General features: G+C 66.0%; 52 protein-coding genes, 1 tRNA gene and 4 pseudogenes (1 of these 57 cut by a window edge). 21 read left to right on the forward strand and 36 right to left on the reverse strand.

The features are described 5' to 3' along the window. Window positions 1-28 precede the first annotated feature (28 nt). The 4 genes from GOSPT_RS22200 to GOSPT_RS22215 form a co-directional block, all read right to left on the reverse strand. On the reverse strand, window positions 29-1,393 hold the full coding sequence (locus GOSPT_RS22200) for a lipase family protein (protein ID WP_005209357.1): 1,365 nt from the start codon (window positions 1,391-1,393) through the stop codon (window positions 29-31). Continuing rightward, window positions 1,390-2,646 (reverse strand): hypothetical protein, encoded by a 1,257-nt coding sequence (locus GOSPT_RS22205; protein WP_005209359.1) that lies wholly within the window; start codon window positions 2,644-2,646, stop codon window positions 1,390-1,392. Before GOSPT_RS22205 ends, GOSPT_RS22200 begins: the two co-directional genes overlap by 4 nt. Before the next feature lie 70 nt (window positions 2,647-2,716). Continuing rightward, the gene (locus tag GOSPT_RS22210) at window positions 2,717-4,153 is read right to left on the reverse strand and encodes a carboxylesterase/lipase family protein (RefSeq protein WP_051994158.1); all 1,437 of its coding nucleotides are present in this window, start codon (window positions 4,151-4,153) and stop codon (window positions 2,717-2,719) included. Window positions 4,154-4,291: 138 nt separating this feature from the next. After that, window positions 4,292-4,366: transfer RNA gene (locus tag GOSPT_RS22215), tRNA-Thr, on the reverse strand. Between the two features lie 4 nt (window positions 4,367-4,370). Here GOSPT_RS22215 and GOSPT_RS22220 point away from each other — a divergent pair. From GOSPT_RS22220 to otsB, 4 genes are all read left to right on the forward strand, one after another. Beyond that, window positions 4,371-5,810 carry a threonine/serine exporter family protein gene (locus GOSPT_RS22220; RefSeq protein WP_005209363.1) on the forward strand — a complete coding sequence of 480 codons (1,440 nt, stop codon included), beginning with the start codon at window positions 4,371-4,373 and terminating at the stop codon, window positions 5,808-5,810. Window positions 5,811-5,906: 96 nt separating this feature from the next. Beyond that, window positions 5,907-6,068, forward strand: coding sequence for a hypothetical protein (locus GOSPT_RS24005; RefSeq protein ID WP_005209365.1), 162 nt, complete (start codon window positions 5,907-5,909; stop codon window positions 6,066-6,068). A gap of 3 nt (window positions 6,069-6,071) precedes the next feature. After that, window positions 6,072-7,733, forward strand: a complete 1,662-nt coding sequence (locus GOSPT_RS22225) for an alpha,alpha-trehalose-phosphate synthase (UDP-forming) (protein WP_082933764.1) — start codon at window positions 6,072-6,074, stop codon at window positions 7,731-7,733. Next, a complete protein-coding gene (gene otsB, locus GOSPT_RS22230; RefSeq protein ID WP_005209368.1) occupies window positions 7,730-8,509 on the forward strand; it encodes a trehalose-phosphatase in 780 nt (259 codons plus the stop codon). The genes GOSPT_RS22225 and otsB overlap by 4 nt, the downstream gene beginning before the upstream one ends. 7 nt (window positions 8,510-8,516) lie before the next feature. On the opposite strand, the gene GOSPT_RS22235 is transcribed toward otsB, so the two are convergent. Genes GOSPT_RS22235 through GOSPT_RS22250 form a run of 4 tightly spaced genes read right to left on the reverse strand, consistent with a single transcriptional unit; the run spans window position 8,517 to window position 13,056 of the window. Continuing rightward, window positions 8,517-9,629: a zinc-binding metallopeptidase family protein gene (locus GOSPT_RS22235; RefSeq protein WP_005209370.1), complete on the reverse strand. Its 1,113-nt coding sequence runs from the start codon at window positions 9,627-9,629 to the stop codon at window positions 8,517-8,519. 4 nt (window positions 9,630-9,633) lie between these two features. Then, complete coding sequence (locus GOSPT_RS22240) at window positions 9,634-10,458, reverse strand: transglutaminase-like domain-containing protein (protein ID WP_005209372.1); 825 nt, start codon at window positions 10,456-10,458, stop codon at window positions 9,634-9,636. Between the two features lie 45 nt (window positions 10,459-10,503). Beyond that, entirely contained in the window at window positions 10,504-11,889 is a 1,386-nt protein-coding gene (locus GOSPT_RS22245) for a PepSY-associated TM helix domain-containing protein (RefSeq protein ID WP_231895124.1), read from the reverse strand. A gap of 48 nt (window positions 11,890-11,937) precedes the next feature. After that, complete coding sequence (locus GOSPT_RS22250; protein WP_005209374.1) at window positions 11,938-13,056, reverse strand: ROK family transcriptional regulator; 1,119 nt, start codon at window positions 13,054-13,056, stop codon at window positions 11,938-11,940. Window positions 13,057-13,146: 90 nt separating this feature from the next. Between GOSPT_RS22250 and GOSPT_RS22255 the strand changes: the two genes are divergently transcribed. Next, a complete protein-coding gene (locus GOSPT_RS22255; protein WP_005209375.1) occupies window positions 13,147-13,950 on the forward strand; it encodes an SDR family NAD(P)-dependent oxidoreductase in 804 nt (267 codons plus the stop codon). A gap of 12 nt (window positions 13,951-13,962) precedes the next feature. On the opposite strand, the gene GOSPT_RS22260 is transcribed toward GOSPT_RS22255, so the two are convergent. Together GOSPT_RS22260 and GOSPT_RS22265 are read right to left on the reverse strand one after the other, a co-directional pair. Further along, window positions 13,963-15,207, reverse strand: a complete 1,245-nt coding sequence (locus GOSPT_RS22260; protein WP_005209376.1) for a L,D-transpeptidase — start codon at window positions 15,205-15,207, stop codon at window positions 13,963-13,965. A gap of 78 nt (window positions 15,208-15,285) precedes the next feature. Beyond that, complete coding sequence (locus tag GOSPT_RS22265; RefSeq protein ID WP_005209377.1) at window positions 15,286-15,891, reverse strand: helix-turn-helix domain-containing protein; 606 nt, start codon at window positions 15,889-15,891, stop codon at window positions 15,286-15,288. Window positions 15,892-15,939: 48 nt separating this feature from the next. Between GOSPT_RS22265 and GOSPT_RS22270 the strand changes: the two genes are divergently transcribed. Then, complete coding sequence (locus GOSPT_RS22270; RefSeq protein ID WP_051994160.1) at window positions 15,940-16,803, forward strand: class I SAM-dependent methyltransferase; 864 nt, start codon at window positions 15,940-15,942, stop codon at window positions 16,801-16,803. A 16-nt stretch (window positions 16,804-16,819) separates the two neighbouring features. Beyond that, window positions 16,820-17,797: an NAD(P)/FAD-dependent oxidoreductase gene (locus tag GOSPT_RS22275; RefSeq protein WP_005209379.1), complete on the forward strand. Its 978-nt coding sequence runs from the start codon at window positions 16,820-16,822 to the stop codon at window positions 17,795-17,797. 156 nt (window positions 17,798-17,953) lie between these two features. Here the strand turns inward: GOSPT_RS22275 and deoC are convergent, their stop codons facing one another. Further along, complete coding sequence (gene deoC, locus GOSPT_RS22280) at window positions 17,954-18,631, reverse strand: deoxyribose-phosphate aldolase (RefSeq protein WP_005209380.1); 678 nt, start codon at window positions 18,629-18,631, stop codon at window positions 17,954-17,956. Between the two features lie 27 nt (window positions 18,632-18,658). On the opposite strand from deoC, the gene purU reads away from it, so the two are divergent. Beyond that, complete coding sequence (purU, locus tag GOSPT_RS22285) at window positions 18,659-19,552, forward strand: formyltetrahydrofolate deformylase (RefSeq protein ID WP_005209381.1); 894 nt, start codon at window positions 18,659-18,661, stop codon at window positions 19,550-19,552. Window positions 19,553-19,612: 60 nt separating this feature from the next. Here the strand turns inward: purU and GOSPT_RS22290 are convergent, their stop codons facing one another. From GOSPT_RS22290 to GOSPT_RS22315, 6 genes are all read right to left on the reverse strand, one after another. Then, complete coding sequence (locus tag GOSPT_RS22290; protein WP_005209382.1) at window positions 19,613-20,446, reverse strand: hypothetical protein; 834 nt, start codon at window positions 20,444-20,446, stop codon at window positions 19,613-19,615. Window positions 20,447-20,596: 150 nt separating this feature from the next. After that, window positions 20,597-21,742: an LmeA family phospholipid-binding protein gene (locus GOSPT_RS22295; RefSeq protein ID WP_005209383.1), complete on the reverse strand. Its 1,146-nt coding sequence runs from the start codon at window positions 21,740-21,742 to the stop codon at window positions 20,597-20,599. Window positions 21,743-21,818: 76 nt separating this feature from the next. Beyond that, window positions 21,819-22,613, reverse strand: a complete 795-nt coding sequence (locus GOSPT_RS22300) for a carbon-nitrogen hydrolase family protein (protein WP_039857072.1) — start codon at window positions 22,611-22,613, stop codon at window positions 21,819-21,821. 44 nt (window positions 22,614-22,657) lie between these two features. Beyond that, window positions 22,658-23,359, reverse strand: coding sequence for a class I SAM-dependent methyltransferase (locus tag GOSPT_RS22305; RefSeq protein ID WP_245548777.1), 702 nt, complete (start codon window positions 23,357-23,359; stop codon window positions 22,658-22,660). Between the two features lie 127 nt (window positions 23,360-23,486). Further along, entirely contained in the window at window positions 23,487-23,996 is a 510-nt protein-coding gene (locus GOSPT_RS22310; protein ID WP_005209386.1) for a DUF2505 domain-containing protein, read from the reverse strand. Between the two features lie 87 nt (window positions 23,997-24,083). Further along, the gene (locus GOSPT_RS22315; protein ID WP_005209387.1) at window positions 24,084-24,578 is read right to left on the reverse strand and encodes a DUF2505 domain-containing protein; all 495 of its coding nucleotides are present in this window, start codon (window positions 24,576-24,578) and stop codon (window positions 24,084-24,086) included. On the opposite strand from GOSPT_RS22315, the gene GOSPT_RS22320 reads away from it, so the two are divergent. Beyond that, window positions 24,577-25,731, forward strand: coding sequence for a UDP-N-acetylmuramate dehydrogenase (locus tag GOSPT_RS22320; RefSeq protein ID WP_247608543.1), 1,155 nt, complete (start codon window positions 24,577-24,579; stop codon window positions 25,729-25,731). The two genes, GOSPT_RS22315 and GOSPT_RS22320, sit on opposite strands and share 2 nt — an antisense overlap. A 33-nt stretch (window positions 25,732-25,764) precedes the next feature. Here GOSPT_RS22320 and GOSPT_RS24635 read toward each other — a convergent pair. Both GOSPT_RS24635 and GOSPT_RS22330 read right to left on the reverse strand, forming a co-directional pair. Beyond that, window positions 25,765-26,830 (reverse strand): annotated as a pseudogene (locus tag GOSPT_RS24635) (DUF1501 domain-containing protein). A 205-nt stretch (window positions 26,831-27,035) separates the two neighbouring features. After that, a pseudogene (locus tag GOSPT_RS22330) lies at window positions 27,036-28,334 on the reverse strand (DUF1800 domain-containing protein); the annotation flags it as partial. 103 nt (window positions 28,335-28,437) lie between these two features. On the opposite strand from GOSPT_RS22330, the gene GOSPT_RS22955 reads away from it, so the two are divergent. The 3 genes from GOSPT_RS22955 to GOSPT_RS22345 all read left to right on the forward strand — a co-directional run bounded on the left by GOSPT_RS22955 (window position 28,438) and on the right by GOSPT_RS22345 (window position 31,251). Then, window positions 28,438-29,136 (forward strand): DUF5666 domain-containing protein, encoded by a 699-nt coding sequence (locus GOSPT_RS22955; protein WP_141630978.1) that lies wholly within the window; start codon window positions 28,438-28,440, stop codon window positions 29,134-29,136. Between the two features lie 73 nt (window positions 29,137-29,209). Continuing rightward, window positions 29,210-29,905, forward strand: a complete 696-nt coding sequence (locus GOSPT_RS22340) for a response regulator transcription factor (RefSeq protein ID WP_005209396.1) — start codon at window positions 29,210-29,212, stop codon at window positions 29,903-29,905. Continuing rightward, window positions 29,902-31,251: a sensor histidine kinase gene (locus GOSPT_RS22345; protein WP_005209399.1), complete on the forward strand. Its 1,350-nt coding sequence runs from the start codon at window positions 29,902-29,904 to the stop codon at window positions 31,249-31,251. The genes GOSPT_RS22340 and GOSPT_RS22345 overlap by 4 nt, the downstream gene beginning before the upstream one ends. Here GOSPT_RS22345 and GOSPT_RS22350 read toward each other — a convergent pair. From GOSPT_RS22350 to GOSPT_RS22370, 5 genes are all read right to left on the reverse strand, one after another. After that, window positions 31,242-32,321, reverse strand: a complete 1,080-nt coding sequence (locus GOSPT_RS22350; protein WP_005209401.1) for an alpha/beta fold hydrolase — start codon at window positions 32,319-32,321, stop codon at window positions 31,242-31,244. The two genes, GOSPT_RS22345 and GOSPT_RS22350, sit on opposite strands and share 10 nt — an antisense overlap. Before the next feature lie 30 nt (window positions 32,322-32,351). After that, entirely contained in the window at window positions 32,352-33,242 is an 891-nt protein-coding gene (locus GOSPT_RS22355) for a MerR family transcriptional regulator (RefSeq protein ID WP_005209403.1), read from the reverse strand. Window positions 33,243-33,332: 90 nt separating this feature from the next. Further along, window positions 33,333-33,650, reverse strand: a complete 318-nt coding sequence (locus tag GOSPT_RS22360) for a DUF2516 family protein (RefSeq protein WP_005209405.1) — start codon at window positions 33,648-33,650, stop codon at window positions 33,333-33,335. A 10-nt stretch (window positions 33,651-33,660) separates the two neighbouring features. Next, window positions 33,661-34,104 (reverse strand): helix-turn-helix domain-containing protein, encoded by a 444-nt coding sequence (locus tag GOSPT_RS22365; protein ID WP_141630980.1) that lies wholly within the window; start codon window positions 34,102-34,104, stop codon window positions 33,661-33,663. Between the two features lie 165 nt (window positions 34,105-34,269). Next, window positions 34,270-35,610, reverse strand: coding sequence for a DUF445 domain-containing protein (locus GOSPT_RS22370; protein ID WP_085941967.1), 1,341 nt, complete (start codon window positions 35,608-35,610; stop codon window positions 34,270-34,272). A gap of 112 nt (window positions 35,611-35,722) precedes the next feature. On the opposite strand from GOSPT_RS22370, the gene GOSPT_RS22375 reads away from it, so the two are divergent. Further along, a complete protein-coding gene (locus tag GOSPT_RS22375) occupies window positions 35,723-36,460 on the forward strand; it encodes a TetR/AcrR family transcriptional regulator (RefSeq protein ID WP_039857055.1) in 738 nt (245 codons plus the stop codon). Then, window positions 36,453-37,308 (forward strand): annotated as a pseudogene (locus tag GOSPT_RS22380) (PPK2 family polyphosphate kinase). Before GOSPT_RS22375 ends, GOSPT_RS22380 begins: the two are co-directional and overlap by 8 nt. A gap of 11 nt (window positions 37,309-37,319) precedes the next feature. Here the strand turns inward: GOSPT_RS22380 and GOSPT_RS22385 are convergent. Further along, window positions 37,320-38,540, reverse strand: coding sequence for a benzoate/H(+) symporter BenE family transporter (locus GOSPT_RS22385; RefSeq protein WP_005209414.1), 1,221 nt, complete (start codon window positions 38,538-38,540; stop codon window positions 37,320-37,322). A gap of 67 nt (window positions 38,541-38,607) precedes the next feature. On the opposite strand from GOSPT_RS22385, the gene GOSPT_RS22390 reads away from it, so the two are divergent. Continuing rightward, complete coding sequence (locus GOSPT_RS22390; RefSeq protein ID WP_005209416.1) at window positions 38,608-39,177, forward strand: helix-turn-helix domain-containing protein; 570 nt, start codon at window positions 38,608-38,610, stop codon at window positions 39,175-39,177. A 119-nt stretch (window positions 39,178-39,296) separates the two neighbouring features. Here GOSPT_RS22390 and GOSPT_RS22395 read toward each other — a convergent pair whose 3' ends face one another. The 4 genes from GOSPT_RS22395 to GOSPT_RS22410 form a co-directional block, all read right to left on the reverse strand. Then, window positions 39,297-40,100, reverse strand: coding sequence for a hypothetical protein (locus GOSPT_RS22395; protein WP_005209417.1), 804 nt, complete (start codon window positions 40,098-40,100; stop codon window positions 39,297-39,299). Between the two features lie 207 nt (window positions 40,101-40,307). Continuing rightward, window positions 40,308-41,195, reverse strand: a complete 888-nt coding sequence (locus GOSPT_RS22400; protein ID WP_005209418.1) for a 3-hydroxybutyryl-CoA dehydrogenase — start codon at window positions 41,193-41,195, stop codon at window positions 40,308-40,310. Window positions 41,196-41,374: 179 nt separating this feature from the next. Further along, window positions 41,375-42,661, reverse strand: coding sequence for an isocitrate lyase (gene aceA / locus GOSPT_RS22405; RefSeq protein ID WP_005209419.1), 1,287 nt, complete (start codon window positions 42,659-42,661; stop codon window positions 41,375-41,377). A gap of 526 nt (window positions 42,662-43,187) precedes the next feature. Then, window positions 43,188-43,955, reverse strand: coding sequence for a hypothetical protein (locus GOSPT_RS22410; RefSeq protein ID WP_039857057.1), 768 nt, complete (start codon window positions 43,953-43,955; stop codon window positions 43,188-43,190). Between the two features lie 93 nt (window positions 43,956-44,048). Here GOSPT_RS22410 and ramB point away from each other — a divergent pair, with 93 nt between their 5' ends. Together ramB and GOSPT_RS22420 are read left to right on the forward strand one after the other, a co-directional pair. Further along, window positions 44,049-45,470, forward strand: coding sequence for an acetate metabolism transcriptional regulator RamB (gene ramB / locus GOSPT_RS22415; protein ID WP_005209421.1), 1,422 nt, complete (start codon window positions 44,049-44,051; stop codon window positions 45,468-45,470). 216 nt (window positions 45,471-45,686) lie between these two features. Beyond that, a pseudogene (locus GOSPT_RS22420) lies at window positions 45,687-47,088 on the forward strand (lipase family protein). 52 nt (window positions 47,089-47,140) lie between these two features. Here the strand turns inward: GOSPT_RS22420 and GOSPT_RS22425 are convergent. After that, window positions 47,141-47,608, reverse strand: a complete 468-nt coding sequence (locus GOSPT_RS22425) for a MaoC family dehydratase (RefSeq protein WP_005209425.1) — start codon at window positions 47,606-47,608, stop codon at window positions 47,141-47,143. A 26-nt stretch (window positions 47,609-47,634) separates the two neighbouring features. On the opposite strand from GOSPT_RS22425, the gene GOSPT_RS22430 reads away from it, so the two are divergent. Next, window positions 47,635-48,195 carry a carboxymuconolactone decarboxylase family protein gene (locus GOSPT_RS22430; protein WP_039857059.1) on the forward strand — a complete coding sequence of 187 codons (561 nt, stop codon included), beginning with the start codon at window positions 47,635-47,637 and terminating at the stop codon, window positions 48,193-48,195. A 10-nt stretch (window positions 48,196-48,205) separates the two neighbouring features. After that, the gene (locus GOSPT_RS22435) at window positions 48,206-48,862 is read left to right on the forward strand and encodes a class I SAM-dependent methyltransferase (RefSeq protein ID WP_005209428.1); all 657 of its coding nucleotides are present in this window, start codon (window positions 48,206-48,208) and stop codon (window positions 48,860-48,862) included. A gap of 100 nt (window positions 48,863-48,962) precedes the next feature. Here the strand turns inward: GOSPT_RS22435 and GOSPT_RS22440 are convergent, their stop codons facing one another. From GOSPT_RS22440 to GOSPT_RS22460, 5 genes are all read right to left on the reverse strand, one after another. Then, entirely contained in the window at window positions 48,963-50,066 is a 1,104-nt protein-coding gene (locus GOSPT_RS22440) for an LLM class flavin-dependent oxidoreductase (protein WP_005209430.1), read from the reverse strand. Then, window positions 50,063-50,803 (reverse strand): ABC transporter ATP-binding protein, encoded by a 741-nt coding sequence (locus GOSPT_RS22445; RefSeq protein WP_005209432.1) that lies wholly within the window; start codon window positions 50,801-50,803, stop codon window positions 50,063-50,065. Before GOSPT_RS22445 ends, GOSPT_RS22440 begins: the two co-directional genes overlap by 4 nt. Then, complete coding sequence (locus tag GOSPT_RS22450) at window positions 50,800-51,642, reverse strand: ABC transporter permease (protein ID WP_005209434.1); 843 nt, start codon at window positions 51,640-51,642, stop codon at window positions 50,800-50,802. The genes GOSPT_RS22445 and GOSPT_RS22450 overlap by 4 nt, the downstream gene beginning before the upstream one ends. Next, on the reverse strand, window positions 51,642-52,640 hold the full coding sequence (locus tag GOSPT_RS22455; RefSeq protein WP_005209436.1) for an ABC transporter substrate-binding protein: 999 nt from the start codon (window positions 52,638-52,640) through the stop codon (window positions 51,642-51,644). Before GOSPT_RS22455 ends, GOSPT_RS22450 begins: the two co-directional genes overlap by 1 nt. Window positions 52,641-52,834: 194 nt before the next feature. Continuing rightward, entirely contained in the window at window positions 52,835-53,719 is an 885-nt protein-coding gene (locus GOSPT_RS22460; RefSeq protein ID WP_005209438.1) for a DNA-3-methyladenine glycosylase family protein, read from the reverse strand. A 149-nt stretch (window positions 53,720-53,868) separates the two neighbouring features. Between GOSPT_RS22460 and GOSPT_RS22465 the strand changes: the two genes are divergently transcribed. Next, window positions 53,869-54,723, forward strand: coding sequence for a universal stress protein (locus tag GOSPT_RS22465; protein ID WP_005209440.1), 855 nt, complete (start codon window positions 53,869-53,871; stop codon window positions 54,721-54,723). 168 nt (window positions 54,724-54,891) lie between these two features. On the opposite strand, the gene lpdA is transcribed toward GOSPT_RS22465, so the two are convergent. Beyond that, the gene (gene lpdA / locus GOSPT_RS22470; RefSeq protein ID WP_039857062.1) at window positions 54,892-56,277 is read right to left on the reverse strand and encodes a dihydrolipoyl dehydrogenase; all 1,386 of its coding nucleotides are present in this window, start codon (window positions 56,275-56,277) and stop codon (window positions 54,892-54,894) included. Between the two features lie 116 nt (window positions 56,278-56,393). Here lpdA and GOSPT_RS22475 point away from each other — a divergent pair, with 116 nt between their 5' ends. After that, on the forward strand, window positions 56,394-56,731 hold the 5' portion of the coding sequence (locus tag GOSPT_RS22475) for a TetR/AcrR family transcriptional regulator (protein WP_005209445.1). The gene runs 250 nt beyond the window's last position; only the first 338 of its 588 coding nucleotides appear in the window; its start codon is at window positions 56,394-56,396; its stop codon lies off the right edge, out of view.

Below are 56,731 nucleotides of genomic sequence, written 5' to 3' on the forward strand. Positions count from 1 at the left end.
GCCTGTCGAGATCACTCCCGGCGAGACCTCAGCTCTTCAGCCGCGCGTCGAGCCAGTCGATCGTCTGCATCCCGAAGAGGTCGGTGCCCCAGCCGTACATGTTGGTCAAGAAGTGCAGCATGCTGCAGTCCGTCGGCTGGTAGTCGACGCGGGTGCCGCCTGCGCGGTAGGTCGCGGCGAGTTTGCGCGAATCCGCGGCGGGCACCAGCGACATCGGCGAGTCGTCCTTGGCGCAGGAGGCGATCAGCACCGGCGACTTCGGCGACTGCGTGCCGAGCATGTTGTCGCGGTAGACGTGCTGGAACTCAGGGATGTCGGCGGGGCTCTTGCCACCCTTGAACAGTGTGCGCAGCGGCACGAACGGCGTGCCGAAGTATGCGGGCGTCTGACACTGCGTGCGGAACACGTCGGCGAGCGCCTTGCCTGCGGGCGTCAGCTTGTCGTCGATCTTCATCTCCGGATACCGCGGCTCGAGTCCGAGCAGCGTCGCGAACGCGAAGCCCGAACCGACCGAGCCGTCGGACGTGCGGATGAAGTTTCGCTGGTTGACCACCATGCCCTCGAGCACGGTGCCCTTGATGTTCAACTCGGGCGCGTAGGCCGCGGCCTTCTCGGCACCGAACGCTGCACCGACTCCGCCGCCAGCGATCCCGAAGATCGCCTTGGGGGCGTTCTTCGACAGTCCCGCCGGTCGGTGGGCGAGTGCTGCGCGCATGCCGTCGAGCAGAGCGTTTCCGCCGAACTTGCCCGCGAAGACGCCGTGCGGCTTGGGATCACCGTCGTTACCGACGTCGCTGATCATCACCGCGTAACCCTTGCCGAACATCTGCGCGAGCGGTCCGAGCGCCGACCACGACGCACCGTCGAGCGGATCGGCTCCGGTCCACATCGACGACGGGTGGCAGTACGCACCGACGCTGTCGTTGGCGAACTGATAGCCGACGAGCGGCCGGGTGGCGTTGTCGCGGCCGTCGACCGGCACCATCAGGATTCCCGTGCTGATCTCGGGTTCGTCGTGCAGTCCGCGCGTGACATACATCAGCTTGTAGGCGTCGAGCTTGCCCGGACGGAATCCGGTGAACTGGACGTCGACCTTCTTGGCCTTGAGCACGGTGCCCGGTTTCTCGTCGCCACGCAGACGCGGCTCGGCGTAGAACGGGTCGCCGGAGGTGAGTGGCTTGATCACCTCGTCGGGACTTGCCAGCCTGCCGTTGGTGAACGTGCCGACGACGTAGCCGTTGAAGACTTCGCCGAGTCCCGGTGTGCGATTGGGTGGTGCGGCGTGGGCGGCGGGTGCCGACAGCACCGCTGCCGCGAGCGCAGCGACGGCGAGGACTACTCCGAGCGCTCCGCGTCGTCGGTTGTGGCGCACCGTCTTTGGTGTGTAACTCACTGGTAGGTCACCTTCGTCGTCTCCAGGGCGGACTGCAGCATCGGCGCGATGTTCCACATCGGGCGGTGGCTTTCCAGTTGCTGGTCATAGGGCTTGCGCAGCGTTGCGGAGAGTTCCGGCCAGTGATTGTTGACCTGATCCTTGTACTTGGGCAGCAGCTGATCGGTGATGTAGGCCCACCGCTCGGGGAAGACCGACCAATTCCAATCCGGCAGCGGCACAGTCAATGTCGCCGGGCGGCCGTTCGGGGCGGTCCCACTGATCTCGATCGAGCGGAACGAGCGCGGCGGGATCACCCCCGCGACCGACGGCGAGCCCGCGACGGTACTCGCGTACGTCATCGCCTCGCCGACGTCGCCCTTGTACGCACGCGTGGCATCCCACTGATCCTTGATGACCTCACCCTGTTCGCGACGCAGCAGCCGCGCGTTGCCCGCGGCGATCGCGTCGGGTTGCTTGGAGGCGATCTGTTGCCAGGCACGCAGGATCTCGCCGTCGAACAGGCCCGCACGGTGCATCTCGTCGAGAGCAGGCAGCCCGCCGACAACATAGGCGCGGTGCATCGGCATCAGGTCGGAGAAGATGTTCTTCTGCATCACCAGGATGTCGCCCTGGATCTTGCGCAGGTCGTCGGCCGAGATGGTGGCTCCGACGCGTGCCAGTGCGCGCAGACCGCGCGGAAGCTTGTCGACGAACACCGGCCCGAGGGTCGTATTGGTCTGTCCGACAATCGCATTGGCGATGGGCTGCAGACGGGCGAAGTCGTAGATGTTGGTCGCGAGCTCGAAGTCGAGGAGTCCACCGCCGAAGTCGGCGCCGACGAGCCCGCCCATGCCTGCCCACTGCAGTTCGCGGTGCGACAGTTGCAGATTCTCGTAGAAGCGGTACGAGCGAACCAGATTCTGTCGATTGGCGCTCACACCCGCTCGCGGGTTCCACGACGCGAGATCGATGCCCGCGGCCTTCGTGGTGTCGGCGAGCCAGTACTGGAAGAGCAGCGCGCGATACGACGACGGCGCGATCGAGCGACTGCGCGCTTCGTCGAGTAGCGAGCGCAGCACCATCGGATCGGTGGGCAACGCGGGATTCACGCCACCCGGCCCGTTCGACGCGTCACGATTGACCAGCGGCAGGTTGAGAACACTGTCGAGACGATCACTCGCCGATGCGTGCGGCGTCGCCGCGACCGTTCCGACGAACCCGAGCGTGACAACCACCGCTGCGAGCAGAGATGTCCCCAAGAATCTGCGCATTGTTCCCCTCCACGTCATCCACTTCTTACTTGCAGGTAAGAAGAGTCTGAGACGCAAGGTTAATGCCGTCTCATTCGAGAACGCAAATCGGGTACATTCCGATAACGATCGCTCGCAAACCTGGACACGACTGCTCAGCGGAACCCGAGGACCTCGTCGCCCCAGGCTTCACGCAGCGGCCCGTCGAGATCGTCGACGACGCTGTCGTGAGCGTCGATGGCAAGCGTTGCCCGACGGTCCGTGGTGAACGTCGGCCACGTGCTCGCAGGCGAGTCGAGACCGGAGTTCGGGTCGCCGTCGCGGATGAACGAACCCCACCGCGCCTGCATGTCGCGGCGATTCGCTCGCCGACCCGTCGACCTCCGAGCCAGAACTTGGCTTTGGTACCCGGATACGCGGCCGCGACGCGCTCGGCCGTGGGGATCGAGACCTCCGGGTACTCGGTCGCGATCGCGGTGAACATCTGCATGATCGCGGGCTCGGCGATGGGCATCAGTGGCGATTTCATGAACTTGAAGAGCGCGGCCTCGTCGCGATTGGTGCCGATGAGAAGTGGAATGGGCAGCGACTCGCCGTCGCGGTACACGTCGATCGGATGTCGCGGCACGAGATCGCCGTCGACCACCGGCGAGAAGGGGATGGTGCCCGGATGCGCGGCGGGCACCCCGGTGAACGCCTTCATCGTGGCGGCGACAACCTTGTCGGTGTCCAACGCCGCAAAACTGTCGATGTCGCCACAGGTGCCCCCGACGGCAGCAGTCAGCCTCTCGGCGACGTACGCGGCTCGTGCTCTGTCGTAGACCGAGGTCACCGGAGAGCTCTGCGCGACGGCGCGGTGGAAGAGTCCTCGTGCGAGCGGCATCGTCAACAGCGTCGTCACGATGCCGCCACCCGCCGACTCGCCCGCGACCGTCACGTTGTCCGGATCGCCGCCGAACGCGTCGATGGTGTCGGCCACCCAGCGCAGCGCGGTGAGGACGTCGCTGAGTGCCGCGTTGGTTTCGTATCGTCCACCGGCGGCGCTGTCGGAGACCCCGCCCGCACCAGAACCGCCTGCACCGAGATCGGCGAAGCCGAGCGCGCCGAGTCGGTAGTTCAGTGTCACCACCACGATGTTCTGCGTCGACGCGAGGTGGGCGCCGTCGTAGATGGGCTGTGTGCCTGCACCGAAAACGTATGCGCCACCGTGAATCCACACCATGACCGGCAGCCGCCGGTCATTTCCCGCCGCGCCCGCCGGCGCCCAGACGTTGAGGAACAGGCAGTCCTCACTCTTGATCGCGTCGGGTGACATCGGGACGCCCGGATTCACTTCCTGCGGCGCCGCAGCACCGAACGCGGTCGCGTCGACGGTTCCCGACTCCTGCTCGAGTGGCCGCGCGCGACGCCACCGGAGATCGCCCGTCGGCGGTGTGGCGTACCGGATGCCACGCCAGACGTCGACGTTGCCGGACGTCTGACCCCGATAGACCGTCTGGCCCGCCACTGCGTCGACTGCGCTGTTCACGCCGCAATGATAGGGGCGATCAGTGGTTCGGCCTGCTGGTTTGTGCCAAAGGATCATCCGACCCCACACTTACGCGGGACGTCGGATCAGGGGCCCCGGTGTGGGGGGATCAGGCGTCGCGAATACAACCTGAACGGGTGGAGCCCCCTGTCGGGATTGAACCGACGACCGCTCGCTTACAAGGCGAGTGCTCTACCACTGAGCTAAGGAGGCATGCGTGCGTGAGTATATCGGGCGCGCTGTCCGCCGCCTCACCGGGACGAGGCAGGCGACGATCGACACGATCGAACCGGGCAGCATCATGGTGGCGCCGCGCCGCCCGATCGACCGGTTCGACGTCGGCGCGATCACCGAGGTGCTCGACCTCGCGACAAAAATCGGTGCCGTGCTGCTCGACTCGGGAACCGGAGCGATAGACACCTCCTCGCAGATCCGGTTCGTCGCGAGCATCTACGGCGTCGAGGATGTGGACGTCGACGTCACGTACAACACGATCGTCGTCGTTGCTCGACGCGGCGCAACCCTTCCCCCGATCACGACGATGCAGACGGTGCACTACCGATCGCTCGACTTCACGCGCCTCGCGGCGGTCGACCGGTTGGTGCGTCGCATCAGGGACTCGGCGATCACGCCGTCGACGGCGCACCGGATCGTCGACCAGATCATCGCCGCCAAACACCCCTACCCCTACTGGGTCTCGACCTTCGCCTGGGGCCTGATGGCGTCGGGCATCTCGGTGCTCCTCGGCGGTGACGTCGTCGTCGCCGTCCTCGCCTGGCTCACCACCGTGGTCACCGTCTCCTTCAACCGCCGACTCAACAGGATCGGCACGCCGATCTTCTTCCAGCAGGTCGCGGGCGGATTCATCGCCGTCGTACCTGCCGCGCTCGTGTACGAACTCGGCGAGAAGACCGGGTGGCAAAGCCTGTCGATCACGCCGTCGCAGGTCATCGCCGCCGGGATCGTCGTGCTGTTGAGTGGACTCTCGCTGGTCGGTTCGGTGCAGGACGCCATCACCGGTGCGCCGATCACCGGTGTCGCCCGCTTCTTCGAACTGCTGCTCATGACCGGCGGCATCATCGCGGGCGTCGGTATCGGATTGCGCCTGATGAGCTCTGTCGGCATCTACCTCCCGACGATCACCTCGGCGACGGAGTTCGCTCCGGTCGACGTCCCCATTCGCGTCGCGGCAGGTGCCGTCGCGGCCTTCGCGTTCGCGCTCGCGAGCTATGCGGAACGTCGTGCGTTGCCCATCGCGTTCCTTGGCGGTCTCATCGGCGCAGGCGTCGCGGCAGCGGCAGCGTTCCTGCCGGTCGGCGACGTCATCGCCGCGGGTCTCGCCGCCACCTGCGTCGGCCTCGTCGGTGGCCTGCTGGCCCGCCGTGCGCTGGTTCCGCCGCTGGTCGTCGCGATCGCGGGCATCACTCCCCTGCTGCCCGGTCTCGCCGTCTACCGCGCGCTGTACGGCGTCCTCAACGACCAGACCCTGACCGGACTGACCTGGATGGCGGCAGCGCTCGGTGTCGGCTGCGCGCTGGCCGCGGGCGTCACGCTCGGCGAGTTCGTCGCGCGCACACTGCGCCGCCCGCGGCTGCCGGTGGCACCCGACTGGGCGCGTCGTGGCCGCGAGGCACGCGCCGCACGACGACGCTGGTGAGGTCATGAGGTCTTGTGAGTACTGGCCGTCGTCAGCGGGTAAGATCGGGTGTTGCGCATGACACAACCTCGCGCAACAGCAAGCCGAGAGGACGAAATGCCCCCCAAGACCACTGACATCGCCGACGAAGAGCTGGAGCCGGTGGCCGACGAGACCGCCAGTTCCGCACGACGCGTCGTCGCAGCGTATGCCACCGACGCCGACGAGTGCCGGATGCTGCTTGCCATGTTGGGGATCGCTCCGGGCGAGAACGCCTGAGTCGTGAACCCGGGATCCGAAGAGGTATCCGACCGTTCCGACACCGACGCATCCGCAACGTCCGGCGTGCACAACTCGGAGGCCACCTTCGGCGCACGCCCACCCGAGCCCGGCGAGCTCCAGCCCGGCGATCTCCATTCCCGCCCGTCCGGCGCGGGCGGCGATCCCGGCGGTTCTGAATTCGTCGTCGTAGCCAACCGACTGCCCGTCGACAAGGTGGTCGACGCCGACGGCAACGTCACCTGGAAACGCAGTCCCGGCGGTCTGGTGACGGCACTCGAGCCGATCCTGCGCAAGCACAAGGGCGGGTGGGTTGGATGGTCGGGCGCTGCCGAATCCGACTCCGAGGAAGCCGAAGTCGACGGCATCAGCATCCGCTCGGTCCCCCTCTCGGCCGAGGAGATCGCCGAGTACTACGAGGGTTTCTCCAACGCCACACTCTGGCCGCTCTACCACGACGTGATCGTCAAACCCGAGTACCACCGCGAGTGGTGGAACGCCTACGTCGAGATCAACCGCCGATTCGCGGAGGCGACGTCGAAAGCCGCTGCGCACGGGGCGATCGTGTGGGTGCAGGATTACCAGCTGCAGCTCGTCCCGAAGATGCTGCGCATGCTGCGACCCGATCTCCGCATCGGCTTCTTCTTGCACATCCCATTCCCCCCGGTCGAACTGTTCATGCAGTTGCCGTGGCGCACCGAGATCATCGAGGGCCTTCTCGGGGCCGACCTCATCGGGTTCCACCTGCCAGGTGGCGCTCAGAACTTTCTGTACCTCGCCCGGCGCCTCGCAGGCCAGGCCACGAGCAAGGGCACGGTCGGCGTGCGGTCGCGCTTCGGCGTGGTGCAGGTCGGGTTCCAGACGGTTCGCGTCGGCGCCTTCCCGATCTCGATCGACTCCGGAGATCTCGACACCCAGTCGAAGTCCAAGGACATCCGATCCCGCGCCCGGGAGATCCGCAAGGAACTCGGCAACCCCAAGACCATCCTGCTCGGCGTCGACCGACTCGACTACACCAAGGGCATCGACGTGCGTCTACGTGCGCTGTCGGAACTGCTCGACGAGGGTCGCATCGACCCACACGACATCGTCATGATCCAACTCGCGACCCCGAGCCGCGAACGCGTCGAGAGTTACGTCCGTATGCGAGCGGGGATCGAGCAGCTCGTCGGAAACATCAACGGACAGTACGGCGAAGTGGGCCATCCGGTGGTGGAGTATCTGAATCGATCGGTGCCCCGCAACGACCTGCTCGCCTACTACGTGGTGGCAGACGTCATGCTCGTGACGCCGTTGCGCGACGGGATGAACCTCGTCGCCAAGGAGTACGTCGCATGCCGCAGCGACCTGGGTGGCGCGTTGGTCCTGAGTGAATTCACCGGTGCCGCAGCAGAATTGCGCACCGCATATCAGGCAAACCCGTACGACCTCGACGGCGTGAAAGACGCCATCGTCGCAGCGATCGAGCAGACACAGGCCGAGGGCAAGCGTCGCATGCGGGCGCTCCGCAGGCAGGTACTCACCCACGACGTCGAGAAATGGGCGAAGAGCTTCCTCGACACCCTCACGTCGACGACGGAGACGACGTCGTCGGCCAATCGCGGAGTCCAGCTGGTCTCCAGCGGCGGCTCCGACGACACCGATCGTGGAGACGAGAATTCGTGAGCGACACGGGAATTCCCGACGACCTGCGTGATGCGGTAGCACGCACGGTCACCGTGTCCCGACTGTTGGTGTCGAGCGACTACGACGGCTGCATCGCGCCCATCGTGTCGCGTCCACAGGACGCCAAGCCCAACGAGGCGTCGATCTCGGCAATCCGCGCCGCGGGTGCACTGCGCGACACCGAGGCCGCGGTCATCTCGGGACGCTCGCTGCACGACCTTCGTGCGCTGTCGGGTCTCGACGACGACGCGGTCACCCTCGTCGGCAGCCACGGCACCGAGTTCACCACGGGGTTCGGCGAGCAGGTCACCGACGACGAGCGCGCCCTCCTCGATCGAATCGTCAAGGCGTTCAACGAGATCGCCGACACCCATCCGGGCACGACGGTCGAGGTGAAGCCGATCAGCGCCGCGCTGCACGTGCGCAATGCGGAACCCGACGTCGCCGACGACGCCCTGGCGCAGGCGCGGTCGGGGCCCGCATCGTGGCCTGGGGTTCAGGTGACCGAGGGCAAGATGGTCATCGAACTCGCGGTCATCGAGACGAGCAAAGGTCACGCACTCGACATATTGGAGACCCAGTTCGGTTCGGACGCAACGGTCTACATCGGCGACGACGTGACAGACGAGAAGGCGTTCGCGCACCTCACCGGCGAGCATGACATCAGCGTCAAGGTGGGCGACGGGGACACCGCCGCCCGCTACCGGATCGCCGACACCGACGACGTCGCAGCACTTCTCGAGCTCGTCGTCGAGTTGCGCAAGCAAGCCCTCTAGGCTCGGCTCACGCCGGCGCGGCGACCTGGTCGACCAGCGGGTCGTCGTGCGCGGAGCGTTTATCGGTTTCGCGGATCACCTTGTGGACAAAGCCGAGCTTGCGGACAACCGGGTGCGGGATGACGAACGGGTACAGCGGACGCGCGCCCATCGCCTGATTGACGCGATTGAACATGGTGCCCAACCACTTCCAGTCGTAGAGAAGACGTTCGATGGGTTGGTCGGCGTAGGACTCCAGCGGGATGATGTCGCGGTCCATCGCGAAACGCACCTGGTCGTTGTCGAGCCGAACGCCCGATTCCCGTGCGGTGTCGATGGTTCCGGTGATGTGCAGATAGTGGGCGAAACATTCCGCGAAGTCTTCCCACGGGTGCATCGTCGCGTACTCGGAGATGTAGGAGTCGGCCCAGTCGGCAGGCGCGCCGAACTTGTAGTGGCGGTCAATGGCGTCGCTGTAGCTCGCACGTTCGTCGCCGAAGAGTTCACGGCACTTCTCGAGGTATAGGTCGGCGCCCTCGCCGTTCTCGACGAGGATGCTCTCGTAGTAATGGCCAACCTCGTGCCGGAAGTGCCCGAGCATCGTCCGGTACGCCTCGCCCAGGTCGACGCGCAGCCGCTCGCGATAGGCGTCCAGGGTCTCGGAGAGGTCAATGGTGACGACGCCGTTCGCGTGTCCGATCGTCACCGGCCTACCGAGCGTCTGGCTCGACAGCAGGTCGAAAGCCAGCCCGCCGTCGGTGCGCCAGAACGGTTCGACGGGCAGGCCGAGGTCGACGAGTTGATAGACCAGCATGCGCAGGTCCGACAGCGCAGACGGCAGCTTCTCGCGACCGATCGGGTCGTCGGCGTCGGGGATCTTGCGCAGCAGCGAATCGGGGAAGCACCGACCGCGCATGCCCGCGTCCTCCTCGGAGAACTCGGCAGGGGTCATCCAGTTGCAACCGCTGTCCCAATTGACGCAGCGCACCCAGCGTTCGCCGTCGATGTCGACGCCGTCGTCGGAGGCGACGACCAGCGATCGACTCGGCAGATGGATACCGACCGTCGTGCCGCAGTTGGGGCATTGCTGTCCGAGAAAGCCCGACAGCGCATTACAGATGGGACATGTCAGTGCATGCATGGGTTCATCGTATGCTGATGCGCTCTTTGCCATCGTCAATGGGCAGCTCACCACGGACCGTCGCCATGACCTGGTAGTTGTCCAGCGAGATCGAGCCGTTGTGGTTGTCGAGGAAAGCGGTGTCGGCGGCGTCGCGACCGGTGGCGATACGCACGAGGCTCTGTCGTGGTGACAGCTTTGTCGCATCGACCACGACCCACTGCCCCTCGATCAGCGCCTCGGCGACAGCGTGGAAGTCCATCGGGTCGCATCCGGGCGCGTACACGGCGACCAATCGAGCGGGAATGTTCAACGCACGCAACAACGCGACGACGAGGTGCGCGTAGTCGCGGCAGACGCCCGCACCCGCGAGCAGGGTGTCGACGGCGCCGTCGATCGGGTCGCTCGCGCCGGGGATGTAGTCGAGGCGGTCTTCGACGAATGCGGTCACCTGGTCGAGCAGTTCACCCGCGGGAAGCGAGGCGTCGAACTGTCCGGCGGCGAACCCGAAGAACTTGTCGCACTCGGCATATCGACTGGGGCGCAGGTACATCGAGCGGTCCGTCGGAGCGACCGCCACCGGGTCTGCTGGCGCGGTCACGGCCGCGGTGTAGTTGACGGCGACGACACCCGACTCCACGTTCAGCCGGTGAATGCGCCCGCCGTGCGGATCGATGATCTCTTCCGGGGTGATCTCGTCGCCGTTGACCGCGACGACGAGCTTCTCGTCGAGTTCGAGGCCGGGCATCCTCGCCACGGCGATCTGCATCTCGAGTTCGGTCGGTGCGGTCACGGAGATCGACATGGTCGCGGAGACGTCACGCGGCAGCGTCAGGGGGGAGCTCGACATATCGCTCACTGTAAGGGCGAATTGCCCGCCACGTGTAATCGAAGGTCACACCTGCGCTGCGGCCTTCCGGGCCGCCTTCCGCCTGCGGGCCGTTCGACGCCGGAATTGCCACGTGCTCAGGCCGGTGAGGAACAGCAACAGTGGCGCCATGCCGAGGACGAACCAGAACACCCGCCACCACGCGTTCACGGAAACGCCATAGTGCAACGTCGGCTGCGCCCAGTCGTCGATGATGGTGTTGGACACCGTCTTCGACTCACCGTTGAACACCGCGATCTTCGCCGGATCGTGCCCATCGACGCCGACCTCACGATTCGCGTGATAGGTCGCGCTGTGCGCCCAGAGGTCGGGTCCGTCGGCGAGCATGTCGACGGAGTAGAAGCCGGTGGGGTCTGACGGCATGCCCACCCACGTGGCCTTCGCCCCGGGATAGCGCGCGGTCGCCGCGTCGATGGCCTGATCCACCGACATCATCGGACCGCTGCCGGTCGACGGCGGCATCGAGTAATTGTCCTCGGGAGGCGCGATGCCACCTGTTGCGGCATACCAGGTCTTCGCGACGCCCGGCGTCTCGAAGTTCATCCCGGTGAGTCCCCAGATCAGCAGCGGGATCGCCGCGACGATGCCGATGATGTTGTGCAGGTCATAGTCGCGCGCGAAGCGCCCCTTGCCGATTCGCACCCGGAAGCGGCTGCGAAGACGGCGAAATCCTGGCCACCAGATGATCACTCCGGAGATCGCGAGGAACACCAGGAGCAGCCCCGTGAGCGCCAGAATGACTGCACCCCAGGTCATTCCGGATACATACCAGCCCGAGTTGGCGATCGGCGAAGGCTTCGCGAGCCACGACACGTAACCCGGGTAGTCCTCACAGGTCAGTGCGCAGTCGTGCAGATTGACCAGGAAGCCCAATACACCGCCGTTGAGATCGCCGTGCGCGTTCACCTTTCCGGTGCCCGCATCGACGAACCAGGTGCCCGCTCCCGGCTGCGACGAGGAGACGAAGTAGACGCCGTCCTTGAGCGAGATGTACGCGGCGTCGAAAGCCGGGTCGGCTTTCTTGACGCTCGCGATCGCCGCGCCGAACGTCACCGGATTGTCGGTCGGTGTCGATGTGAGCTTGTCCGCGTTGGTTATTCGCGTCAGCTCCGGGGCGTACACGAGTATCGCGCCCGAGGTGCAGATGACGACCAGGATGGCTCCGAGGACGATCGACAGCCACCGATGGGTCACGATGAACGTCGTGGTAAGCGGCTTGCGCGCCGCCTTGCGCTTGACCTTTTTCTTGCCGCCCACAGGCCTTGGCGTCGCGGAGGCTTCGACCGATTTGTCCGCTTCGCGGATTTTCGTTGCGGGACTGTCGGATTCGCGAATTTCCGACGTTGGCGATTCGTCAGCAGAATCGGTCGTCGTCGGTGCGCCACTGTCCATTTGCGAAGGCTAGCATGCCCTAACTTAGCGTCGTGGCGGGTTGTTCGCCTACGCGAGCGAGGCGACCGGATCTGCGTATATCACGCTGAGCGCCACCACGATTGCCGCACCCTCGGGCACCGTGACCCCGAACAGGGACGGCGTGAGTTCCATCGGCCAGTCGGTTTTCGACGCGGCGTCGAACGCCGCCTGCACCGGCGCGAGGCCGTGCGGATGCGCGGCGAAGGCGTCTCCTGCGACGACGACCGAATCCGGGTTGAGCGCATCACGGAACGTCGCGACAACCTCACCGAGGATCCGTGCGCGTTCGTCGACGATCGGTGATGCGTCCGGTGAGATCCCCAGACGCTTGGCCGCACGCAGCGTCGGCTCGCTGCCGATGACGTCGGACAGTGTCGCGCCACTCCCTGGACACAGCACTGGGGCGTCGACCCGCACGTGCGCGATGCTGCCCGCGCCGCGTGCCGGGATGTGGACACGACCATTGAGCGTCATGGCCATGCCGGTGGTCTCGCGCGCATAGAAGAACAGGCCCGACGCGGCGTCGATGATCGTCTGGCCGAGCAGCAGTTCGGCCGCGGCCATGGCCTCGACGTGTTCGCAGACCGAGACCGGCACATCCAGTGCGTCTGCCAGCGCCGGCCCGAGTTGCGCGCGATGCCACCCGAGGATCGGATGGTCGACAGTGCCCGACGCCGCGTCGACCGAACCGCCGACCGCCGCGCCACCCCAGAGCAGGCGTCGCCCCGAGAACCGGTCGGCGAGTTCGCGGAGTTGCCCGCAGAGTTCGGCGAGCGCGGCGTCGGCGTCGCCGCGCGGGGTCAGCACCGCATGGCTGTAGAGGGGTCGCCCACCCAGATCCACGATGGTTAAAAGGGTGCGGCGTGCGCCGATGTGCATGCCGGCCGCGCACAGCGTGTCGCGGTCGAGGGTGAGCGGATTCTTGGGGCGCCCGATGCTGCCGGGGCTGACGAGGTCTGGCCTCTCGGTGACCAAACCCTGACCCGCGAGTGCCGTGACCTGGCGATTGATGGTTGCCGGGGACAGTCCCGTGACGTCGGCAAGTCGGTCACGGGTGATGGGTGCGCCGACCCGGATCGCGTGCAGCACGGCTGCTGCAGGCGTCGAGCCGATCTGCAGTGTCGCCGGGACGACTCCACGCAACATGCGCTGAATGTAGCAGCGCGGTCGTGGCCGGACTCGGCAGCCCACGCAGCGACATCGGTCGAGGTACTCGGACTCGATAAAGTGAAGCCCATGACCACACCCTCCGACGCTCCGACCGGCCAGACCTCGCCCGCCGACGACACCACCGCAGCGCACATCGACAACGCGAAGGTCGCCGTGGTGACCGGAGCGAGTTCAGGTATCGGCGAAGCCATCGCGCGCACCCTCGCGGCGCAGGGCTACCACGTGGTGGTCGGTGCGCGGCGCGTCGATCGCATCACCGAGCTCGCGGCCGAAATCGGCGGCACCGGAAGACAACTCGACATCACAGACGATGAGTCGGTCGCCCGATTCGTCGACGGCCTCGACCGCGTCGACCTCCTCGTCAACAACGCGGGAGGCGCCAAGGGACTCGACCCGGTCGCGTCGGCGAACCTCGACGACTGGCGCTGGATGTGGGAGACCAACGTCCTCGGCACGCTGCGGGTCACCAAAGCCCTGCTGCCCGCACTCGAGGCGTCAGGCGACGGTCTGATCGTCACGATCACCTCCACCGCAGCGCTCGAGGTCTACGACAACGGCGCGGGCTACACCTCGGCCAAGCACGCCGAGGGCGTGCTGCACCGCACGCTGCGTTTCGAGTTGCTGGGCAAGCCGATCCGACTCACCGAGATCTGCCCGGGGATGGTCGAAACCGACTTCTCGCTGGTGCGTTTCGGCGGCGACAAGGAGCGCGCCGACGCCGTCTACTCGGGAGTGACCCCACTGACCGCCGACGACATCGCCGAGGTCGTCGGATTCGTCGCCTCCCGACCGCCGCACGTCGACCTCGACCAGATCGTCATCCGGCCGCGCGATCAGGCATCGTCGCGGCGCAATGTTCGCACCGGGTAGGGCGGGGATCCTTTAGTTGGGCGCGCCCACGGACGTTGGGGCGCCCTTGGGTGTCGCGGGAGCCGACGCCGTGCGCGGCTCACCCTTGATGGCCGACATCGACTTCCACGTCGGCCAGTCGTAGGTCCAGTCGAAGATGTCGCCGTCGGCTTCCGACAGGTCGATCCGCGTGCCGGTCACCTCGACCGGATCGCCGAAGATCGCGGTGTTGAAATACTGCTGCGCGTTCTCGAGCGAGAGGTTGATGCACCCGTTGGTGACGTTCGACGCCCCTTGCACGCCAACGGTTTCCGGGTTGGCGTGAATGAACTCGCCATTGTTGGAGATGCGGACGGCCCAACGCTCGTGGACGTTGAAGTACCCCGCGGCCGGATTGCTCATGTAGAAGTCTTCGTGCTTCTCGCTGACCACGTGGATGCCCGAGCGCGTGACGTTGCGGTCGACGTCGCCCTGCCCGTAACTACACGGAAGCGTCATGAGGGTCGCGCCGTCGCGCACGACGACGATCTGGTGACTCCCCGCGTCGGCCTTGACGATCTGCGACCGTCCGACCACGTAGTCGCTGGTGACGTCGGCCGCGCCGTAGGCGCCGTCGCCGTGGTCGAGGCCGTACAGCTTGGCCGACATGTGGATCTTGGTGCCGGGAGCCATGTACTCCTTGGAACGCCAGTGCACGCGCGAGCCGTTGTCCTCGCCGAGCCAGGCCCACGCGCCCTCGGTGGGCGGCTCCGTCGTCAGCGTGAGCGCCTTCTCGACAGCTTCTTTGTTGTCGACAATGCCGTCGAACTTCAGGATGAGCGGCGCGGCAATGCCCACTTCCTGGCCGTCGGCGATATTGACGACGACGTTGAGCTGCGTCTTCGGGTCCAGTGTGGTGAACTTGCCCTCAACCGGAGTGCTCATCCGGTCGTACCCGGTCGCACTGCCCTGCCACGTGTAGGTGGTGCCGTATCCGAGCGGCTCGGTGACGGTGAAGGTCGTGCGGTCGTCGGACATGGTGCCCGGGATGGCCTTGCCGGACGGGTTGAGGAGCTTGACGTCGGGGTTAAGGACCCCATCAATGGCCTTGACCTCGACCTTTGTGGTCGGGTTCGGCGCAGCCTCGTCGGTCAGCGACGGCGTGAACTCCACGCGGGCCGTCGGCTTCTTGGGACCGCTCGCCGCTTGGGTGTCGCTCGACTTACCGCACGCCGCGAGCACAACTGCCGCAAGGGTCGCCAATCCACCGGTGGCGAGCACCGTGCGGCGACTGGGCATTACATTCTCGGACATCGAATACACAATAGCGATCGCATATGAGGGAGCGCCGTCGAAGACCTGTGAGGAACCTTCGACTCACTTCGCTCCGGCACCCTTTTTCGTCGACCACGCCTGACGCACAGGCCCGAGGTGGGCACGCTCACCGTCGTGGTCGAAGATCGACAAGATCTCGACGGCACCGTCGCGTGCCCGAATCGCGTGCGGGATCATCGTTGCGAATTCAGCTGCCTGACCTGCAGGAACCAAGATCACACGGTCGCCGAGCCACAGTTCGACGGTCCCCGAGAGCACGGTGAACCACTCGCGCCCGGGATGCACCCCGAGGTTCTTGGGGTCGACGGGCGCTCCCGGGACGATCCTCATCTTGGCGACCGACACCCCGCCCGGCGTGTCCGAACCGGACAGCGGCCACACGGTCACGCCTTCGCTGTCGTGCGGCTGCGGCCGGATCACCACGTCCTCGTCGGATGCAGGCTCGACGAGTTGGTCGACGGACGTGCCGAGTGCGCGCGCGATGGCCACGATCTGGTCGAGGGCGACGCGTCGACCCCCGGTCTCGATCCTGCTCAATGTGGACGGACTCATCTCACAGCGCGACGCCAGCGAGTCGAGCGTCCAGCCTTTTGCGAGTCGGAGGCCGCGGATGCGCTGCCGGACCACATCATCGAGTTCTTGCTCCATACGCAAGATGGTATGCCTTAAACGCACAGGCTGGCTAACCTCGGAGCCATGGGACACGATTCACACCCGCACCGGCACGGCCACGAACACCAGCACGAGCATGGACATCAGCACGAGCACCAGGGCGAGGACATGGTCGAGATGCTCGAACTCGACGCCGCCGTCATGGGCTCATACCTCGACAAGGCAACCGACCGAATCCGCGCGGCACTCGGGCGTGAGCCGTCGGTGATCGTCGACGTCGGCGCAGGCACGGGTGTCGGGGTTCGCGCCCTCGCACGCGCATTTCCGACCGCGGAGATCATCGGCGTCGACGCTTCTCCCAAGATGACCGCCCACATCGACGCGGCGGGCCACCCGAGCGTGCGTACCGCGATCGCCGACCTCGACAACGGCTGGCCGGCAGCGCTCCCCGACGCCGACGTCATCTGGGCGTCGTCATCGCTGCATCACATCGCCGATCCCGACGCCTTCCTCCGCACCGCGGCCGCGCATCTTCGGCCGGGCGGAGTACTCGCCATCATCGAGATGACCTCTCCCCCACTGTTTCTGCCGAACGACGATCCGCTCGAAGAACGCATCGTCGCGGCGATGAGCACCCACGAGATGAACCCGTTCGCGGATTGGACGCAGGCGTTTTCACAGGCCGATCTCGACGTCGTCGAGGGCGTCGACCTGTCTGTGGAGATCTCCGAGATCACGCCGACGGTGCTCCGGTACGGCGCGTCGTGGCTGTCGCGGATACGAGCGGGCCTCGCCGACGACCTGATCGTCGACGACCTCGCCGCCATCGATGCGCTGGTGGACGCCGAGTCGCCGTCGTCGCTCGCCCGGCGCACCGACCTGAACGTACGCAGCGGCCGCAGGATGTGGATCACCAAGCCGCACCGCACAACCGACACAAATCTCTGAGAACGGAGACACTTTCATGCCACAGACATCGACTGTCACGTATGACACGCTCGTGATCGGCGGTGGCGCAACAGGTTTGGCTGCCGCCGTCGCGCTGGCCCGGTCGTTGCGCTCGGTCGCGGTCGTCGACGCGGGCAAGCCCCGCAACGCGCCCGCCGAGGGAGCACACAATCTCCTCGGCCGAGAAGGAGTCTCGCCGTTGCAGCTCGTCGCCATCGGTCGCGAAGAAGCGCAGTCCTATGGCGCACAGATCATCTCGGGAGAGGTGAAGTCGGTCACGCGCACAGAATTCGACCACGCAGAACCCTACGGAGACACCACCTTCGACGCAGCTCTGGTCGACGGAACGACGCTGCGCGCCCGCCGGTTGCTGCTGGCATCCGGACTCGTCGACGAACTACCGGACATCGTCGGCATCGAATCACTCTGGGGCACAGACGTATTGCACTGCCCCTTCTGCCACGGGTACGAGGTTCGTGGAAAGCGCATCGGAATCCTCGGTACGGGACCGGCCACGCCGCATCAGACACTGTTGTTCAGGCAGCTGAGTCCGCACATCACGGTGATTGATCACGGTATGCCGCCGCTGTCCGACGACGACCGCGCGATGTTCGACGCACTCGGCGTCGAGCACGCCGCAGGTCCGGTGGCCCGGCTGGACACGGATGCGTCGGGACATCTACGCGCCGCGGTCTTGGCCGACAGCAGCGAAGTGGAACTCGACGCGCTGGTCGTCGCACCGCGTTTCGTCGCGAGAACCGCACTGTACGAGTCGTTGGGCGGCGAACCGACCACGACGCCTGCGGGTGTGTTCATTCCGACGGAGATGGGCGGCCGGACCCCGCTCACGGGCGTGTGGGCCGCGGGGAACTGTGCCGATCCGATGGCCATGGTCGGCGCAGCGGCCGCAGCGGGCACGCAGGCCGGCGCGATGATCAACGCCGACCTCGCCGTGACCGATGCACGTAGGGCGGTCGGCAGCGCAGCCGCGTAGTCGTCGATCGTGCGGGCGTCGTCGAAGATTGGAGGCAGCACGCCGTCGACTGACCGGAGAATGTGTGTCGAATCGAAGGATGTGTGTGCTGCAGCGCCCACATCCTTCGATTCGACACACATTTACGCGCCGCGGCCGGCCGCGCGCGCCGGAACGCTAGTCGGGGAAGCCGTCGAGCACCGCGCGGCTGCCGGACAGTCCGAGCCTGCTCGCTCCGGCCTCGATGAGTTCTGCCGCGAAGTCGGCGGTGCGGATGCCACCGCTGGCCTTGACCCCGACGGTCGGGCCGACGGTGTCACGCATGATGCGCACGGCCTCGATCGACGCGCCGCCCGCCGGATGGAAACCCGTCGACGTCTTGACGAATCCTGCGCCTGCCGCCACTGCGCGACGGCACACCTCGGCGAGAGTCTCGGGACCCGCAACGTCGAGGAGAACGGCAGATTCGACGATCACCTTGAGCACCGCGGCGTCGCCGATCGCCTCGTGCACGGTCAGCACGTCGACGAATACCTCGTCGAAGTGGCCCGCGAGCGCTGCCCCGACGTCGATGACCATGTCGACCTCGTCAGCACCGGAGTCGACGGCCAGCCGCGCCTCCGCGGCTTTGACCAGCGAGTGGTGCTTCCCTGACGGAAAGCCCGCGACGGCGCACGACTTCTGAGCGCCCGTAGCGATCGGCAGCATCGACGGTGAGAGACAGACGGCGTAGACGCCGAGGGCTGCGGCCTCGGCGACCGTCGCTTCGGCGTCCGCGCGGGTGGCTTCTGGTTTGAGGAGTGTGTGGTCGACGATCGCGGCGACGTCGGAGCGCGTCAGGTCGGTGTTGGTCACATAGGCGAGCTTGGCACACTGAGTGGTGTGACCCTCGCAGACACCTCCAGCCCAGACACCTCCGGCCGACGGTATGTGCTGACCCTCGGATGTCCGGACCGGACCGGTATCGTCGCGCGGATCTCGACGTTCCTCGCCGACGTCGGCGGTTGGATCACCGAGGCGGCCTACCACTCCGACCCCGACACCGGCTGGTTCTTCACCCGCCAGGCCGTCCGCGCCGACTCTGTCTCGACCGACGTCGACGATCTTCGCGAGCGGTTCGCCACGGCCATCGCCGATTTCGGACCGGACACCGTCTGGCGACTCACCGACAGCGGGGTGCAGAAGTCGGTGGTGCTCCTCGTCAGCAAGGAGGGGCACTGCCTCACCGATCTACTTGGTCGCGCCGACCGCGGCGAACTACCCGCCCGCGTCGAGGCCGTCGTCGGCAATCATCGTGACCTCGAGGGACTCACGACGCGGTTCGGCGTGCCGTTTCACTACGTGCCCTTTCCCGCAGGCGACAAGCAGGGCGCCTTCGAGAAGGTCGCGTCGATCGTCGACGACCTCGATCCCGATGCCGTCGTCCTGGCCCGTTTCATGCAGATCGTGCCGCCGCAGCTGTGCGATCGGTGGGCAGGCAAGGCCATCAACATCCACCACAGCTTTTTGCCGAGCTTCGTCGGAGCGCGCCCCTACCATCAGGCGTTCGCGCGCGGCGTGAAACTCATCGGCGCGACGTGCCACTACGTCACCGCCGACCTCGACGCCGGGCCGATTATCGAGCAGGACGTCAGCCGCATCGACCACAACGACTCGGTGAACGACATGGTGCGTCAGGGCCGAGACATCGAAACGCTCGTTCTCTCACGCGGCCTGCGCTGGCACCTCGAGGATCGCGTGCTGGTTCACGGCCGAAAGACCGTGGTGTTCAACTAGTTTCGCGCACAGTCGGCGGGACGAGCGCACAGTCGGCGCGATAGAGCGCCCGGTCGACGGTCAGAAGTCGAACCCGCCGAAGTCGCCGCCACCGAAATCTCCACCGCCGAAATCTCCGCCACCGAAGTCGCCTCCGGAATCGCCGCCACCCCAGTCGCCGCCGCCGCCCGAGTCGCCGCTGCCCGAGTCTCCGCCGCCCCAGTCGCCGGAATCGCCGCCGCCGTCGATGCCTGCCATGTCGGAGCCGTCGCCCGCGCCGTTCTCGAACGCGGCTGCGTCGTAAGGCACTCCGTGCATGCCCGAGAACAGCGTCGAGAAGAGCAACATCGAGCCGACGCCCCAGGCACCCGCGACCAGTGCGGGCTTCCACCACGGTTCGGAGTACCACCCGGCGGGCACGGGGCGCCCGGCAACCCGTCCGCCCGGATAGTAGTTCGGGGTCCGCGACGACGGCGCCGGCGACGCCTCGACCTGACGTCCGTCGAACTCGACGGTGCGGTCCTCGGTGACGGCACCGGCGCTGCGCTGACCGTCGAGCTCAGGGATCGCCGGGCCCGGGTCCATGTTCATCGCCGTGCGCGCGGCGCGGATGTAGTAGAGCCCCTCGATCGCGGTCTGCTTCGCGAGGCGGGCCTGCGCGGGCGAGTTGGCCTGATCGATCTGCGAGCCCGCCGCCGTGTAGCGCTCACCGGCGTCGGCGAGTGCCTGCTTCGACGCGGGCGAGTCGCCGACCAGCATGTACACCTGACCGCCGAGACGTTCGATGACCTGTCGGGCGTCGGCCTTGGCGTCGTCGAGGCTGCGGGCCTTGCTCGCGCCCGAACGCTGCTGCGACACCACCACCACCCCAACCACGAGGACGACGACGATGATGATCAAGAGCAGCGCGGTCATGTTCTCCTCCAACACGGGGGCGGGTGGGTGTCGTGACAAAAAATCGGACATCCCCCTTCGAGGGTACCGATGCCGCGCGGGTCCGGCCTGCGACGACGTCGTGGAACTGCCCTGGCGGCCAGGGATTGGTCCCAGATCGGTCGGACGGGGTCAGAGGACGTTGCAGCCATTCGAGTTGTCGTTGGCACCCGTGGCGGAGTTGGTCAGCGTGAGGTTGTCGCCGTCGACGGCAAAGTCGACGCCGTCGTTGGTCACCTTGAGGTTCTTGACGTTCACCTGATCGAAGAACGGGCCGAACATCGTCTTGGACACGCCGTCGACGATCTGCTGGGCATAGTCGGACGGGATGCCGAAGACCAAGGCGTTGGCCTTCACGACCTCGAACTTGATGTGACCGTTTTCGGTCGTGGGTTTGATCGTCGCGCTCACCGGGATCGGGATGAATCCCAGGTTGAACGACGTACTGACGTCGACGGTGCCGTCTGCCTCGTTACCCGTGATGGACTCGATGTTCGCGCCGGAGACGATCCCACCGGCACCACTCTGATCGGTTCCGGTGCCGCTCCCGCCGGTACCGGTGCCGCCTGTGCCCGTGCCGCTGCCGCCCGTCTCCTGCTTCCCGAGTTCGACGACGCGAGAGAACGGGACGTATCCGCTGCCGTCGAGCGAGCCGACGGTGGTCTTGTCGCTCTCGGCGTCGATCCGGTCGGCACGGATGTGCAACCGGGTCGCGGCCGAATCGTTCGCGGTGTCGACCTGCACCCAGGGGATCTCGCTTCCCGTGGCCTGCAGCAGCATCGGCTTCTTGCTGAGCGAGACGGTCGTCGGCACCCCGGTGAGGCTGCTGAACTGCTGCTCGAGGCAGTCCGTCACCCGCTTACGCAGGATCAGCTCCGACGCCACCGCGCCGATGACGAGTACCAGGACCAGTGCAGCCGCGGTGATGCCGATGATTTTGGCGGTGCGACGCCGACGCACAGGCGAGGTGAGGACCGGCTCGCCGGTGGGATCGGCCGGATCGATGACAGTCGTCGCCGTACCCTGCTCGAATGACCGGGTACCACCGTCGGTCGCCGAGTACGCCCGCGGTCCGGGTTCGGTCGGTGCCGCGGCGAACTGCTCGGTCGGGGCGTGATCGGCGGGAGCGTGATCGCTTGGCGCGTGATCAGTTGATGAGGCCCCAGCGGGCGTCGACGACGAAGTCGAGTCGGCCACCGGCGCCCATTCGCTGTCGGGGGTTGCCGACGGGTCGGCGTCGCCTGGCCGCGACTGGGGTTCCTTCTCGTTATCGGTCATGGTCAGAGCACCTTCGGTCCGTGGTCGTCGATCCGTGGCGCACAAGCTCGGTGGTGAGTGCTTGGGCCGAGATCGGTCAGATGGATTTCCGGTTGGCGAGGACGGCGATGCGCGTCCGTGCCGTCTCCACCGCCGCTAGGTCGATGTCGTGAGCCCGGACACATTCTCCGGACCCGTACGCGGCGACCACCGTACCCAAGGGATCTGTGATTTGGCTGTGGCCTACACCGGTTGGTGTACTGCCCCGCGCAAGGTCCGGATCCTCGGGTTCTGCCTGCCCGACCGCAACCACGTAGCACGACGAATCGAGCGCCCTCGCCGTCGCGAGCACTTCCCATTGCGCGACCTTCCCCGGCCCCGCACCCCATGACGCAGGCACGGCAATGACCTGCGCGCCGCGATCGGCAAGGGTCGTGAACAGATCGGGGAAACGGATGTCGTAGCAGGTGGCGACGCCGACCGCGGTGCCCGCGACGTCGACGATCACCGGTTTGTCGCCTGCGGCAACGGTCCGGGACTCGAGAAACCCGAATGCGTCGTAGAGGTGGATCTTGTCGTACGACTCCCGGCGACCATCGGGATGCGCGATCAGCAGGGTGTTGAACACCCGGCCGTCGTCGGCGGGCGTGAACATGCCCGCGATGATCACGATCTGCCGGTCGACGGCGATCTGCGAGACCCGCGTGGCCCATGGCCCGTCGAGCGGTTCGGCGATCGGGCCCAGCGGAACCCCGAAGCGACACATGGTCGCCTCCGGGAACACGACGAGGTCGGCTCCGTCGCCTGCAGCCTGTGCCGCGGCGTCGGCAACGACGACGAGATTCGCGCTCGGATCATCGCTGGAGTTGATCTGTGCCATTGCGATGCGCATGTGGCAAGCGTAGTTGCCCGACCCGACCGTCGAGACGGTCTCGGCTACTCCGTCGGCGCAACGACGGACCACGGAACCGTCAATACATTGTCGACGCTGCGCCTGCGGACGGGCTCGACCGGAACACCCGCCTCGGACAACAGTCGCAGCGTTTCGCGCCACCGGGCACGCGGGCCGAACGCGGCGTGCGGAGCCGCGAGGTCCCAGCACCGATCGGCGGCCACGAGCAGCTCGTGCACGGGCTCGCCGGGCACATTGCGGTGGATGAGCGCCTTGGGTAGCCGCTCGGCAACCTCCGACGGTCGGCTCGTGTACGCGGGAGCCCAGCTCAGGGTGAGGCTGCGGGGTCCGTCAGCGTCGAGCAACACCCACGTGCAGCGTCGACCGAGTTCGTCGCAGGTGCCCTCGACGATCACGCCGTTCGGTCCGAGCCGGTCCATCAGCCGACGCCATGCGGGCCAGACCTCGTCCTCGTCGTACTGCCGGAGCACGTTGAACGCACGGATGAGCTGCGGTCGCAGTCCCGCGAGTTCGAACCCACCGAGACCGAATCGCACACCGTCACGAGGTTCGACGACGCGCTCGGGATCGATCTCGAGTCCGACCATCTCCAGATCGGGCGCCACCGCTCGCAACCGCTGAGCCATCTCGACCGTGGTGTCGGGTCGGGCACCGTAACCGAGGTCGACGACGAGCGGTGCGTTCACCTCACCGAGCGCCGTGAGCACCGAGGCATCGGTTGCCATCCAACGGTCGACGCGGCGCAGACGGTTGATGTTCGTCGTGCCGCGAGTGATCCGGCCGGTCGGTTTGCCGGAGCCGCGCTTGTCGGAGCCACGCTTGTCGGGGCCGGCTCCGCGCTCAGGCAAGGCGCTAGAGGTTCTTCGTGATCCAGTCGGCGGCGTACTCGGCCTCGGCACGGAACAGGTCGACGAGGTTGACCAGCATCAACTGCTCGAGCTTGCCGTTGACGAACGGGATGTACACCTTGACCTCGGTGGTCTTGCGGATCGTGCAGCCCGTCTCCGTGGGAAACAGCTCCTGCCAGCCGTTGAGGCTGCCGGGACCCGCGGGAATCGACGCGTTGTAGTCGCCCTTGGTGTTGTCGGGGTCGAACGGACCGAACGACTCCTCGCGGGTGATGACCATGTCCTTCATCAGCACGGTCTGCGCCAGTGCCGGGAGCTGATCGCGTCCGATGGTCTGCTTGAGGACAACACTCATGCCGGTCTCGTCGGATCGGAAATCCTCGACCTCGCAGTGCGGCGAGATCATCTGGAACCCCGCCATCATGTCGTCCCAGTACTGCTTTGTGCTCTGCGCTTCGTAGAGCTTCTCCACGGGATGCGAGTAGCGCGCTGAGTAACTGAGCCGTCGTGCCATGGGTTTCAGGCTAACCGAGCAGGGTACGGCCATCAAAAACCGGCACCCGCGCCTACCCGCGCCGTAGCGCGTCCTCTCGCCACCAGCTCAGTGGTTGGACTGCTCCCAGGTGACGGTCTCGTCGTGCTCGGCGTCGAGCAGCTTGATCAGTTCGTCGATGACGGCCTTCTCGATCTTGCCGCCGACGAACGGGATCGAGACGTTCGCGCTGCCGCTGTACTGCATCGACGCGGGATCGCCCGTCACCGACACCGTGGCCTCGACCGTCGCGGGTGCGCCGGTGACCGACGCGGTCATGGTCCCGCTGATGGTCTCGCCGTTACGTGTGAACACGTTGCGACGCGGGATCTCGAGGTCGCCGGGGCGGACCTTGGTGATCATCGACGGGAGTTTGTCCTCGGGGATGCCCTGCTTCATCTCGACGGTCACGGTGTCGCCGTCGAGGGAGAACGACTCGAGCACGCCGTGACTCGAGTTGATGATCTGGAGCAGATCACGCCAATACTGCTCGTTGGTGATGATCTCCCAGTACCGCGCGGTGGAGAACGTGTAGGTCACGGTGTGATTCAGCGTGCTCGCCATGAGTGAGGACATTACCCGAGCGAGCGCGCACCATCGGTCCCGACAGCGCGTGCTCGGTTACCGTTACACCGTGATCGACAACCCTTCCGCCCTGCAATCCGCGCCGCTCGCCGATCTGACCACGCTGCGGGTCGGCGGACCGGCACACGCGATCGTGCACTGCCCGGACACCCGCAGCGTCGTCGAGGAGATCACCGCACTCGACGCCGAGTCGGAACGGGTCCTCGTCATCGGCGGCGGATCGAATCTGTTGATCTCCGACGACGGGTTCGACGGCACCGCCGTCGTGATCGAGAGCGGACACATCAACTTCGGCACCGGACGCGAATCGGGTCGCGCGCACGTGACCGCCGACGCCGGGGTGGTGTGGGACTCGCTCGTCGCAGCAACGATCGATGCGGGATTCGGTGGGCTGGAATGCCTTTCGGGAATCCCGGGCGCCGCGGGCGCCACGCCGGTGCAGAACGTCGGCGCATACGGGGTCGAGGTCGCCGACATCTTGCGCAGCGTGCAGGTACTCGACAGGCGAGCGCGAACGCTGCGCTGGGTGTCCCCTGGCGAACTCGGACTGGGCTATCGGACGAGCAACCTGAAGTACCGCGACGATTTCGTCGTCGTCGCAGTCTCGTTCTGGCTCAACGACGATCGCCTCAGTCAGCCCCTGCGATACCGCGACCTCGCCGACCGACTCGACGTCGCACGCGATTCACGTGTCGACGCCTCGCGCGTCCGCGAGACGGTACTGGGGCTGCGCCGCAGCAAGGGCATGGTGCTCGACGCCGACGATCACGACACCTGGAGTGCCGGTTCGTTTTTCACCAACCCGATCATCGGGTCCGACGACGCACCCGCGGTCATGGAACGCATCCGCGACCGCGTCGGCGCCGACATCTCCATGCCCGCGTTTCCCGTCGCCGACGGCGTCAAACTCTCGGCGGGCTGGCTCATCGAACGGGCGGGATACGCCAAGGGCTATCCCGGCCCTGCCTCACCCGCACGACTGTCGACCAAACACACACTGGCAGTGACCAATCGGGGCGGGGCGACCGCCGACGAACTCCTCGACCTCGCGCGCGACGTACGCACCGGCGTGTACGAGGCGTTCGGCGTCACGCTGCACCCCGAGCCGGTGCTGGTGAACTGCTCACTCTGACCGACTATCGCAGCCGACCATCGCGGCGTCCGCTCATAGGAACCCGACCGGTCGCCGTCCGGTTCCGACCGCGGGTGTCGGATCGGAGCCGAGTCCCACGCCCAGCAACTCGGCGTAGATGTCACGAAAGTCAGTGGTGGCCTTCAGGTCCCCGTTGTCGAGGTCGGTCAGGCTGGGTTCGTCGCCGTAGAACCCTCCCCGCACAGGCGCCCCCGCGATGAACACGGGCCCAGCGGTTCCGTGATCAGTTCCCTCTGACGCGTTGGCGCGCACGCGTCGCCCGAACTCCGAGTACGCCATCGTCACCACATCCTTCCCTCGCGGGTCGGTCGCCATGTCCTTACAGAATGCACTCAACGCCGAATCGACCTCGCCGAGAAGCCGTTCCTGGGTCTCGCGTTCGTCGGCGTGCGTGTCGAAGCCGCCGACGCTGACCGAATACACCCTGGTCGGAACTCCCGCCTTGATACACCGTGATACGGCATCGAGTTGAGCGGCGAGCGCGCCGCCGTGTGCACCCGGCCGTCCGCCTGCAGCACGTGTCGAACCGCTCCCCGAGCTCGAGCGGATCGACGAGAACTGCTGCGCCGCTTTCTGTCCCGCCACGTACGACTCGCAGACCTGCTGTTGTCCCACGCCGTCGGCCGGATCGTGTAGGCCGAGTGACGCCAGCCGCCACCACGGGACCGGCGAGTTCGTGGCCGGAGGGATTGAGCGCGGCGGCGGTCGTCCTGGTGCCTATCGCGAGCATGGGGAGCACCGGTCCGATGTTCACCGCACGCAACGGGTCGTCGCCGGTTGCGTCGAGCCATCGCCCGATCCATCCGCTGGTCACTGCCGAACCCGGCGACGCGGTCTGCCAGATGTCCATCGACCGAAAGTGGCTGTGATCAGGTTGGGGATATCCAACGCCGCGGACCACGGCCAGCGATCCGTCGCCCCACAGGTCGTGCATTCCCTTCATCGCCGGGTTCAATCCGAGCGAGTCGTCGAGTTGCAGCACCTGTTCGGGCGAATACGCTAGCTCGCTCCTGGCATCGTGATAAGCGTTGTCCGCGTAGGGAATCAGTGTGTTGAGTCCATCATTGCCGCCGTACATCGTGACGAGCACGAGGATTCCGTCGCCGACGATGCGGGGGCGTTGCACCGCCGCCTGATGAAGTTCGTCCCAGGTCACCGTCGTTGCGCCCGCAGCCACTCCGAGTGCAGCGAGAACTCCTGTTCCGACGAGGAAGGTGCGTCGATCGATTTCCAGAAAAGGCACGTGCCCTCCTTCGCATCCACGTATCGGGATTCGTGCAGACAGTGAGGTATTCGGGGCTGTTGAGCGCAATGGCGGTCAGGGTCACCGGATTTCCGATCGACTGCTTCAGAACCCCTGTGGTGCGATCCGAGAACTTCCCGACGCCGAGCAGATGTGCCGCAGCGTCGATCCGATCTGTCGGGGAGGCGTCGACGATTGACGTGTTCTGTGCTTTCTTGGCGACACGCATCGCCGCGTCCCACCGGATCTCGGTGGCCGCAGTGGACAACCACGCCTGCCCGGATGGCCAGCCACCGACGTCGGGCGGGTAGAAGGGCAATTGCCCGAGACCACGCAGGGTGGTCGCCAGGTAGTGCAGATCCCCACGGTTGACGTTTGGCTGCAGGGCACGCTGTGCGCCCACCAGCCACTCGACCGGCGACTGCACCGCAGACGCGTGCGAAAGTTCTGGATCGGTGAGAATCGCGCCGAACAGCGCCCGCAGATCGCGCTCGGGTCCGTACGCCGAGGTGAGTCTGCGCGCCGCGCTCGGCGACGGAGGGGCGTCTCCCGCCAGGCGCTGCCACAGTCGAGATGCGACGAATCCTGCGGATGCCGGATGCCCCAGCACAGCGTCGCAGAATCCGGCGGCGTCGAGTGGTCCGGTGACGCCGAGCACCGTCTTGGTTCCCGAATCATGTTCGGCCTGCCGCAACGCAGCCGTACCGCTGGGCGAGGTACGCCAGCCGGTCAGAGCGCGGGCACCCTCTCGAACGTCGGTCTCGTCGTAACCGTTGCCGTGACCGAGCGCGAACAGCTCCATGAACTCACGGGCCAGGTTCTCGTTGGGTGCCTTCTTGGTGTTCTGCTGACCGTCGAGCCAGCGGAGCATCGCCGGGTCGGTCAGCATGGCGTATGCCAACGGCCGAAACCCACCGAGGCCGAGACTGCGGAACTTCTCGTTCTGTCCCGCCATCGCCGACGCGGTGCGGACCTTTGCGGCCGACGTCGCGAAGTGGCTGTGCCAGATGAAGGTCAGCTTCTCGGTGACGGGGTTCGAGGCGGCGATCATGCGATGTAGCCACCACTCGGTGAGCTCGCTGAGCTGCTCGCCGATCTGAGCGTTGACCCGTTTTCTGGCCGACGCAGATGCCGAACGACCCAACCGCTGGATGTCATCGAAATGTGGCAGCGGCGTCGCACGCACGCCCGGATCGTCGACCGTCTGTCCCGCGAGGGATTCAGTCACATAGGTGCTGATTCCGCGCTCGACGGCGGCGTCGACTTCCCGGCCGGTCGCACCAAACCCCATGCGGCGCACCACTCGTGCCGCAGACGTCCAGTCGCTCGATTGGCTCATATCCGCCAGCATGGTCGGCGAGCAGTCGCGCCCGCCAGGGTCAGCGACGAACCTTCAGGCAGTCTTCAGCCAACGACGCCGCGACGTTCCTACCGTGGACCGCATGCCGAATACCCCAGAATCAAGCACACCAGAGCCAGACCCCACAGGGGACCATCCCACAGAGCAATTCCACACCGAGCAATTCCACACCGAGCAATTCCACACCGAACCGATCAACTCGGAAGCAGCCGATCCCGAAGCGGCGCATACGCATCAGTACGAAGCGCAATCCCACGTTCCGTCAGACGACGCACCGGGCGGCGCCGGTAGCAGCGGCGGCAAGAAGCGGTCCAATCCGCTCCAGCGACACCGCACCGCCGTCCTGACGGGCGTGGTCGCGTTGGTCGCGGGTGGTCTGATCGGCGGCGGACTCGGCTATGCCGTCGCCGACACAGGCTCGTCGAGCACTGGGGCGGCGAGCACTGGGTCGTCGACGCATGCCGCGTCTGGCGCAGAGCACCACAAGGGGGCGAAGAACAAGGCGGCCAAGCTCACCGCCGGAACGATCAGCGCGATGAATGGATCCACCTGGACCGTCACCACGCGAAAGAACCAGCAGGTCGCAGTGGACGTCGGCACGGGCACGACTTTCGGAACGGCTAAAGCCCCCGAGCAGCAATCCGATTTCGCAGTCGGCGATCACGTCGCGGTGGCAGGACAACGGAAGGGCGACACCATCGAAGCCAAGCGGGTGGTCAAGAGGACACAACCGACATCGGTGCCGCAGGCGCCCGCAACGCCGCCGTCGCAGCCGAGTTGATCCGCTGGGTGCCCACGCCGTGCGGATCGTCTCCGACCCCGGAGTTGCGGACTCGCTGGCACACTGGTGATCCATGAGCTCGTCGGTACTTGTCGTCGAGGACTCCGACCCGATCAGGATCGGAGTCGAGTCCGCACTCGCCGACGCAGGCTATTCCGTCCGAGGTCGGCCAGACGGGTCGAGCATCGAACACGACCTCCGCGAGTTCCGTCCGGACGTTGTCCTCCTCGACGTCATGCTGCCCGGCTCCGACGGCTTCGACCTCCTCGACGTCGTACGTCGGCGCAGCGATGCCGGCATTCTGATGGTCACTGCACGCGACGGCGTCGCCGATCGATTGCGTGGACTCACCGACGGCGCCGACGACTACATCGTCAAACCATTCGAGATGGCCGAACTCGTTGCGCGCGTGGGAGCCGTGCTCCGGCGGCGAGGCCGCGGAGCCGCGGCAATCCACATCGACGATCTCGTGATCGAACTCGACGCCGCGCTCGTCCTGCGCGCGGGGACGCCGATCCCGTTGACCGCCACCGAGTTCCGCGTGCTGGCGTTCCTCGCTCGACGACGCGACCGCGTGGTCACCAAAACGCAGATCCTCACCGGCGTGTGGGGATACGAGCACTACGACCCGAACCTGGTCGAGGTGAACGTGAGCGCGGTGCGTCGAAAACTGGAGGCGCACGGGCCGAGGCTGCTCCATACCGAGCGTGGGCTCGGCTACATCATGCGTGCGCCCGCCGACCCGACCAGCAGCGTCGACGATCGATGACTGCGCTGCGCTCGGGGTCGCTGCGGACCCGCGTAACCGTCGTCGCCGTCGCAGTCCTCGCGCTCGCGTTGATCGCGATGGTGGCCATCACGTCGGCGCTGTTCGACGCCGCGTCGCGGCGCGCGGTGGAAAGCGTCCTCACCGACCGTGTGACAACCGCCCGGCAGGTCGCCAGGACGGCCGCCACTCCGGAGGCATTCCTACGGCGGGTCGACGGGCGATCGGTGCGGGTACACCTGACCCTGGCGGACGGAACACAGCTGGGGCCACGTCTGCCACCCGCCGACACCGAGGTGTCGCGAACGGTTAAACTCGCCGGCACACATGACTGGACGCAGGACGCGACCGCAACACTGTCCGTCGACAACCGCGTGCTGCAGGGGGTGCACACCAGACTCGTCTGGGGGATGGGCATCGCCGCGGGCTGCGCACTCGCCGTCACCGTGATACTGCTGTGGTTCGGCGTCCGCTACGCACTCCGGCCGCTGGACTCGATGACAGCACTCGCCCGCTCGATCGCCGGAGGCAGGCGGGGCGAACGGCTCCTCCCTGCCCGATCCGACTCCGAACTCGGCCGCACGGCACAGGCATTCGACGACATGCTGGATTCGCTCGAGGATGCGGAGGCGCGCGAACGCAGCGCGCAACAATCGGTGCGCCGCTTCGTCGCCGACGCCGCCCACGAATTGCGCACTCCGGTGACAGGCGTTCAGGCGATTGCCGAGACCCTGCTGCAGCTACCTCCCGACACGCCGCTCGCCGAACGGGAGGAGCTACTGGTGCTGCTCATTCAGGAGACGAGACGGGCCGGTCGACTCGTCGACGACATGGTGGACATGGCCCGGATCGACGCGGGACTCGTGCTACGGGTCGAACCGACTGATGTCCAGGCGATAGCCGAGGAACAGACGCAGAGAGCCCGAATCGTCCACCAGGGCATGGCGATCGAGGTGAGTGGGACCGCGCCGACGACGATGGCCGATCCCGTGCGGGTCGCGCAGATCGTCGCCAACCTCCTCGACAATGCGTGTCAGGCGACTCCGCCGGGCGGCGCGGTGCGAGTGACATGCGGAACCGCAACGCGTCGAACCGGACAGCAGGTCGTCACTGTCACCGTCACCGATTCCGGACCGGGTGTGCCTGCCGCCGACGAGGAGCGGATCTTCGAGCGTCTGGTACGCCTCGACGACTCGCGAGACCGCAGATCCGGCGGGTCGGGTCTCGGCCTGGCAGTCGCTCGAGGACTCGCCCGGTCACATCGGGGAGAACTCGAACTGGTCGAAACCGCTTCTCCCGGTGCGACATTCATCCTGAGTCTCCCGTTGATTCACGAACCTCAGAACTGAGCGGCCTGCGCCTGCGGGCGCGACACCTCGCCGACGAGGTCGGCGAGCAACTCGTTGACGCGCTGCGCAGCCTCGATCGTCGACATGTGCCCGACGCCGTCGAAAATGACTTCGTCACGCAGAGAACCGTTGCGGCGCAGGATGTCTGCCATCTCGTCGGCGTGTCGGCGAGGGGTGAGCCGATCGTCGGTGCCGACGATCACGGTCGTCGGGACGCTCAACGCATCGAGTCCGGCCGCGACGTCGAGGCGGCCCATCGCCGCACCCCACCGACCGCGTGCACGAGGCGGACACGCCATGATCATCGTGTCGACGAACTCCACGTGCGATGCGCGTGCCGCCGAGCCGAGCGCCACGTACTGGGAAACGCGAGACGTGAACGGGCCGTGCGGCAGTGGCGTCGACGCACTGGTGACGATCCGACTGACCGCAGGTACGAACGGCCTGCTGTAACGCGGCATCCCTTCGGGGATGAGCATGTGGTTCTGCACGACGCCGCGCGCCGCCGTGGACGCGAGCACCACGGCCGACACCGTCGTCGAGACCTTCTCCGGGTGCTGCTTGGCCCACGACATGATGGTCATGCCACCCATGCTGTGGCCGATGAGAATCGCCTTGCGGCCGGGCGGGACAACGGCGCCGAGCACGGCGTCGAGGTCGTGGCCGAGGGTGTCGACAGTCGGCCTGCGTCGTCCGAGCTCGCTGAGCCCGTGCCCGCGCTGGTCGTAGGCGACGACGGTCCGCTCACCCGCGAAGTGGTTGATCTGCGGATTCCAGTAATGGGTGTTGCAGGTCCACCCGTGCACCGCGACGATCACGTCACCGGTGTCGGCGGCTGCAGGATCGGGACCGTACAACTCGACGTTCAGCCTGGTTCCGTCGATGCTCGCCACGCTGCGCTGCACGCGAGGTGCCGTCGGGTCGGCGAGCAGGTCGTCGGGCCCATCGTCGACGGCCGGAGCCGACGACATCACACCACGCGCGATCCCCGCGAGGTTGGTGCCCGCACCAACCGCCACCGAACCGAGCCCGAGCGCTGCGGCGCCGAGCGCCCAGTTCCGAGTCTTCATACGTCTCCACTCCACCCCGGGTGGTGCTCGCTACTCGCGAATGACATCTTCTGATGTAACACTACCCGTTGTCAGATTCGACGGCGATGCCTCGTAGGTCGACTCCTCCGCGACCGCCTCCCCGCCCGCGGCTGCCTGCCCGTCCGCAACCGCGTCCCCGCCCACGGCTGCCCCTGCGCCCGCGGCCGCCTCTGGTCCGCCCGATGCGGCGTCGAAGTAGGTCGACGCCTCGCCGATGGCCTTCGAGATCTCGTCGTCGAGGGCTTTGCGAAACGTGGTCTCGACGATGTCGTGGGCCATCGGTCGGACCGTCTGGATGAGCTCGGCCATCTTGCTGACGTTGGCCTCACCAAGTTCGGGCAGCTTCTCGTCGAAGTACTTGTCGGTGATGATCGAGACGAAACTGCGCGCCGCATCTTCGAGGTCGTCTTGCACTCGGACGAACCGATCGAGCAGGACGTCGATGTCGACACCGCTCTTGACCAGCACTTCGGCACCCTCGAGGACCTCGGGGTTCTTGATCGCGTAGTGGGCGCCGTCCTTGACGAGTAGGCCGAGTTTCTGGCCGAGCGCGATCGATTTGTCCGAGGCATTGAGCGTCTTGCGCAGTTCGGTGATCGTGATCGTCGCGGCGCGTTTGAAGTTCCGGAAGCGGCCGCCCTTGGGTTCGCCGCGCAGCACGTGCTCGACCTTCATCCCGTAGTGGGCGGCGTGCAGCAGTTCGCTGATCGTCGCGAAGGTGTAACCACGCTCGAGCATGCGGGAGATCAGGTTGAGACGGACCAGATGCTCTTCGGAGTACCAGCCGGTGCGGCCGCGGATAGTCGGAGGCGGGAGCAATCCGCGGTCCTGATAGACGCGGATATTGCGAACACTGACTCCCGACGCGTCCGCGAGCTCGTTGATCCGATACTCAGCCATGAATCAGAGTGTATTCGCCACCCATCGCGGATCCCGCCACTCCCTACGGCGGATCACTCGCCGGATTTCAGCAGCGCCCGACCCACAAAACTAGCGCCCGACCTTACGGAACCAGGACTTCCCCTGAATCGAGTCGACGCGGGGCCGCACGTCGACGATGTACACCAGAACCGCGACGACGCCGATCAGATAGAACAGCGAGGGCGCCTGGAAGAACCAGATGAACACCGTCGACGCGGCGAGGATCGCGACCCAGATGACCTTCGTCTGCTTGTCGACGGCCCGGAAGGCGTCGGAGCGTTGGATCGACGCGTGGATCAGCGACACGATCGCCGCAACACCGGCGACGATGGTCAGCACCCACAGGATCAGGTTTTGGCCCGCAGCCATGAAGCTCACAAAGTTCACGAATCACACTCTAGTCGTGCTTGCCCGCGGTCGGGTCGGCGTCGTTCTCGCGGTTCTCGCGCTGGAATGACTCGTAGATCTCCAGCAGCATCTGCTTCTGCCGTTCGCTGATCGACGTGTCGATCAGCAGCGCGTCACGCACGGGGCTGGCCGGGCGTTCCTCGAGAATGCCGGCGCGCACATAGAGCACTTCGGCGGACACCCGCAGCCCCTTGGCGATCTGCGCCAGGACATCTGCCGACGGTTTGCGCAGCCCGCGCTCGATCTGGCTCAGATACGGATTCGACACTCCCGCACGATCGGCGAGCTGTCGCAGCGAGACCTCGGCTGCCACACGCTGCGACCGGATGAACGACCCGATGTCCTGCGCCGCCGTCGCAACCACATCCTGCGCCGCATTGGCGACCGTCTCCACCGGGTTGCTCGACCCCTCGTCCGCTGTCACCTCGTCCATGGGCGCCTCGTCAACCGTCGCCTCGACGATCTCGCCCGCGTCGTCGGACCCGGTGTTCGCGTCGTCGCCCGACGGGATTGGTTTGCTCTGCACTGCTTCTCACTCCCGATACTCGCTGCCCCATGCCAGTATCGGGGTGCGTGCTAGCTCGTGCAAGCAGTGACGTCAGCCGAAGATCAGAACCGACACCGTGTAGATCGCGAGACCGGCCAACGAACCGACCACGGTTCCGTTGATCCTGATGAACTGCAGATCGCGCCCCACCTGCAGTTCGATCTTCCGGCTGGTGTCGTCGGCATCCCAGCTGCGCACGGTTTCGGTGATCACGGAGATGATCTCGCGGGAGTAGTTCGTCGCGACGTGGTGAGCCACCCGCGCCACCCAGCCGTTCATCTTCTCCTGCAGCGGGCGGTCGTCGCGGATGCGCGTTCCGAGTCGGATGACGGCGTCGGTCAGGGTGTTGCGCAGTGTGCTGTTGGGATCTTCGAGCATCTGCTCGATGACGGCCTTGCCGGTGTTCCATGCGGTCGACGCCGCGTCGGCGACCTCGGCACTCCCGACGAGGTCGTGCTTGATGCCCTCGAACCGCTCGATCATCGCGGGGTCGTGTTGGAGGTCGTGCGAGAACTGCTCGACGAACTGATGCATCGACCGTCGCATCTCGTGGTCGGGATCGGTCTTGACCTTGTAGGTGAAGTCGACGAGTTCCCGGTAGATCTTGTCGCCGACAAGGGTCGAGACGAACTTCGGTTTCCACGACGGCCCGACGTCGCGGTCGACGACACGCTCGATGAGGTCCTGGCTTCCGACGGCCCAGTCGTAGGCGCGGTCGCAGAGCAGCTGGAAGACCGGATCGAGCCGGTCCTCGTCGACGAGTTGCTCGAGGATTCGGCCGATGGGTGGCGCCCATTCCGGCTCCGCCGCCCACTTCAGCACGGCCTGGATGAACTGCTCGATGTCCTCGTCACCGAGCATCTCCGAGGTCAGTTTGATCGCGCGTGCCGCCTCGTCGGAGATCCGCGGACGGTTCGCGGGGTCGGCGAGCCACGTCGAGACCCTGCGCGGCATGTCGAGCTGTTCCGCACGTTCGACGACGACCGCGGGGGTCATGAAGTTGTCTTCGATGAACTCGCCGAGCTGGTCGCCGATCTCGTCCTTCTTCTTCCTGATCAGAGCCGTGTGCGGCACCGGAATGCCCAGCGGATGCTTGAACAGCGCGGTCACTGCGAACCAGTCGGCGAGGCCGCCGACCATGCCCGCTTCCGACGCCGCTCGCACGTACCCCACCCATGCCGCCACGTTGGCACCGTCGCGATGCTCGAGGTAGCGCACGCAGAGGTAGACGATCGCGGCCACCACGAGGAAGCCCGTCGAGACCACTTTCATCTTGCGGAGATCACGACGACGGCGCTGGTCACCCGGTCCGTCGGCGGCACCGAATCCCGGCGACGACCCCTTCGCCCGCGCGGGCGTCTGCCCCGGTTGGCCGGAAACGTCCGGAATCACTGTCGACACTCAATAAGTTCTACCCTCTCCCGGGGATTAGGCTGGCCGAGTGATACCCAACCGGCCAAGCCCTGCGGCCGCGGCACGTACAGCGCTTTCGGCTGCCGCACATGTGACACGCGGGGTCGAGCAGGCGCTGTTGGGTGCGGTCACCGACGACGCGGTCAAGCCGGACGGCCGCAGACAGCGGTGGGAGAAGCACAAACAGGAACGTCGCAGCGAGTTGACCGACGGCACCATCGAGGCCGTGCGCGCACTCGGAGCCGACGCGGGCATGGACGAGATCGCCACGCACATCGGCGTCTCCAAGACCGTCCTCTACCGATACTTCAGCGACAAGAACGACCTCGGCACAGCGGTCACGGTCCGCTTCTTCGAGACGACGCTCCTCCCCCGACTGGCTGAGGCGATCTCCGACGACGCCGACGAGTACACCCTGACCAGAACCGTCATCGGCGTCTACGTGCGAGCCGTCGCCGACGATCCGGGGCTCTACCGCTTCGCGCTGACGAACTCTCCGACGTCGTCTGTCGGGACCGTCGAATCAGAACGTCTGGTCGCGCAGTTGCTCACCGCGACCATCGTCGCGCGGATGGAGGACCGGGCCGCGGACACCTCGGGCGCCACGGTGTGGTCACACGTACTCGTCGGTGGCATGCAGCGCGCCGTCGACTGGTGGATGACCGACCGCGAACTTCCCGTCGACGACCTCATCGACTATCTGACGATGATGGTGTGGAGTTCTGTCACCGGCATCGCACGCGTCAACGGATCACGCGAGGCGTTCATCGCCGATCCCCCGGCAATGCCAGAACCGACGAGACCTGAGGAGGTCAGCTTCGATGGCTGAGAAGGCTGGATGGACGACACCCGCGACCGAGTCTGCGGGCGTCGACGGTCGGGCCGATCGCCGACTTCGATCCTGAATCGACACCGGGATTCGACGGCGACCGTGACCTCGGCGCGGAGTTGCTCACCGAACGAGGTGAGGTACTCGCCGATCTTCAGGAGTTGCTGTTCGCCAACGGCCGGTCGGGCGATCACCGGTCGGTCCTGCTCGTGCTGCAGGGAATGGACACCGCGGGCAAGGGCGGGATCGTGCGTCACGTCGGCGGGCTCGTCGACCCACAGGGCTTGTCCATCAAGGGTTTTGGCAAGCCGACGCCGGAAGAGCTCGAGCACGATTTCCTGTGGCGCATCCGCAAGGCCGTACCGCCTGCGGGACGCATCGGCATCTTCGATCGCTCCCACTATGAGGACGTGCTGCCCGTGCGGGTGCACAATCTGGTGCCGCAGTCCGAATGGGAAGGGCGCTACGCGACCATCAACGAGTTCGAGGACGACCTCGTCGCGACCGGAACGACCATCGTGAAATGCGCGCTCGTCGTCTCCAAGGAGGAGCAGCGCACACGCCTCGCGGAGCGCCTGGACCGTCCCGACAAGTACTGGAAGTTCAATCCGGCCGACATCGACGAGCGTCCGTTCTGGAACGACTATCTCGCGGCATACCACGCGATCTTCGATCGCTGCGACTCCGACACCGCGCCCTGGTACGTGGTCCCCGCGAACAAGAAGTGGTTCTCGCGCCTCGCGATCTGCGAACTGCTGATCTCCGCACTCGAAAGCCTCGACCTCGAGTGGCCGAAGGCCGACTTCGACATCGACGCCCAGAAGAAGCGCCTCGCCGAATCAGTCTGAGCGCGTTGGCGTTACGCGTGTCGGTCCGGCGTGACTGATTCGGTTCCCGACTCGTCGCGACGTCGGAGCACCGTGTGCGCCACGAGTCCGACGACAAGCGCCCAGAACGCTCCACCGATGCCCCAGAACGAGATTCCCGCGGCCGCGGTCACAAACGTGAGTGCTGCCGGAATCCGATACTCCTCGTGCGCCAGCGCACCGACGAGCGCCGAGGCGAAGGTGCCGAGCAGCGCCAGTCCCGCAACCGTTTCGAGCAGACCATGCGGCGCGATCGCGGTGATCGTGACCAGCACGCCCGACAGCGCGGCGAGAATCAGGTACGACACGCCCGCCGAGACTCCCGCGATCCACCGTCGGGAACGATCCGGTCCGGCCTCGTCGCCCGCGGCGAGCGCTGCCGACAATGCGGCCAGATTGATCGCGTGGCCGCCGAACGGCGCGCCGACGACCGTGCCGGTACCCGTAACGAACATCGAAGCCCGCCACGGGGTTTGGTAGCCGAACGACTTCAACACCGCGACGCCCGGCACGTTCTGCGAGGCCATGGTGACCACGTAGAGCGGGATCGCGATGCCGACGATCGCCGAGGCATCGAAATGCGGTGTGGTCCAGGCAATCTGCGGCCACCATTCGGTGTGTGCCGCGGAGTCGACGCCGTGCACAGCGAGGTAGATCCCGATCACGACGAGCGCCGTCAACAGAGCGAGCGGCAACGCCCAGCGCGACAACCAGCGAGTGGCACACAGCCACACCACCAGGATCGGAATGGTCAGCAACGGTTGCACCGCAAGAGATTTGATCGGCGCCAGGCACAGCGTCAACAGCACGCCTGCGAGCATCGCCTGTGCGATAGGCGTCGGAATTCTCGCTATGAGATCGCCGAGCGCCGGGATCAATCCCGTGGCGAGGACGAGAACTCCGACGACGAGGAACGCGCCGACGGCGGCCGGCCAGCCCGCGTGGTAACTCGCACCCATCGCCGCGAGCAGGGCCGCGCCGGGCGTCGACCACGCCAGAGTGATCGGCATCCGATAGCGCAGACAGAGCACGATGATGCCGAGCGCGAATGTCACCGTGAGCGCCAACAGACCCGACGCCGCCTGCGTTGACGACGCTCCGACGGCGCGGAGCCCGGACACGACGACCACAAACGACGAGGTGAAACCGACGAGCGCGGTGACGACGCCCGCGACGATCGGCTCGGTGTTCGACGCCTGCTGCTGTGTGGTCACGACGCCAGCATAGCGGTATCGTTCTGTAAACAGAACACTCGGTGCGGCACCGCACCGCGACCGACGAATGACGCGGAAGGGCAGGCACGTGGTCGAGGGAGTTGCGAGCGACTCGGAGCGTGGTGATCGGCGACGGGACGTCGGTGAGCGGATCTCGGCGCTACGCACCGAACGCGGACTCAGCCTGTCCGCACTGGCCCGCGCCGCCGGGATCGGCAAGGGTTCGCTGTCCGAACTCGAAGCGGGACAACGCAACCCGACCCTCGACACCCTCTATGCCGTGGCAGGCCCCCTCGGTGTGCCTCTGACGGCCCTCCTCGGCGAGGCGTCGGGAACCGAGGGCGACGGCACGCACCTCACCGCACGGCTGCTCCACGTCGAACATCACGACGACGGTTCGACGACGGAGGTCTTCTGGCTCCACGTCTCCTCCGGAGGGGTACGACGCTCCCCCGCGCACGGCGCCGGCGTCGTCGAACATGTCCGGGTGGTGCGCGGAAACCTCGTCGCCGGACCCGAAGGCGACGAAAAGGCCGCGGGCGCAGGCGAATCCCTGCAATGGATCAGCGACCGACCGCACACCTACCGCACCGACGACGACGTCCTCGCCGTACTCACCATCGACTCACCTGGATAACGACCGACCTGGATAACCCGCGACAACGCAGAACGTCCCGCGACCCGGACGCTGCACGATCGACTCGTCGATCGTGAGGTCCGAGTACGCGGGACGCGAACTCTGCTACCCGAAACGGGTTAGCTGGTGCTCTTCTTGGCCGTGGTCGACTTCTTGGCGGTGGTCGACTTTGCCGGAGCAGCCGTGGTGGTGCGCTTGGCGGCAATCTTCTTGGCGGGCGACGCATTTGCGGTGCGCGCCTTGCCCTCGACCGCGCCTGCGGCACCGTCGATCTTCGATGCTGCGGTCGCGCTACGAGCCTTGGCGGTCTTGCCGGCCTCGGCGACCGCCGCGCTTGCCTCGTCGAGCTTCTCGTTCACCTCGAGAGCAGCCTCTTCGACCTTGCCGTTGAGATCGTCGACGGCGTCGTCGAGGGCATCGCCGGCTTCGCCGACGCGGGTGCTGACCAGCGTGGCGAGCTTGGAAGCCTGCTCACCCACGGCGCGAGTCTGATGCGAGACCACGCCGAGTGCGTCCTCGGTCAGGTCGACGGCGTCGTTGTAGGTCTTCTCCGCGCGGGTCAGCCCCTCCTGCACGATCGGCTGCTGCCACAGACGGCCGACAGCCTCTTCGCCGCGCTCGGCGAGCGAGGTGTAGACACTCGTGGCGAACTCGACGTAGCCGTCGGCGAGCTTGCGCAGCTCCTCCGGCGACAGCTTGGTGCGCAGGTCGTCGATGGTCGACTCGATGGTGCCCGGAAGCTCCTCGGGCAGAGCGTTCAGACGGCCGCGGGTCTCCTCGAAGCGGGTCTGGGCGGTCTCGCCAGCAGCCTCGGTGCGCTCCTTGATCTGCGTGACGGCGTCGCTGACCTGCTTGAGTGCAAGGTCGCCCGCGCCAACCACGGCATAGAACGGGCTGGGCAGATTGCGTTCGGTGGTGGTCATGGCGATCTCCTTAGTCAATTGGTCACCAAAAAAGGTTGCAGCACAAGGCATATCGAGGAGGCAACCACATTGTCGCTTCTGGTCTCGATAGGTGCCGCACCAGCACTTGTAGTGGTTCCATAAGCCAGTATGCCACGTTTGCTAGCTATTGCAAGCAATCTGCTAGCACTATTTGCGGAATCGCTGTGATACCGCCCACACTCAGAATCACGCCTGCGGATCGTCGGCGTATCGATAAAAGCCGCGGCCCGACTTCTTGCCGAGGTGCCCGGCCTCCACCATGCGCAGGAGCAGCGGAGTCGGTGCGTACAGCGCCTCTTTCGATTCCGCATACATGCGGTCGGCGATCGCTGTGACGGTGTCCAATCCGACCATATCCGCAAGCCGCAGCGGACCCATCGGATGCGCGCAGCCGAGCACCATGCCTCGGTCGACGTCCTCGACGTCGGCGAATCCGTTCTCCACCAATCGAATTGCCGACAGCAGGTACGGCACCAACATCGCGTTCACCACGAACCCGGACCGATCGGCAGACGCAATGACCTGCTTGCCGAGCACGGCGTTGGCGAAAGCCTCTGCGCGCGTGACGATGTCGGCATCGGTATGCAACGTCGACACCAACTCGACGAGCGGCAGTACCGGCACCGGGTTGAAGAAGTGCAGACCGATCACCCGCGCCGGATTCTGGGTGGCCATGCCCAGCGTGATGATCGGAATCGACGACGTGTTGGACGCCAGAACAGCGCCGGGATCGCACACTATCTTGTCGAGGGCCGCGAAGATCTCGGTCTTGACGCCCTCGTCCTCGACGACCGCCTCGCAGACCACCTGCCGATCGGCGAAATCGTCGAGTTCGGTGGTGAATCGCAGTCGCATCGACGCCTGTTCGCGTTCCCGCTCGGTGAGCTTGCCGCTCGACACTCCCCGCTCGAGCGAACGCAATATCCGCGACCGACCGCCGGCGACGAGTTCGCGCGAAGGTTCGTAGACCAGTACGTCGGCATCAGAGCGAGCGCACACCTCGGCGATCCCCGCACCCATCTGGCCCGCACCGACCACACCGACACGCCATGCGTCCGTCACCACTGCCTCCATTCAGATCAACGCCGGCCCGATCTGCTCTGCCCAAAAACCTTGCGTTATAACTCATTCGGCGTGCACATGGGCAAGTACACCGGCACGCCCAGAAGCCCCAGATATGCCAACAGGCGGCCCGCAACGTAAAGCTGCGGGCCGCCTGGGCTGGAGCAAACCTCGAAGAGGCGGACTAGTTCCTAGTGGAACTGGCCTTCCTCGGTGGAGCCCTTCAGAGCAGCGGTCGAGGTGTTGGGGTCGACCGTGGTGGCGATGCGGTCGAAGTAGCCCGCACCGACCTCGCGCTGGTGCTTGGTGGCGGTGTAGCCACGAGCCTCAGCAGCGAACTCGCGCTCCTGCAGGTCGACGTAAGCGGTCATCTGCTCACGGGCGTAGCCGTAGGCCAGATCGAACATCGAGTAGTTGAGGGCGTGGAAGCCGGCGAGGGTGATGAACTGGAACTTGAAGCCCATCGCGCCGAGCTCGTTCTGGAACTTCGCGATGGTCGCGTCGTCCAGGTGCTGCTTCCAGTTGAAGGAAGGCGAGCAGTTGTAGGCCAGGAGCTGGTCGGGGAACTCGCTCTTGACGGCCTCGGCGAACTGGCGAGCCAGCTCCAGGTCGGGCTTGCCGGTCTCCATCCAGATGAGGTCGGCGTAGGGAGCGTATGCCTTGGCACGCGCGATGCAGGGCTCGATGCCCTTCTTCACGTTGTAGAAGCCCTCGGTGGTGCGCTCACCGGTCACGAACGGCTTGTCGCGCTCGTCGACATCGGAGGTGATGAGGGTTGCGGCCTCGGCGTCGGTACGAGCGACGACGACGGTCGGGGTGTTGGCAACGTCGGCAGCGAGGCGAGCCGAGGTCAGGGTGCGGATGTGCTGCTGGGTGGGGATGAGCACCTTGCCACCGAGGTGGCCGCACTTCTTCTCCGAGGCGAGCTGATCCTCCCAGTGGGTGCCAGCGGCGCCGGCCTTGATCATGGCCTTCTGCAGCTCGTAGACGTTGAGGGCGCCACCGAAGCCGGCTTCGCCGTCGGCCACGATCGGCACGACCCAGTTGTCGACCGAGTTGTCACCCTCGACGCGGGCGATCTCGTCGGCGCGCAGCATCGCGTTGTTGATGCGCTGCACGACGGCCGGCACCGAGTTGGCCGGGTAGAGCGACTGGTCGGGGTAGGTGTGGCCGGAGAGGTTCGCGTCACCGGCGACCTGCCAACCCGAGAGGTAGATGGCCTTGAGGCCCGCGCGCACCTGCTGCACGGCCTGGTTACCGGTCAGCGCGCCGAGCGCGTTGATGTAGTTGTCGCTGTTGACGCCTTCCCACAGGATCTCGGCGCCACGACGAGCGAGGGTGTGCTCCTCGACGACGGTGCCCTGGAGCTCGGCAACCTGCTCGGCAGTGTATTCGCGCGTGATGCCCTTCCACCGCGGGTTGGTGTCCCAGTCCTGCTGGATTTCCGCGGCGGTGCGGGGCTTTCCGACGTTGCTCATTAGCCACTTCGCTTTCGTTGTGCTGCTCGTCCCGATCTCCCGAGACGAATGCTTGTCCGGCTCACAGAGACCGGGGCCTATCTGAACCCGGCCGAAGCTGCCAAGGAATTGCACCCAGGCCGGATGATGTCAGGCCTCCGAGCGCGCGTCGCGTCCGCAAATGTGATGACCACCACAGGATGGGGTCGGAGTTTGCGAACTCTTCGGCACTTCCCGGAAACGCCTGACTCAAGGGTGCCACACCGAAAACACGCAGGTCCAATCCCCTTTGACTGCAAAAATGCGCCAACCATGTGGCGAAGATTTGCAAATTTTGCAAATCTGGAGATGTGAAGAGTCGTCAGCGGAGCGTTAAAAAGTACGCGCGTACTGCGTTTTCTCCGTGCGCTCCGCCGACGGTCGGCATGCGCAGGAGCATCAACCCGATGCCCGCTGGAAAGACTCCCGACACCTCACATGTGGCGTGTTTCACACCGTGGTTCCAGGTACACCCGGCCACGGCCGCTCCTCGTCACCGCGCGGTCGGTCATCTCGCGGCCGCTTTCAGCGCTGTGCCGAACAGATCGACGAACGCGGACGACGACATCGGCTCCACCGCGTCGGCAGGTGGATTCTGCGCCCGGCCGCCCGGACCGTTCACCGTGAGACTGACCGTGAACACCGAGCCTCCAGGGCGCTTCACGAGCGCATATCCGACATATCCGACCTGCTTTCGCACCGTCGAATCCGGCAGCGTCGTCGACACATCCGATCGCGAGAGAAAGGCGCGTTCGACGCTGAGTCCGCCGGGACTGTTCGCGACCTCCGGCGGGTCGGGCAGCGTCGTCGACTCGGTGGTGACCGTCGCACCCGCAAGACTTCCCGCCGCAACAGTGGTCTCAGTCCTACGGCACTGCCCGGTCCTCGTGCGGATGTCGTCGTCGATGTCGCGTCGAACAGTGGATACCAGCTCGACGAGCCCGACGTCGGCCGCGCTCGCGGCGAGCACCGCAGAGTTCGACGCGCTGACCTTCTCGGTGAACGCCGTGTCCGCGGTGGCGCGGCACTCCTGTGGCATCACGGTGTCGGCGTGTGCCGCGACCAGTTGCGCACGGTCGGAGTCCACGAGGTCGGAGACGGTCAGTTGCGTCGTCGCGAAACCCGACGGCAACTGCGCCGGCCGCAGCAACAGATCGGCGGGAGCGACGGCCGTGGCGGTCGAGACCGCGTCATCGTCGCCGCATCCGGCGAGTGTTGCAGCAACACAGGCGAGCAGCGTCGCTGCCACCCACCGTCGAACCCACCGCGCACGCACGGGGTCACCGTACCCTGAGCGGGTCCGACGACATGGCGACCTATGGACTGCGGTGAGCTATGAACAGCAGTGAGCTATGAACGGCGGTGACCTATGAACAACAGGGCCTATGTCGGATCGCGCTTACGTCAGCTTCGCTCCGAACGCGGGCTGTCGCAGGTGGCGTTGGCCCAGACGCTGCGCATCTCCGCGTCGTATCTCAACCAGATCGAACACGACGCCCGCCCGCTCACCGCATCGGTGCTGGCGCGGATCACCGAGGCATTCGGAGTCGACGGCGGGTTCTTCGACTCCCAAGACGACGTGCGACTCGTCGCGGAACTGCGTGAGGCGCTGCTCGACGACGACATCGAGGCCGCCCCGACGACCGCCGACCCCCAGGAGATCGCGGCGATGGTCTCGGCCCACCCCGACATGGCGCAGGCGATGGTGAATCTGCATCGCCGGTATCGGATCGCGATCGATCAGCTCGCCGCGGCGACCGACGAGCGCAGCGACCGCGCCATGCGCGGATCGATCACCGCACCCCACGAAGAGGTGCGCGACTATTTCTACCAGCGCCGCAACTACATTCACGCACTCGATGTCGCGGCAGAAGAGCTCAACGCACGCATGCGGATGCACTCGGGCGACGTCCGACGGGAGATCGCCGACCGGCTCGAACGCGTCCACGGGGTGACGATCGCCCCGCGCGTCGACCTTGGCGACTACCTCCTGCACCGATTCGACCCCGCGACACGACGTCTCGAGGTCTCGGCCGCGCTGTCGGCCGGCCAGCGCGCATTCAAACTCGCCGCAGAACTCGCGCTCGTCGAATTCGACGATCTACTCACCGAATTGGTCGAGGAGGCGAACTTCACCAACGATGAGGCCCAGGCGCTCGCGAAGACCGGACTGGCCAACTACTTCGCGGCCGCAGTCCTGTTGCCCTACACGCAGTTCCACGGCGCGGCAGAGGATTTCCGCTACGACATCGAACGCCTCTCGGCGTTCTACGCGGTCTCCTACGAGACCATCTGCCACCGACTCTCGACGCTGCAGCGCCCGAACCTCCGTGGCGTACCGTGGTCGTTCGTCCGCGTCGACCGTGCGGGAAACATGTCGAAACGCCAGTCCGCCACAGGATTTCACTTCTCGTCGAGCGGCGGCACATGCCCACTGTGGAATGTCTACGAGACGTTCGCCTACCCCGGAAAGATCATCACGCAAATCGCCGAAATGCCCGACGGCCGTGACTATTTCTGGGTCGCCCGCACGGTGGAGAGGCGGGCCGTGCGATACGGCCAGCCGGGCAAGACGTTCGCGCTCGGACTCGGCTGCGAGCTGCGACACGCTGCTCGAGTCATCTACTCGGACGGACTCGAAATCGGCCCTCAGGCGCGAATCACGCCGATTGGTGCGGGATGTCGTGTGTGCGAACGACAACATTGTGCGCAGCGCGCATTCCCACCACTCGGCTCGAGCCTACGTGTCGACTCCCATCGCAGCAGCGTGTCGCCCTACATGTCGCTCTGACACAGTCGACGCAGTCGCTTTGACGCAGTCACACTTTCTCGACAACTCTTCTTGTCGCACAAGCGGACCCCGGTCCGAGGGTTACAGATCCATCACAGGTCATACGTCGTAGCCATTTGTGGATCAATCGATCAGGATGCGCCCTATGGTGGGCGCGGGAGAGGGGAAGCAGCCGTCGGGGGTGCTTCCCCTCTCCCGGTCTGGAGGCACGACGCCATGCGTTCAACACGGCGACATTCACCACGGCGAAACTTTGCTGTCGCCGCCTTCGTGCTGGCGTGTGTTGTCGTCCCGAGTGCACCGGGCATCACTGCCGCGGACCCGCCGAACATGATGGGCATCCCCCAGCAGGTCCCCGATGCCATCGACCACGTGGTACCCGCACCGCCCTTTCCGCATCTGTCGAGAATTCCGTTGCGCGCACAGTCACCCGGATTATCTTGGCGGACACAGGAATTGCGCGAGGCCACGCTCCCTACCCCGACCGGGGATCCCATGTTCGACCGCTGGCCGTCGAACCTCGGTTCCCTTCGCCCCGGCACCGTCATCGCCACGCGCGACGTGACCGCATCGGCCGCGCCGGTGGTCACCGCGCCGATTGCGTCGGCAACGCTCATCAAGTTCCGCAGTACGGACGCAGTCGGCACACCAAGCTTCGGTACCGCGACGCTGATCACCCCTACCGCTTCCGCACCTGTGCGCGGACCCAGGCCGATCCTCGTGAACAACCTTCCCATCGATTCACTCGGGACCGCGTGCAACCCGGGTTACACCCTCGCTCACGGCTTTTCGATCGCAAGTGGCGTGACAGACCTACTGCCTCCGACGACGCAGCTCGCGCTTGCGCACGGGTATGGCGTGCTGATCCCCGACCACCAGGGGCCGCCGGATGGCATACGCAGAGCCCGTCGTCGCGGGTCACGTCGTGCTCGACTCCATCCGCGCAGCGTCGAACCTGGAGCCGAAGATGTTTGGACACAGCGCAATTGCGATGAGCGGATACTCCGGCGGCTCGATCGCCACGGCCGGTGCGGCGAAGCTCCTGGCCGGGTACGCGCCTGAACTCGCCCCGCGCGTCGTCGGGGCAGCACTGGGCGGCGTGCCTGCCGACTTCCGGATGCTCGTCGGCAGTATGAACGCCAACCTCGCGACGGGACTGTTCCATGCCGCGACGTTCGGCATCGCCCGTGAGCGGCCCGAGATCCTCACCATGGCCAACAATCCGGCTCAGTGGATTGCGTCGTCGCCGTTGAAGAACGTGTGCGTGATACCCGAGGCCCTCGCGGGCGCGACATTCATGCCGATGCAGCTCATGGCAAACGTCGGTGATCCGTTCCACTCGCCCGTCGCAGAACACGTCTACCGCGTGACACAGATGTCCGACACCCGATCGGTGGTTCCGCTCTACATCTACAACGGCGCCCAGGAGTGGTGGATACCGGCCGCCGGGGCGCGCAGCCTGTTCGTCGAACAGTGTCGACTCGGCGCGAACGCTCAGTACCGTGAGGTGCTCGGCGAGCACCTGACCGCTGCCGTGATCGGCTTTCCGGACGCGATGAGTTGGCTCGACGCGCGACTACGCGGCTCACCTGCACGCGGCGGCTGCCCACGTCGGTGACTGTTCAAGCGCTGATCGGTTCGGGCAGTGACGTGTTGAGGCGGCGATGGGTTCAGTAGACGAGCACGCGCACGTTCTCGGCGACGCACGCGGGTTTCTCGACGCCGTCGATCTGCACCGTGCTGCGCACCACCATGGTGACCCCGGCGGGGCTGTCGTCGATCGAGACGATCTCGGCGTTGGCCCGGATTCGCGATCCGACCTTGACCGGGCTGGGGAAGCGGACCCTGTTCAGTCCGTAGTTGATCACCAGCTTGGGCCCGTTCACGGTGAAGATGTCGCCCGCCAGCAGTGGGAGCAGCGACAGCGTCAGGTAGCCATGCGCGACCGTCGCACCGAACGGCCCGTCATTCGCGCGCTCGGGGTCGACGTGAATCCACTGGTGATCACCGGTCGCATCGGCAAACGCGTCGATGCGCTCCTGGGTGACCTCCAACCAGTCGCCGTACCCCAGATCCTCGCCGATCGCCGCTGTCAGCTCTGAGATGCTGTTGAACGTCCGTGGTGTGATGTCCGTCATGAATTCCGTAGTCTACCGTTGCGATCATGACGACCAGTGAAGGTGACGTGGCAACCGGTCCGCGTGTTGCGCCCGGAACATTGAGCGACCTCGGACTCATCAACTGGGTGTTCGCGAGGGGCGCGGCACGCGTCATCGGGGTGCGCGACGCTCACGTCTTCTCCACTCTGGGGCGCACGCGCGGGCTCTTCCGCGCATGGCTCTACTACTCGAGCAGGCTGATGCCGTTCGGCTCACTCTCGCGGCGCGAGTCCGAGATGGTGATCATCCGCGTCGCGCACCTGCGCGGCAGCGACTACGAACTCGACCACCATCGCCGCCTCGGCAAACGCGCAGGCATCGACGACGCCGAGCTCGCACGGATCATCGCCGGACCCGACGCCGGCTGGGGTGACCGGGAGAAGTGGATGCTGCAGTCCGTCGACGAATTGATCGCCGACAAGGACATCAGCGAGACCACCTGGACGTCGTTGCGTCGTCATCTCGACGAACGCCGGGCCATCGCCTTCGTCTTGCTCGCGCTGCAGTACGACTCGTTGGCCACCACGCTGCACACCTTGCGGGTTCAGCGCGACGAACGCGTGTGAGGTTCCCACGATGACTTCGCTGGCCCAGCGGGCCATGAACAATCCACTGTTCAGCGAAGTCTATGAACGACTGTGGCGACCGGCGTTCACCCGACTGTTCAGTTTCGGCGGGTCCTCGACCGAGGTCGCCGATCGCGCACTGGTTGCGCATCTGGCTCGACCCGGTGAGCGCAGCATCCTCGACGTCGCGTGCGGCCCGGGCAACTACACGCGGCGGCTGTCAGCGGCGCTCACCGGCGACGGCCGTTGCGTCGGCATCGACTTCTCGCCGACGATGCTGGCCAAGGCCGCGGCCACCAACAGCGACGAACGAGTCGCCTACATTCGCGCCGACGCACATTCGATTCCGTTCGGCGACAACACCTTTGATTCCGTCGTGTGCCTGGCAGCGCTGTATCTGATTCCCGACCCGCTGCCGGTGATCGACGAGCTCGTACGGGTCGCCACACCAGGTGGCGAGGTGGCCGTATTCACTTCGGTCGTCACCAACCTGACCGGACTGCCGGGCGTCCGAACCGTCACCGCGCTCACCGGGTATCGGATCTTCGGCCGCGCCGAGATCGTCGATCGCCTGCGGGCGGCCGGAGCGGTCGACGTCGAGCAGACCATCACCGGGCAGGGGCAGTTCATCCTCGCCCGGCTACCGGCCGACGAAGACCGCCCCTGAATGTGTGTTGAATCGAAGGATGTGTGCGCTGCAGCACCCACATCCTTCGATACGACACATATTTAGACGCCCAGCTTCGCGCGCCGTCGACCTCTGACGCTCAGATCGCCTGCGGCGCGCGGGCTTCGGCAGCGCGCACCAGCGGCGCCACTCCCTCCGCGAACCAGTACGCCTCCTCGATGTGCGGCTGACCGGACAGGATGAAATGGTCGACGCCGAGCGCGCGGTACTGACCGATGAGGTCGGCCACCTCGGCGTGGCTGCCCACAAAAGCGGTGCCGGCACCGGGCCGCACCAGTCCGTAACCCGCCCACAAACCGGGGTATACCTCGAGATTCGCGAGGTCGGCGTTCAACGACAGTTGTCGACGCTGACCCTCCGACTCGGACTGCAGAAGCCGTTCTCGCGCAAGGGCAATCACGTTCGGGTCCATGCGGTCGACCAGCTTGCGGGCTTCCGCCCACGCCTCTTCGCGCGTGTCGCGGGTGATCACATGCGCACGGATGCCGAATGAGAGTGTCCGGCCGTACTTCGCGGCCCGGGCACGCACGTCGTCGATCAGTGCGGCTACCTTGTCCGGCGGTTCCCTCCACGTGAGGTACGTGTCGACGTGTGCGGCAGCAACCTCCCGCGCGGCGTCGCTTGCGCCACCGAAGAACACGGCAGGCGCTGGTTGCGGGGGCCGTGCCACGGTGGCCCCGGTGACGTCCAAATACTCGCCGACGAAGTCGTACGGTGTGCCCGACCACGCCCCGCGCACAATCTGTAGGAACTCCGCGGTACGGGCGTACCGTTCCTCCTTGCTGAGGCGATCACCGAAGCGCTCCTGCTCTTCCCTGTCGCCGCCGGTCACGATGTTCAATGCCAATCGCCCACCGGACAGTTCGGCAAACGTCGCGGCCTGCTGGGCGGCCAACGTCGGCGTGATCAATCCCGGCCGGAACGCGACGAGGAACTTCAGCCGAGTGGTCTCCTGAATGAGCGCCGCGGTGGTCACCCACGCATCCAGACACCAGGTTCCGGTCGGGGTGAGCACCGACTCGAATCCCAACTTCTCGGCGGTCTTGGCGACGAGAGTCAGGTACTCGAGATCGGGGGCACGGTGTGCCGACGCGGTGCCGAGGACACCGGACGACTGCAGCGCACCGAACACCTCTCGACCGTCGCCCGACGTCGGCAGAAACCAGTGGAATGACGCACTCATCGGGCAGGCTCCTCAACAGCTGTCGCATTGGTGTCTCGGCTTCCGACGCCGAGGTGGCCGAGCACTCGTTCACGCAGTTCGACGACGCGCTGATCATCCCGATGGCGGGGACGCTCGACGTCGACCGCGACGTCGTACGCGATGGCGCCGTCCTCGAGGACGAGCACTCGGTCGGCAAGCACCACGGCCTCCTCGACGTCGTGAGTGACGAGCAGCGCGGCGAATCCGTGTGTGCTCCACAGCCTTGTGAGCAGTGTGTGCGCTTCGATCCGGGTGAGCGCATCGAGTGCACCGAATGGTTCGTCGAGCAGTAGTACTTCTGGATTGCGCACCAATGCGCGAGCAAGCGACGCACGCTGGGCTTCTCCACCGGAGAGCGTCAGCGGCCAGGCGTCGACGCGATGCGATAGTCCGACCTCGTCGAGCGCCGTCACCGCCCGCGCTGCGGCATTGCCGCCGGAGAGGTTGAGCGACACGTTCTTTCGGACGCTGCGCCACGGCAGCAGCCTCGGCTCCTGGAATGCCACCGCGCGCGATCCGTCGACCTCGAGTCGGCCACCGTGCTGGTCGTCGAGCCCGGCGATGATCCGCAGCAACGTCGACTTGCCCGAGCCCGACCTGCCGACGAGTGCCACGATCTCGCCGCTGTGCAGTGTCAGATCGATGCCGTGCAGCACCTCGACGTTGCCGAAGGAACGTGTGATCCCCTGTGCACGAACAACTGTCTCGCCGCTCATCGACTCACCCTCCATCGGAGCAGCCATGCCTCGAGGCCGCGGACAATCGAATCACTGAACAGACCCAGCAATGCGTAGATCACCAGTCCGAGGACGATGATGTCGTTGCGGAAGTAGGTGCGCGCATTCATGACCAGGTAGCCGAGCCCGGCGTCGGCGTTGATCTGCTCCGCAACGATCAGCGACAGCCACGCGACACCGAGGGACAGACGAAACCCGGTGAGGGCGCTGGGCGTCGCTCCGGGAAGAATCACGGTGCGTGCCAATCCGATTCGCCCGAGACCCACCGAGCGACCCGCCTCGATCAGTTTCGCATCGACGCCGTGGATACCCGACACCAGATTGAGGTACAGCGGGAACAGTACGCCGAGCGCCACCATGTAGACCTTGGGCTCCTCGCCGATACCGAACCACACGACGAACAACGGGATCAGCCCGAGGAACGGCACAGTGCGGAGCATCTGCAGTGGCGGGTCGATGGCCAGATCCGCGATCCGGAAGAAGCCGACGAGCAGACCGAGCGCGACTGCCAACACCACGCCGAGCGCCAGGCCGATGCCGACACGCTGCAGCGAAACACCCAGCGCCGCTTGCAGTTCGCCTGTGCCCCACAGTTCACGCGCCGCCGCCCACACCTGTGTCGGCGGAGACAGCTTGCTGGCCGGAATGACACCGTTGGTCGATAGCACCTGCCAGGCGATCAGCAGGACGAGCGGTGAGATGAGGCGCAGCCACGGACCGACCGACAGGCGCGTGCGCCGTCGGGTCGACGCGCGACGACTGCCTGCGTCGGCGTCACCCCGGATCGCGGTGGCCGAGCCCGCGACTGCCCCCGTCATCAGTTCGTGCCCGCGAGTGCGCCGTTGAACTGGTTGTCGAAGTAGTCGGCGGCCTTGGGCTTGTTGGGGATCACCTTGGCGTTGGCGAACAGGTCGATGAGATGCTGATGCTTGGCGATCTGCTCATCACCGATCGGGACCAGAGAACCGGACGACGTCGAGAACGTCGCTCGTGCAACGGGTTCGGGGAGCTTGGTGAGTTTGCTGTAGATCGGAATCCACTGGTCCTCATGGGTCACCGACCACTTGTTCGCTCGCGCGAGACGGCCGACGAGATCGCTGATCGCCTTCTGCTTCGCCAAGTCGCCGAGCGACGCCGAGGAGGCGAGGTAGTACGCCTGCTGGGTCACCAAGCCTTCGCCGTCGGAGACGACCTTGGCGCCGTGCTGCGAGATCGCCACTTGCGCAAACGGATTCCAGACCGCCCAGGCGTCGACCTGGCCGTTGGTAAAGGCCGAGAGGCCCTCGGTGGGCGTGAGGTAGGTCTGCTGGATGTCACTGGGCTTGAGGCCCGCCTTGTCGAGGAGCGCGAGCACGAGTCCGTTGGAGCTCGATCCCTTGGTGAAAGCGACCTTCTTGCCTTTGAGGTCGGCGATCGACGTCACCGACGAGCCGCTCGGAGCCAACAGGAAGTCGCCGGGCTTCTCGCGTGACTGGACCGCCACGATCTTCAGGGGCGCACCGCTGGCCTGCGCGAAAACCGGTGGCACATCGCCGGTTCCACCGATGTCGACCTTGCCGGCCGCTGCGGCTTCGAGCAGTGGCGGACCCGACTCGAACGAAGCCCAGTCGATGTCGTAGGGCAGGTCTTTCAGCTCACCGGATGCTTCGAGGAGCGACTGGGTCTGCTTGACCTGATCGCCGACGGTGAGGGTGATGCGTTGCGCCGATGCCGACTGGCCGCCGCTACCCGAATCATCGGACGAGCATGCGCTCACAGACAGCGACAGCGCAGCCACGAGCCCGACGGCCAATGCGCCCCAACGTTTCCTCGACACGGTACTTCCTTTCCAGACCACCCCCGCGGGTGTCGATGTTGGGAAGAATTGTCGGCGCCGACGTGGCGATCACACCAATCGCCGCCACCGCCGCACTCCGCTGGCGAACGTATCGGCCCAGCTCAACTGCGCCGCAAATACTTCCACTCACCGGGACTGAAATGCACGCGTCGATCAGCGCAGCTCGACGCCGATCACAGCTCCCGATAGTCGCGGACCGACATTCGGTGCCCCCGACGCGGCGCCCAGGTGCCGTGGAGTTCGGCCATGCGCACGATTCGATAGCGTTGGCCCGCATAGGGTTCCAGCAGCTCCAGCATCCCGGCGTCGTCGACCTTCTCCCCGATCAGCGTATGGCCGATGAGAGCCGGGATGTGGTAGTCGCCGACCGGGACGACGTCGGTGTCGCCGACGGCTCGCGCTCGGGTTTCCGCGACAGTCCACGGGCCGACTCCGCGGAGCACCTCCAGCTTGTCGTGGTGACGTTCGACGTCCAGTGCCGTCGCACCTCTGATGGTGCGCATCCGCACGGGCTCTGCACCACTGCGATGCCACTCCCACACCGGAATCCGCGCCCAGTCGGCCCGCGGGGGTGGCACGCGCATGTCGCGCGGAACCGGTCCCGGAGCGGGTTCGCCGAACCGCCTGAGTATGTGCCGCCACGCCCGCCACGCCTCGGTCCCGACGACCTTCTGCTCGAGGATCGCCGGCGCTAGCGCCTCCCACACGCGGCCGCTGCTGCCGATACGCAATCCGGTCGACGCCGCGACCAATCGAGCGACGGCAGCGTCTTTCGGCACCAGTGCGGCCGGGTCGTCTGAGGCGCCGAGCATGTCCGGCATCTGCTCGAGTAGCCACGCGGCGCCGGGACCCCAGGCACGCCCGCGGATCGTCGAACCGTCGGTGGCGACGGCCAGCGTGCCCGGTCCGTCCGGAGTGTGTACCGCGCGCCAGATGGAACCGTCGGCTCCGTATCGGAAAGCCGGGTCGCCGCTGCCACGCCGGTGCAGCCCGAGCGTCGCGCGGATGTCGACCGGCTCCAGCGGTGTCCACGAACGTGTGGCCTCACCCCTGCTCATCACCTTCTCCTCGCCTACGCCTCCTCGACTGTAGTCGTCGTGTCCGACATCGCTCGGGTAGCACACTGCTCGCATCGGGGGCGTGCGACCCGATTCGGATGGGACGTAAGCCTCACGATCGACGTCGCTGGCCAGCGCACACTCGGATCATGAGGTACTCGGAACCCATCACAGTCGGCATCGACGGTTCGTCGAACGCATTGGCAGCGGCGCGCTGGGCAGCGCACACAGCATCTATCCATCAGACGACCCTCGACATCGTGTTCGCAGTCGAGGCGGCATCACCCCCACTGATCGAATACGCCGTACCCGAGACATTCTTCGACGCTGCACGTCTGGGCGCCAAGGCCGCGCTCAATGCTGCGACGGAGGTCGCCCTCGAAGAGGACCCCGATCTCGCGCCGCGCACACACATCGTCACCGGTTCGCCGCGTGGCGAGTTGCTCGCGCGCTCGCGGGCGTCGTCGATCATCGCTGTCGGCGCGTCCGGAACCGGCCGTCTCACAGCGGCTTTCATCGGGTCCACCGCATCGGCGCTGACATCGCACTCGGTATGCCCCCTCGCGGTGATCCGCGAGAACAACGACGACGTCGGACCCAACGGTCGGGTCACCGTCGGCGTCGACGGTTCTCCCGAATCACTGGAGGCACTCGATTGGGCAGCGCACGAGGCCACCGATCGAGCTGCTGAACTTGTCGTACTCTCGGCTTGGGACGCAACGGGTTTCGACCACACGCGCCAAGCGTTCACCACAGCGGCACACCAGATCGAGGGCACACTCGCCGTACCTGTCGAAGCGATCAAACGACGCCTACCCCGCTTGCGCGTGACCACGCAGATCGTCGACGACGCTCCGGTTGCCGCACTCACGAAGGCGTCGGCCGACTCGGACGTCGTCGTCGTCGGCAGTCGGGGGCGCGGCGGATTCACCGGGCTTCTACTGGGGTCGACGAGCCAACGGGTTCTGCATTCGGCCCAGTGCCCGCTGATCATCGTGCCGTGATCTCAGTGCCGTGATTCCCCTACTCTGAAGCCTCGTCGCCGAATACACGCGAGCCGGGACCGACATCGTCGTCGGTCCCGGCTCGCGTGTATTCCGTTGTGCTGCAGACTCTTCTACAGGTTGATCATGTGCCCGATCGCGCCATGGCAACACGACGCAACGCGCGGCTCACAGATTGATCATGTGCCCGATCGCGCCGTGGAACGTTTCTTGCATTGCTTCGCTCATGGTCGGGTGGGTGTGGACGTTGCGCGCCAGTTCCTTGGCGGTCAGGTCCCACTTCTGCGCGAGCGTGAGTTCGGGCAGCATCTCGGAGACGTTGTCGCCCACGAGGTGTGCGCCGAGGAGCTCGTCGGTGTCGGCGTTGGTGAGGAGCTTGACGAAGCCTGCGGTCTCGCCCATGCCGCGCGCCTTGCCGTTCGCGCTGAACGGGAACGTGGTGGCCTTGACGTTGAAGCCGGCGTCCTTGGCCTGCTGCTCGGTCAGTCCGAACGAGGCGACCTGCGGCTGGCAGAACGTCGCGCGAGGCATGAACCGGTAGTCGCCGAGTGTCATGGTCTCGGCGCCCGCGATGGTCTCCGCTGCGACGACGCCCTGTGCCTCGGCGACGTGTGCGAGCTGGAGCTTCGCGGTGACGTCGCCGATCGCGTAGATGCCGTCGACGTTGGTGCGCATGAAGTCGTCGATCGCGATGGCGCCGCGTTCGGTGAGCTCGACGCCGGTGTTCTCGAGGCCGAAGCCCTCGACGCGGGGAGCGAAGCCGACCGACATGAGCACGCGGTCGACGGTGACCTCTCCGTCGTTGCCCTTGGCGTCCTTGTAGGTGACGGTGACGTCGTTGCCGTTGTCGGTGACGGTCTGGACTCCGGTGGAGGTGAGGACCTTCACGCCGAGCTTCTTGTACTGCTTGGCGATCTCCTTGGAGACGTCGATGTCTTCATTGGGGAGCACGCGGTCGAGGAACTCGATGATTGTCACGTCGACGCCGTAGTTGGCGAGCACGTAGCCGAACTCCATGCCGATCGCGCCCGCGCCGACGATGACGATCGAACCGGGCAGATCGCGGGTGAGGATCTGGGTCTCGTAGGTGACGACGTTGTCGGAGAGCTCGACGCCCGGCAGGAGCTTGACCACCGAGCCTGTGTCGATGATGACGTTGTCGAAGGTGATCTCGCGGTCGCCGACCTTGATGGTCTTGGCGTCGACAAAGGTGCCGTAGCCCTCGATCTCGGTGATCTTGTTCTTCTTGTTCAGGTAGTGCACGCCCTTGGCGCTCGCGTCGGCGACGCTACGACTGCGGTCGAATGCCGAGCCGTAGTCGAAGGTCACATCCCCGGACATCCCGAACGTCTTCGACTCATGGTTGAAGATGTGGGCGAGTTCGGCGTTGCGCAGCAACGCCTTGGACGGAATACATCCAACGTTCAGACAGACACCGCCCCAATACTTCTCTTCGATGATGGCGGTGTTCATGCCCAACTGGGCGGACCGGATCGCGGCCACGTACCCACCTGGACCTGCTCCCAGGACAACTGTTTCAAAGTGATCAGCCACGACTGTCAGCCTACGACTAGGGCCAGCCTGCGCGCAGAACGTCCCCCGTACTGGTCCGAATCGACCGTTACCGCGAATCGGCCACCGCAACATTCAATCACTGATTGAATCGCTGCATGAGCGTGTCCACATCACCCACCCGCGAGCAATTGCTGCAGACGGCCGAGCGCCTCTTCCTCACCGAGGGCTACGACGCCGTCTCCGTGCGCGCCATCTGCGCGGGCGCGGGAACCAATCCGGCGGCCGTGCACTACCACTTCGGATCGAAGGATCAGCTCGCGACGGCACTGCTCGAGGCGCGCCTCGCACCGCTGTGGGCGGCGGCACTCGGCTCCGTCGATGTCTCACGCGACTCCGTCTCCGAGCTGGTCGACGTCGTGATCACCCCGTTCGTCGAGATACAGCACGACCCCGCCGGACATCTGCATCTGCAACTCCTGGCCCGCTTCGTCCA

This window comes from Gordonia sputi NBRC 100414, from assembly GCF_000248055.1.
Classification (GTDB): Bacteria; Actinomycetota; Actinomycetes; order Mycobacteriales; family Mycobacteriaceae; genus Gordonia; species Gordonia sputi.

Excerpts from the sequence above, each read along its gene's own strand:
- GOSPT_RS22205 (WP_005209359.1), bottom strand. The coding sequence starts at position 2,646 with ATGCGCAGATTCTTGGGGACATCTCTGCTCGCAGCGGTGGTTGTCACG.
- GOSPT_RS24005 (WP_005209365.1), top strand. The coding sequence starts at position 5,907 with ATGCCCCCCAAGACCACTGACATCGCCGACGAAGAGCTGGAGCCGGTG.
- GOSPT_RS22235 (WP_005209370.1), bottom strand. The coding sequence starts at position 9,629 with ATGCATGCACTGACATGTCCCATCTGTAATGCGCTGTCGGGCTTTCTC.
- GOSPT_RS22240 (WP_005209372.1), bottom strand. The coding sequence starts at position 10,458 with ATGTCGAGCTCCCCCCTGACGCTGCCGCGTGACGTCTCCGCGACCATG.
- GOSPT_RS22245 (WP_231895124.1), bottom strand. The coding sequence starts at position 11,889 with ATGGACAGTGGCGCACCGACGACGACCGATTCTGCTGACGAATCGCCA.
- GOSPT_RS22250 (WP_005209374.1), bottom strand. The coding sequence starts at position 13,056 with ATGTTGCGTGGAGTCGTCCCGGCGACACTGCAGATCGGCTCGACGCCT.
- GOSPT_RS22255 (WP_005209375.1), top strand. The coding sequence starts at position 13,147 with ATGACCACACCCTCCGACGCTCCGACCGGCCAGACCTCGCCCGCCGAC.
- GOSPT_RS22260 (WP_005209376.1), bottom strand. The coding sequence starts at position 15,207 with ATGCCCAGTCGCCGCACGGTGCTCGCCACCGGTGGATTGGCGACCCTT.
- GOSPT_RS22265 (WP_005209377.1), bottom strand. The coding sequence starts at position 15,891 with ATGGAGCAAGAACTCGATGATGTGGTCCGGCAGCGCATCCGCGGCCTC.
- GOSPT_RS22270 (WP_051994160.1), top strand. The coding sequence starts at position 15,940 with ATGGGACACGATTCACACCCGCACCGGCACGGCCACGAACACCAGCAC.
- GOSPT_RS22275 (WP_005209379.1), top strand. The coding sequence starts at position 16,820 with ATGCCACAGACATCGACTGTCACGTATGACACGCTCGTGATCGGCGGT.
- GOSPT_RS22290 (WP_005209382.1), bottom strand. The coding sequence starts at position 20,446 with ATGACCGCGCTGCTCTTGATCATCATCGTCGTCGTCCTCGTGGTTGGG.
- GOSPT_RS22295 (WP_005209383.1), bottom strand. The coding sequence starts at position 21,742 with ATGACCGATAACGAGAAGGAACCCCAGTCGCGGCCAGGCGACGCCGAC.
- GOSPT_RS22300 (WP_039857072.1), bottom strand. The coding sequence starts at position 22,613 with ATGCGCATCGCAATGGCACAGATCAACTCCAGCGATGATCCGAGCGCG.
- GOSPT_RS22305 (WP_245548777.1), bottom strand. The coding sequence starts at position 23,359 with ATGGCAACCGATGCCTCGGTGCTCACGGCGCTCGGTGAGGTGAACGCA.
- GOSPT_RS22310 (WP_005209386.1), bottom strand. The coding sequence starts at position 23,996 with ATGGCACGACGGCTCAGTTACTCAGCGCGCTACTCGCATCCCGTGGAG.
- GOSPT_RS22320 (WP_247608543.1), top strand. The coding sequence starts at position 24,577 with ATGAGTGAGGACATTACCCGAGCGAGCGCGCACCATCGGTCCCGACAG.
- GOSPT_RS22315 (WP_005209387.1), bottom strand. The coding sequence starts at position 24,578 with ATGGCGAGCACGCTGAATCACACCGTGACCTACACGTTCTCCACCGCG.
- GOSPT_RS22955 (WP_141630978.1), top strand. The coding sequence starts at position 28,438 with ATGCCGAATACCCCAGAATCAAGCACACCAGAGCCAGACCCCACAGGG.
- GOSPT_RS22340 (WP_005209396.1), top strand. The coding sequence starts at position 29,210 with ATGAGCTCGTCGGTACTTGTCGTCGAGGACTCCGACCCGATCAGGATC.
- GOSPT_RS22345 (WP_005209399.1), top strand. The coding sequence starts at position 29,902 with ATGACTGCGCTGCGCTCGGGGTCGCTGCGGACCCGCGTAACCGTCGTC.
- GOSPT_RS22350 (WP_005209401.1), bottom strand. The coding sequence starts at position 32,321 with ATGAAGACTCGGAACTGGGCGCTCGGCGCCGCAGCGCTCGGGCTCGGT.
- GOSPT_RS22355 (WP_005209403.1), bottom strand. The coding sequence starts at position 33,242 with ATGGCTGAGTATCGGATCAACGAGCTCGCGGACGCGTCGGGAGTCAGT.
- GOSPT_RS22365 (WP_141630980.1), bottom strand. The coding sequence starts at position 34,104 with ATGGACGAGGTGACAGCGGACGAGGGGTCGAGCAACCCGGTGGAGACG.
- GOSPT_RS22390 (WP_005209416.1), top strand. The coding sequence starts at position 38,608 with ATGACGCGGAAGGGCAGGCACGTGGTCGAGGGAGTTGCGAGCGACTCG.
- GOSPT_RS22395 (WP_005209417.1), bottom strand. The coding sequence starts at position 40,100 with ATGACCACCACCGAACGCAATCTGCCCAGCCCGTTCTATGCCGTGGTT.
- GOSPT_RS22400 (WP_005209418.1), bottom strand. The coding sequence starts at position 41,195 with ATGGAGGCAGTGGTGACGGACGCATGGCGTGTCGGTGTGGTCGGTGCG.
- aceA (WP_005209419.1), bottom strand. The coding sequence starts at position 42,661 with ATGAGCAACGTCGGAAAGCCCCGCACCGCCGCGGAAATCCAGCAGGAC.
- ramB (WP_005209421.1), top strand. The coding sequence starts at position 44,049 with ATGAACAACAGGGCCTATGTCGGATCGCGCTTACGTCAGCTTCGCTCC.
- GOSPT_RS22425 (WP_005209425.1), bottom strand. The coding sequence starts at position 47,608 with ATGACGGACATCACACCACGGACGTTCAACAGCATCTCAGAGCTGACA.
- GOSPT_RS22430 (WP_039857059.1), top strand. The coding sequence starts at position 47,635 with ATGACGACCAGTGAAGGTGACGTGGCAACCGGTCCGCGTGTTGCGCCC.
- GOSPT_RS22435 (WP_005209428.1), top strand. The coding sequence starts at position 48,206 with ATGACTTCGCTGGCCCAGCGGGCCATGAACAATCCACTGTTCAGCGAA.
- GOSPT_RS22440 (WP_005209430.1), bottom strand. The coding sequence starts at position 50,066 with ATGAGTGCGTCATTCCACTGGTTTCTGCCGACGTCGGGCGACGGTCGA.
- GOSPT_RS22445 (WP_005209432.1), bottom strand. The coding sequence starts at position 50,803 with ATGAGCGGCGAGACAGTTGTTCGTGCACAGGGGATCACACGTTCCTTC.
- GOSPT_RS22450 (WP_005209434.1), bottom strand. The coding sequence starts at position 51,642 with ATGACGGGGGCAGTCGCGGGCTCGGCCACCGCGATCCGGGGTGACGCC.
- GOSPT_RS22460 (WP_005209438.1), bottom strand. The coding sequence starts at position 53,719 with ATGAGCAGGGGTGAGGCCACACGTTCGTGGACACCGCTGGAGCCGGTC.
- GOSPT_RS22465 (WP_005209440.1), top strand. The coding sequence starts at position 53,869 with ATGAGGTACTCGGAACCCATCACAGTCGGCATCGACGGTTCGTCGAAC.